Source organism: Mesorhizobium sanjuanii, from assembly GCF_002529485.1.
In the GTDB taxonomy this organism is placed as follows: domain Bacteria; phylum Pseudomonadota; class Alphaproteobacteria; order Rhizobiales; family Rhizobiaceae; genus Mesorhizobium; species Mesorhizobium sanjuanii.
This window is the reverse complement of sequence record NZ_NWQG01000091.1, coordinates 1-56,345: the sequence shown is the minus strand read 5'-3', so window position 1 is coordinate 56,345 and position 56,345 is coordinate 1. Positions and strand designations below refer to the sequence as shown.

Annotated in this window: 53 protein-coding genes and 1 pseudogene (1 of these 54 running past the window's edge); 19 read left to right on the top strand and 35 right to left on the bottom strand. The window is 64.2% G+C overall.

Annotated features, from left to right (window positions below; translation table 11 throughout):
• Both CN311_RS15545 and CN311_RS15540 read left to right on the top strand, forming a co-directional pair.
• A protein-coding gene (locus CN311_RS15545; protein ID WP_097574672.1) for a D-alanine--D-alanine ligase family protein crosses the window boundary here: on the top strand, positions 1-547 show its 3' portion. It extends 512 nt beyond the left edge of the window; 547 of the gene's 1,059 nt are visible here — the last part of the coding sequence; its start codon lies beyond the left edge, outside the window; the stop codon is at positions 545-547.
• A gap of 95 nt (positions 548-642) precedes the next feature.
• Positions 643-1,929: a low temperature requirement protein A gene (locus CN311_RS15540; protein ID WP_208866501.1), complete on the top strand. Its 1,287-nt coding sequence runs from the start codon at positions 643-645 to the stop codon at positions 1,927-1,929.
• Position 1,930: 1 nt separating this feature from the next.
• On the opposite strand, the gene CN311_RS15535 is transcribed toward CN311_RS15540, so the two are convergent.
• The 6 genes from CN311_RS15535 to dnaK all read right to left on the bottom strand — a co-directional run bounded on the left by CN311_RS15535 (position 1,931) and on the right by dnaK (position 7,655).
• Positions 1,931-2,218 (bottom strand): DUF1330 domain-containing protein, encoded by a 288-nt coding sequence (locus CN311_RS15535; RefSeq protein WP_097574670.1) that lies wholly within the window; start codon positions 2,216-2,218, stop codon positions 1,931-1,933.
• 26 nt (positions 2,219-2,244) lie between these two features.
• A complete protein-coding gene (pyrF, locus tag CN311_RS15530) occupies positions 2,245-2,943 on the bottom strand; it encodes an orotidine-5'-phosphate decarboxylase (RefSeq protein WP_097574682.1) in 699 nt (232 codons plus the stop codon).
• A gap of 17 nt (positions 2,944-2,960) precedes the next feature.
• Positions 2,961-3,557 carry an NADPH-dependent FMN reductase gene (locus tag CN311_RS15525; protein ID WP_097574669.1) on the bottom strand — a complete coding sequence of 199 codons (597 nt, stop codon included), beginning with the start codon at positions 3,555-3,557 and terminating at the stop codon, positions 2,961-2,963.
• Positions 3,558-3,637: 80 nt separating this feature from the next.
• Positions 3,638-4,240 carry a phospholipid N-methyltransferase PmtA gene (pmtA, locus tag CN311_RS15520; RefSeq protein ID WP_097574668.1) on the bottom strand — a complete coding sequence of 201 codons (603 nt, stop codon included), beginning with the start codon at positions 4,238-4,240 and terminating at the stop codon, positions 3,638-3,640.
• Positions 4,241-4,384: 144 nt separating this feature from the next.
• Entirely contained in the window at positions 4,385-5,515 is a 1,131-nt protein-coding gene (gene dnaJ, locus CN311_RS15515; RefSeq protein WP_097574667.1) for a molecular chaperone DnaJ, read from the bottom strand.
• 223 nt (positions 5,516-5,738) lie between these two features.
• Positions 5,739-7,655 carry a molecular chaperone DnaK gene (dnaK, locus tag CN311_RS15510; RefSeq protein ID WP_097574666.1) on the bottom strand — a complete coding sequence of 639 codons (1,917 nt, stop codon included), beginning with the start codon at positions 7,653-7,655 and terminating at the stop codon, positions 5,739-5,741.
• A 507-nt stretch (positions 7,656-8,162) separates the two neighbouring features.
• Between dnaK and CN311_RS15505 the strand changes: the two genes are divergently transcribed.
• From CN311_RS15505 to rpe, 3 genes and pseudogenes are all read left to right on the top strand, one after another.
• Positions 8,163-10,112: a hypothetical protein gene (locus CN311_RS15505; RefSeq protein ID WP_097574665.1), complete on the top strand. Its 1,950-nt coding sequence runs from the start codon at positions 8,163-8,165 to the stop codon at positions 10,110-10,112.
• An 11-nt stretch (positions 10,113-10,123) separates the two neighbouring features.
• A pseudogene (locus CN311_RS15500) lies at positions 10,124-13,666 on the top strand (DUF7929 domain-containing protein); the annotation flags it as partial.
• A gap of 317 nt (positions 13,667-13,983) precedes the next feature.
• On the top strand, positions 13,984-14,661 hold the full coding sequence (rpe, locus tag CN311_RS15495) for a ribulose-phosphate 3-epimerase (protein ID WP_097574663.1): 678 nt from the start codon (positions 13,984-13,986) through the stop codon (positions 14,659-14,661).
• Positions 14,662-14,685: 24 nt separating this feature from the next.
• On the opposite strand, the gene CN311_RS15490 is transcribed toward rpe, so the two are convergent.
• Genes CN311_RS15490 through CN311_RS15480 form a run of 3 tightly spaced genes read right to left on the bottom strand, consistent with a single transcriptional unit; the run spans position 14,686 to position 17,834 of the window.
• Entirely contained in the window at positions 14,686-16,059 is a 1,374-nt protein-coding gene (locus CN311_RS15490) for an amidohydrolase family protein (RefSeq protein WP_097574662.1), read from the bottom strand.
• Positions 16,059-16,925, bottom strand: coding sequence for a dioxygenase family protein (locus CN311_RS15485; RefSeq protein WP_097574661.1), 867 nt, complete (start codon positions 16,923-16,925; stop codon positions 16,059-16,061). Before CN311_RS15485 ends, CN311_RS15490 begins: the two co-directional genes overlap by 1 nt.
• 30 nt (positions 16,926-16,955) lie before the next feature.
• A complete protein-coding gene (locus CN311_RS15480) occupies positions 16,956-17,834 on the bottom strand; it encodes a fumarylacetoacetate hydrolase family protein (RefSeq protein ID WP_097574681.1) in 879 nt (292 codons plus the stop codon).
• A gap of 137 nt (positions 17,835-17,971) precedes the next feature.
• Here CN311_RS15480 and CN311_RS15475 point away from each other — a divergent pair, with 137 nt between their 5' ends.
• Together CN311_RS15475 and CN311_RS15470 are read left to right on the top strand one after the other, a co-directional pair.
• Positions 17,972-18,265, top strand: coding sequence for a YciI family protein (locus CN311_RS15475; protein ID WP_245440836.1), 294 nt, complete (start codon positions 17,972-17,974; stop codon positions 18,263-18,265).
• A gap of 166 nt (positions 18,266-18,431) precedes the next feature.
• The gene (locus CN311_RS15470; protein ID WP_097574680.1) at positions 18,432-19,205 is read left to right on the top strand and encodes a GntR family transcriptional regulator; all 774 of its coding nucleotides are present in this window, start codon (positions 18,432-18,434) and stop codon (positions 19,203-19,205) included.
• 6 nt (positions 19,206-19,211) lie between these two features.
• On the opposite strand, the gene CN311_RS15465 is transcribed toward CN311_RS15470, so the two are convergent.
• The gene (locus CN311_RS15465) at positions 19,212-19,982 is read right to left on the bottom strand and encodes an SDR family NAD(P)-dependent oxidoreductase (protein WP_097574659.1); all 771 of its coding nucleotides are present in this window, start codon (positions 19,980-19,982) and stop codon (positions 19,212-19,214) included.
• Positions 19,983-20,125: 143 nt separating this feature from the next.
• Here CN311_RS15465 and CN311_RS15460 point away from each other — a divergent pair, with 143 nt between their 5' ends.
• On the top strand, positions 20,126-21,490 hold the full coding sequence (locus CN311_RS15460) for a malonyl-CoA decarboxylase (protein ID WP_097574658.1): 1,365 nt from the start codon (positions 20,126-20,128) through the stop codon (positions 21,488-21,490).
• A 12-nt stretch (positions 21,491-21,502) separates the two neighbouring features.
• On the opposite strand, the gene CN311_RS32975 is transcribed toward CN311_RS15460, so the two are convergent.
• Positions 21,503-21,727, bottom strand: coding sequence for a hypothetical protein (locus CN311_RS32975; RefSeq protein WP_208866502.1), 225 nt, complete (start codon positions 21,725-21,727; stop codon positions 21,503-21,505).
• Here CN311_RS32975 and CN311_RS15455 point away from each other — a divergent pair.
• A complete protein-coding gene (locus CN311_RS15455) occupies positions 21,716-23,242 on the top strand; it encodes a malonate--CoA ligase (RefSeq protein ID WP_097574657.1) in 1,527 nt (508 codons plus the stop codon). The two genes, CN311_RS32975 and CN311_RS15455, sit on opposite strands and share 12 nt — an antisense overlap.
• Positions 23,243-23,253: 11 nt before the next feature.
• Here CN311_RS15455 and CN311_RS15450 read toward each other — a convergent pair whose 3' ends face one another.
• The 14 genes from CN311_RS15450 to CN311_RS15385 all read right to left on the bottom strand — a co-directional run bounded on the left by CN311_RS15450 (position 23,254) and on the right by CN311_RS15385 (position 36,562).
• Positions 23,254-23,505, bottom strand: coding sequence for a hypothetical protein (locus CN311_RS15450; RefSeq protein ID WP_208866500.1), 252 nt, complete (start codon positions 23,503-23,505; stop codon positions 23,254-23,256).
• Between the two features lie 109 nt (positions 23,506-23,614).
• Positions 23,615-24,010 carry a cupin domain-containing protein gene (locus CN311_RS15445; RefSeq protein WP_097574656.1) on the bottom strand — a complete coding sequence of 132 codons (396 nt, stop codon included), beginning with the start codon at positions 24,008-24,010 and terminating at the stop codon, positions 23,615-23,617.
• A 28-nt stretch (positions 24,011-24,038) separates the two neighbouring features.
• On the bottom strand, positions 24,039-24,758 hold the full coding sequence (locus CN311_RS15440) for an SDR family NAD(P)-dependent oxidoreductase (protein WP_097574655.1): 720 nt from the start codon (positions 24,756-24,758) through the stop codon (positions 24,039-24,041).
• A gap of 19 nt (positions 24,759-24,777) precedes the next feature.
• On the bottom strand, positions 24,778-25,077 hold the full coding sequence (locus tag CN311_RS15435; RefSeq protein ID WP_097574654.1) for a putative quinol monooxygenase: 300 nt from the start codon (positions 25,075-25,077) through the stop codon (positions 24,778-24,780).
• 17 nt (positions 25,078-25,094) lie between these two features.
• On the bottom strand, positions 25,095-26,072 hold the full coding sequence (locus CN311_RS15430; protein ID WP_097574653.1) for a zinc-dependent alcohol dehydrogenase: 978 nt from the start codon (positions 26,070-26,072) through the stop codon (positions 25,095-25,097).
• Positions 26,073-26,091: 19 nt separating this feature from the next.
• Complete coding sequence (locus CN311_RS15425; RefSeq protein WP_245440835.1) at positions 26,092-27,084, bottom strand: Gfo/Idh/MocA family protein; 993 nt, start codon at positions 27,082-27,084, stop codon at positions 26,092-26,094.
• A gap of 74 nt (positions 27,085-27,158) precedes the next feature.
• Positions 27,159-27,938 (bottom strand): SDR family NAD(P)-dependent oxidoreductase, encoded by a 780-nt coding sequence (locus tag CN311_RS15420; protein ID WP_165779715.1) that lies wholly within the window; start codon positions 27,936-27,938, stop codon positions 27,159-27,161.
• A 55-nt stretch (positions 27,939-27,993) separates the two neighbouring features.
• Positions 27,994-29,061, bottom strand: coding sequence for a 2,3-butanediol dehydrogenase (locus tag CN311_RS15415; protein WP_097574650.1), 1,068 nt, complete (start codon positions 29,059-29,061; stop codon positions 27,994-27,996).
• A 22-nt stretch (positions 29,062-29,083) separates the two neighbouring features.
• A complete protein-coding gene (locus CN311_RS15410) occupies positions 29,084-29,851 on the bottom strand; it encodes an SDR family NAD(P)-dependent oxidoreductase (protein ID WP_097574649.1) in 768 nt (255 codons plus the stop codon).
• Positions 29,852-29,908: 57 nt separating this feature from the next.
• Positions 29,909-30,877, bottom strand: coding sequence for an ABC transporter permease (locus CN311_RS15405; RefSeq protein WP_097574648.1), 969 nt, complete (start codon positions 30,875-30,877; stop codon positions 29,909-29,911).
• On the bottom strand, positions 30,877-31,839 hold the full coding sequence (locus CN311_RS15400) for an ABC transporter permease (protein ID WP_097574647.1): 963 nt from the start codon (positions 31,837-31,839) through the stop codon (positions 30,877-30,879). Before CN311_RS15400 ends, CN311_RS15405 begins: the two co-directional genes overlap by 1 nt.
• Positions 31,836-33,356 (bottom strand): sugar ABC transporter ATP-binding protein, encoded by a 1,521-nt coding sequence (locus CN311_RS15395; protein WP_097574646.1) that lies wholly within the window; start codon positions 33,354-33,356, stop codon positions 31,836-31,838. Before CN311_RS15395 ends, CN311_RS15400 begins: the two co-directional genes overlap by 4 nt.
• Before the next feature lie 68 nt (positions 33,357-33,424).
• Entirely contained in the window at positions 33,425-34,579 is a 1,155-nt protein-coding gene (locus CN311_RS15390; protein ID WP_097574645.1) for an ABC transporter substrate-binding protein, read from the bottom strand.
• 231 nt (positions 34,580-34,810) lie between these two features.
• On the bottom strand, positions 34,811-36,562 hold the full coding sequence (locus tag CN311_RS15385) for an extracellular solute-binding protein (RefSeq protein WP_165779714.1): 1,752 nt from the start codon (positions 36,560-36,562) through the stop codon (positions 34,811-34,813).
• Positions 36,563-36,591: 29 nt separating this feature from the next.
• On the opposite strand from CN311_RS15385, the gene CN311_RS32240 reads away from it, so the two are divergent.
• The 9 genes from CN311_RS32240 (at position 36,592) to CN311_RS15345 (ending at position 44,453) form a co-directional block, all read left to right on the top strand.
• On the top strand, positions 36,592-36,960 hold the full coding sequence (locus tag CN311_RS32240) for a hypothetical protein (protein ID WP_133117181.1): 369 nt from the start codon (positions 36,592-36,594) through the stop codon (positions 36,958-36,960).
• 87 nt (positions 36,961-37,047) lie between these two features.
• Entirely contained in the window at positions 37,048-38,076 is a 1,029-nt protein-coding gene (locus tag CN311_RS15380) for a thiamine pyrophosphate-dependent dehydrogenase E1 component subunit alpha (RefSeq protein ID WP_097574643.1), read from the top strand.
• Positions 38,064-39,053, top strand: a complete 990-nt coding sequence (locus tag CN311_RS15375; protein WP_097574642.1) for an alpha-ketoacid dehydrogenase subunit beta — start codon at positions 38,064-38,066, stop codon at positions 39,051-39,053. The genes CN311_RS15380 and CN311_RS15375 overlap by 13 nt, the downstream gene beginning before the upstream one ends.
• Positions 39,050-40,396: a dihydrolipoamide acetyltransferase family protein gene (locus CN311_RS15370; RefSeq protein ID WP_097574641.1), complete on the top strand. Its 1,347-nt coding sequence runs from the start codon at positions 39,050-39,052 to the stop codon at positions 40,394-40,396. The genes CN311_RS15375 and CN311_RS15370 overlap by 4 nt, the downstream gene beginning before the upstream one ends.
• 38 nt (positions 40,397-40,434) lie before the next feature.
• The gene (locus CN311_RS15365; RefSeq protein WP_097574640.1) at positions 40,435-41,688 is read left to right on the top strand and encodes a M24 family metallopeptidase; all 1,254 of its coding nucleotides are present in this window, start codon (positions 40,435-40,437) and stop codon (positions 41,686-41,688) included.
• A 20-nt stretch (positions 41,689-41,708) separates the two neighbouring features.
• Complete coding sequence (locus CN311_RS15360; RefSeq protein ID WP_097574639.1) at positions 41,709-42,878, top strand: CobW family GTP-binding protein; 1,170 nt, start codon at positions 41,709-41,711, stop codon at positions 42,876-42,878.
• Between the two features lie 49 nt (positions 42,879-42,927).
• The gene (locus CN311_RS15355) at positions 42,928-43,824 is read left to right on the top strand and encodes an NAD(P)-dependent oxidoreductase (RefSeq protein ID WP_097574638.1); all 897 of its coding nucleotides are present in this window, start codon (positions 42,928-42,930) and stop codon (positions 43,822-43,824) included.
• 31 nt (positions 43,825-43,855) lie between these two features.
• The gene (locus tag CN311_RS15350) at positions 43,856-44,149 is read left to right on the top strand and encodes a type II toxin-antitoxin system ParD family antitoxin (protein ID WP_425351076.1); all 294 of its coding nucleotides are present in this window, start codon (positions 43,856-43,858) and stop codon (positions 44,147-44,149) included.
• Entirely contained in the window at positions 44,136-44,453 is a 318-nt protein-coding gene (locus CN311_RS15345; RefSeq protein WP_097574637.1) for a type II toxin-antitoxin system RelE/ParE family toxin, read from the top strand. Before CN311_RS15350 ends, CN311_RS15345 begins: the two co-directional genes overlap by 14 nt.
• 15 nt (positions 44,454-44,468) lie before the next feature.
• On the opposite strand, the gene CN311_RS15340 is transcribed toward CN311_RS15345, so the two are convergent.
• From CN311_RS15340 to CN311_RS15310, 6 genes are all read right to left on the bottom strand, one after another.
• The gene (locus CN311_RS15340) at positions 44,469-45,272 is read right to left on the bottom strand and encodes an SDR family NAD(P)-dependent oxidoreductase (protein ID WP_097574636.1); all 804 of its coding nucleotides are present in this window, start codon (positions 45,270-45,272) and stop codon (positions 44,469-44,471) included.
• Between the two features lie 67 nt (positions 45,273-45,339).
• A complete protein-coding gene (locus tag CN311_RS15335) occupies positions 45,340-46,356 on the bottom strand; it encodes an ABC transporter permease (RefSeq protein ID WP_097574635.1) in 1,017 nt (338 codons plus the stop codon).
• Position 46,357: 1 nt separating this feature from the next.
• Positions 46,358-47,866 (bottom strand): sugar ABC transporter ATP-binding protein, encoded by a 1,509-nt coding sequence (locus tag CN311_RS15330; RefSeq protein WP_097574634.1) that lies wholly within the window; start codon positions 47,864-47,866, stop codon positions 46,358-46,360.
• Between the two features lie 77 nt (positions 47,867-47,943).
• Positions 47,944-48,987 carry a sugar ABC transporter substrate-binding protein gene (locus CN311_RS15325; RefSeq protein ID WP_097574633.1) on the bottom strand — a complete coding sequence of 348 codons (1,044 nt, stop codon included), beginning with the start codon at positions 48,985-48,987 and terminating at the stop codon, positions 47,944-47,946.
• A 230-nt stretch (positions 48,988-49,217) separates the two neighbouring features.
• On the bottom strand, positions 49,218-50,018 hold the full coding sequence (locus CN311_RS15315) for an SDR family NAD(P)-dependent oxidoreductase (RefSeq protein ID WP_097574631.1): 801 nt from the start codon (positions 50,016-50,018) through the stop codon (positions 49,218-49,220).
• A 29-nt stretch (positions 50,019-50,047) separates the two neighbouring features.
• Positions 50,048-50,920 carry a sugar phosphate isomerase/epimerase family protein gene (locus CN311_RS15310; RefSeq protein WP_097574630.1) on the bottom strand — a complete coding sequence of 291 codons (873 nt, stop codon included), beginning with the start codon at positions 50,918-50,920 and terminating at the stop codon, positions 50,048-50,050.
• Positions 50,921-51,206: 286 nt separating this feature from the next.
• On the opposite strand from CN311_RS15310, the gene CN311_RS15305 reads away from it, so the two are divergent.
• Entirely contained in the window at positions 51,207-52,277 is a 1,071-nt protein-coding gene (locus tag CN311_RS15305; RefSeq protein WP_097574629.1) for an SDR family oxidoreductase, read from the top strand.
• A 6-nt stretch (positions 52,278-52,283) separates the two neighbouring features.
• Here CN311_RS15305 and nagA read toward each other — a convergent pair whose 3' ends face one another.
• The 4 genes from nagA to CN311_RS15285 are packed head-to-tail and all read right to left on the bottom strand — an operon-like array spanning position 52,284 to position 56,126.
• Positions 52,284-53,444 (bottom strand): N-acetylglucosamine-6-phosphate deacetylase, encoded by a 1,161-nt coding sequence (gene nagA, locus CN311_RS15300; RefSeq protein WP_097574628.1) that lies wholly within the window; start codon positions 53,442-53,444, stop codon positions 52,284-52,286.
• Positions 53,441-54,472: an SIS domain-containing protein gene (locus CN311_RS15295; protein ID WP_097574627.1), complete on the bottom strand. Its 1,032-nt coding sequence runs from the start codon at positions 54,470-54,472 to the stop codon at positions 53,441-53,443. Before CN311_RS15295 ends, nagA begins: the two co-directional genes overlap by 4 nt.
• A complete protein-coding gene (locus tag CN311_RS15290) occupies positions 54,469-55,251 on the bottom strand; it encodes a GntR family transcriptional regulator (RefSeq protein ID WP_097574626.1) in 783 nt (260 codons plus the stop codon). Before CN311_RS15290 ends, CN311_RS15295 begins: the two co-directional genes overlap by 4 nt.
• Positions 55,248-56,126, bottom strand: coding sequence for a glucosamine kinase nucleotide-binding domain-containing protein (locus CN311_RS15285; protein ID WP_097574625.1), 879 nt, complete (start codon positions 56,124-56,126; stop codon positions 55,248-55,250). Before CN311_RS15285 ends, CN311_RS15290 begins: the two co-directional genes overlap by 4 nt.
• Between the last annotated feature and the right edge of the window lie 219 nt (positions 56,127-56,345).

Below are 56,345 nucleotides of genomic sequence, written 5' to 3'. Positions count from 1 at the left end.
GATCGGTATCTGGCCGGATTCGCGTAGCAGCGATCCCGGCCACGCGCTTGAACTCAGCCGGCGTGTCCATGCCGCCTACCGCGACGATGTCGTCGTCCAGCCCTATGTCGCCGGCCGCAATGTGCGCGCAAGTTTTCTGGGTCTGAAGCCGGACACTGGCGTCGAGGCGCTCGGCATCGCCTTTGTCGATTCAGGTGGCGATTTCCAGACCATGGCCGACAGCCTGGCGCTCTACGGCGACACCGGCGAGGCAGCCAAGGCGGCGGGAAAGTATATGGAGCCGGTGCTTGAGTCGGTTGTCGACAGCCAGCCGGGCGCCGCCGCAACAATCCGTCGCATCGCCGAGCGGCTGGTGGCCGGGCTCGGCCTGCGCGATGTGTTTTCCATCGATTTCAGGGTCGAGGCGGACGACCATGTTCACCTCATCGAATTCGAGGTCTGCCCCGGCCTGCCCTGCTTCGATTTCCGCGCCTATTGCCGCACGCAATGGGGCCTGAGCCTGGCGGATGCCATGGCCGAAACCGCTGCTAGCCGACTGTCGGACTGACCACCAGAACGGCTCGCGCCGGTAGTGCGATAGCCGCGCCTTGACGCGTTTCGCTTGGCCTATACTGTCGTGGCATCGTCAGCGAAAGCCGCGCAATGAGCACCACGCCTGTCAGGTCCGAGAGCCTTCACCATCATATCCGGCGCATGAGCGGACGCGATCCATATGAGGGGCATAGGACCGCGACCCCGCTCGAACTTCTGTTCGACCTGACCTTCGTCACCGCTTTCAGCTTTGCCGCTTCCCAACTCGCCCATGCGCTGGCTGAAGGCCACTACCTTGCAGGCCTGCTCGGCTTTGGCTTCGCCAGCTTTGCCGTCTGCTGGGCCTGGATAAATTTCTCGTGGTTCTCCTCGGCCTATGACACCGACGACTGGGCCTTCCGCCTCGTCACCATGGTGCAGATGATCGGCGTGCTGGTGCTGGCGATCGGCCTGCCGCGCATGTTCGCCTCCATCGAACACGGCGAGCACCTCGACAATTCGATCATGGTGCTGGGTTACGTGATCATGCGCTTGGCCATGGTCTTCCAGTGGCTGCGCGCTGCCAGGCAGGATCCTGTCCGGCGCCGGGCCTGTCTGACCTATGCCATCGCCGTCTCGATCGCCCAGATCGGCTGGGTGGTGCAGATCGTCGTTGATTTTCCGGTCGGCGTGAGCCTCATACTCGCCTGCATCCTCGCAGTCATCGAACTGGCGGGGCCGGTGATAGCGGAAGGCAAGGATGGCGGCACGCCCTGGCACGCCCATCATATGGCGGAGCGCTACAGCCTGTTCGCCATCATTGCCCTGGGCGAGGGAGTCGTCGGCACCCTCGCAACGCTGTCGGCCGTGGTCGAGGAACAGGGCTGGACCATGGATGCGGCGCTGGTCTGCATCGCCGGCACCGGGCTGACCTTCGGGATGTGGTGGGTCTACTACATACTGCCTTCAGCCCGGATACTTCACAGCCACCGCGAGCGCTCATTCGTCTGGGGTTATGGGCAGATGGTGATTGTAACCGCCATCGTCGCAACCGGAGCCGGGCTCCATGTCGCGGCCTATTTCATCGAGCACAAGGCTCACATCGGCCCGCTCGCGACGCTGCTGACCGCCGCCGTTCCCGTGGGTGTTTTCCTGGGATCGATCTATGCGCTCTACTACTACCTCGTACCGCGCTTCGATCCCCTGCATGCTTGGCTGCTTGTCGCGACGGCGGCGGTCGTCGCACTCGCCGTTTTCGCGGCGCTTGCCGGCGTCGACATGGCGATTTGCCTCGTCATTCTCATGCTCGCCCCCGCCGTCACGGTCGTTGGCTACGAAATGCTGGGGCATCGACACCAGGCCGAGGCGCTCGCCAACGACCAGGGCCTAACTCCAGACCAGCCTGCGACCCCGACGTAAATCATATCCCCTCGACCAGCACGATCTCGCCGTCGGCGACTTTCTGACGGATCGCGACGGCGCGCTGGTATTCCGGCGAGTGGTAGCAGTCATGCGCGTCGGCGAGCGATGGAAACTCGATGATCACGTTGCGGGCGCGGCCAGGGCCTTCGGCCTTTTCATGCTCGCCGCCGCGGGCCAGGAATTTCACGTCGAAACGGTCGAAGGCAAGCTTGGCGGCGGCGACATAGTCTTTGTAGCCTTCGGCGTCGCGCACATCGACGCGGGCGATCCAGTATCCCTTGGGCATGTTTTTCTCCGAACGTCCTGTTGCACTCAAGCGGAGCGCATTTCCTCAAGAATGGCTTCCGCGACCGCCCGCCTGTCGGCCGCGCCGACGATCGGCCTGCCGACGACGAGATGGCTGGAGCCGTTGCGGATCGCTTGGCGCGGCGTCACCACGCGCTTCTGGTCGCCATGGTCGCTGCCCTTGGGCCGTATCCCAGGCGTTACCACGGCCATGTTGGGCCCGACGATCCGGCGCACCGCTTCCGCTTCCTCGGCCGAGCAGACGATGCCTCCCATGCCGGCATGTAGCGCCTGTTCGGAGCGTCTCAGCACCAGAGTATGCGGATCGTATTCATAGCCGGCGTCGATCACGTCCTGCTCGTCCATGGAGGTCAGCACGGTAACCGCAAGCAGGCAGAGATCGCTGCCCCTGGCGGCCTCGACCGCCGCTTTCATCGTCTTGGGATAGGCATGCAGCGTCAGCATGGTCATGCCCATCTTGACGATTGCCTCGACGCCCTTGGCGACCGTGTTGTCGATGTCGAGCAGCTTCATGTCGAGGAAGATCTTGGTGCCGCCGCTGGCGAGTTCGCGGGCGAAGTCGAGGCCGCCGGCGAAGGCGAGCTGATAGCCGATCTTGTAGAAGGAAACGACGCCGTCGAGCTCACGCACCGCCTTCTCGGCCTCCTTAAGCGTCGGCACGTCGAGGCCGACGATCAGCCTGTCCTGCATGGTGCCGGTGCGCATGGCGTCTTCGGCGCCAATCACGCCTCGATCCGGGTGGACAGCATGCGCGAGGTTTCGATCAGCGTGCGGCATAGGTGCTCCATCGATTTGTGCAGTCTTTCATCCCTGAAATTCCCGGCTTCGTCAAAGGCGTTGCCGCCCTCCGGCACCGAGCATTCCGGCGTCACCACCTCCATCTGGCAACGCACCAGCACGGCGCGCAGATGGTTGATGCAGCGTATCCCGGCAAAGTTTCCTTTGGAAGACGAGCACAGGCCGGCGACCTTGCCGCCAAGCGGCCTGAACGAGCGACTGCCATCCCGGCGCGCCCGGCTCACCCAGTCGATGCTGTTCTTGAGCAGCGGTGGAATGGAGCCATTATATTCGGGCGTCGCGATCAGCACGCCGTCATGGGCGGCGATCAGCCGGCCGAGCTTCATGGCGTTTTCAGGGATGCCCTTTTCCTTTTCCAGATCCTCGTCCAGGATCGGCAGCGGATAGTCGGCCAGCGAGATGCGGGTCACCTCGGCGCCCTGCATGGCAAGTTCCTTCTGCGCCACATCGGCGGTCCTGCCGCTATAGGCGCCTGATCGGATCGATCCGGCGAAGACGAGGATTTTCGGGATCAGGGACATTGCTTCGCAAAGGGCGTAGGCAGTAGGGAATAGGCAGTAGGAGGTCGGCGGCTCCTGACTATTCCCTACTGCCTACTCCCTTATCTCTCCCTTCGATATATCCACAGTTGCGTCGGCGGGATGTTGCGGATGATGAAGTCGAAATGCTTGACCGTATAGTCGCCGCGGCCGGGCGGGATCGGCGACAGCGGGCCATAGGTCAGCTGCACGACCGGGCGGCCTTCGGGGATACGGTCGAGCAGGCTTTCGATATAGGCGATGCGCTGGGCGACCGGAAAATTGAGCAGCGGCACGCCGGAAACGACCGAATCGAACACCATGTTGCGTTTGTCGCCAAGCGTGGCGTCGAGATTGAAGGCGTCGCCCTCGATGACGTTGACGCCGGGATAGAGCCGGCGCAGATGGCGCACGAAATCAGGTGAATATTCAACCGCATAGAGATTTTCAGGCAGCACACCATGGGCGAGGATGGCACGGGTGATGACGCCGGTTCCGGGTCCGACTTCGAGCACCGGCAGACCCGATTTCGGATTGACGATCGAGGCCATCTTGCGGGCTGTGATGGAACTGGTCGGCACGATCGAACCGACCGCCTTCGGCTTGTCGATCCAGCCCTTGAAGAACTTCAGTTCGTCGTCGAACTTTTCCGCCAGCGCTTTTCGCAATCCGGGACCACGTGACATGCAAGTTCTCCTGAACGCTCCCCCCGGGACGCTACTTAGCATTTAAGCAGTTCAAGGCAAGGCGAATGCCCGCATAAGATGTTGATGACGCTCGGTAAGCCCGGGCGGGCAAGCGTACTCTACACCTTGTCAGCTGGAATTGCTTCAGCGCTCGCCGAAGGCCTCGAAAAAGTCCTTCATGCGGGCGAAAAAGCCGCTCGACTGGGGCGAATTGTCCTGCGAGGAAAGCTGCTCGAACTCTTCCAGCAGCTCGCGCTGGCGGCGCGACAGGTTCTGCGGCGTCTCGACCGCGGTCTGGATGTAGAGATCGCCGACATTCGGCTGGCGCAGCACCGGCATGCCCTTGCCCTTGAGGCGGAACTGGCGGCCATTCTGGGTGCCCTCGGGCACCTTCACCTTGGTCTGGGTGCCATCCAGCGTCGCCACCTCAAAGGAGCCGCCAAGGGCGGCCGTCGTCATCGAGATCGGCACCTTGCAATAGAGATCGGCGCCGTCGCGCTGGAAGAATTCGTGCGGCTTGACCGCGAGGAAAATATAGAGATCGCCGGACGGGCCGCCGCGCAGGCCGGCCTCGCCCTCATTGGCAAGCCGGATGCGGGTGCCGTCCTCGATACCGGCCGGAATGTTGACCGACAGCGAGCGCTCCTCGGTGACGCGGCCCTGGCCGGCGCATTTCGGGCACGGTTCCTTGATGGTCTGGCCACGCCCCTGGCATTGCGGACAGGTGCGTTCGATCGAGAAGAAGCCTTGCGTGGCCCGCACCTTACCATGGCCATTGCACATCGAGCAGGTGACCGGCTGGGTGCCCGGCTTGGCGCCGCTGCCGGAACATTCAGTGCAAGAGATCGAGGCCGGCACGTGGATCTGCGCGGTCTTGCCGGCAAATGCCTCTTCCAGCGTGATTTCCATGTTGTAGCGCAGATCGGCGCCGCGCTCACGCCCGCCGGACGAACGGCGCTGGCGCCCGCCCATCATGTCGCCGAAAATATCCTCGAAGATGTCAGCGAAGCCGCCGGCGCCAAAGCCCTGCGCCCCGCCATTCATGCCGCCATGTTCGAATGCGGCGTGGCCGAAGCGATCATAGGCCGCGCGCTTCTGCGGATCCTTCAGCGTCTCGTAGGCCTCGTTGATTTCCTTGAACTTGTGCTCGCAGGAATGGTCGCCGGGATTGCGATCGGGATGGAACTGCATGGCGAGCTTGCGGAAAGCGCTCTTCAGCTCCTTGTCGTCGGCGCCTTTCTCGACGCCCAGCGTTTCGTAGAAATCAGCTTTCATCTTTTCCCGCAGTCCGGATACTCAACGTCTCTAGGCACTTTGTCTCTAGGCTCTTTGCGTCGTTTGCCGGCACGTTGCTTCGATTTAGGTGCGATGGCGCCGGGATGCCAGTGTCGAGAAGGGGTTGCCCGCATTTTTTCGACAAGGGCCGCATTTTTTCGGCGAGGGTTGCAAAAAAGCCCGGCTGTGCGCCGGGCTTTTGCTTCAATTGCCGTCAGACGGCTCAGGCCGACTTCTTCTTGTCGTCGTCCTCGTCGATTTCCTCGAAATCGGCATCGACCACGTCCGAGTCCTTGGCGGCGTCCGCCTTGGCGTCGGCTTCCGCGGCTTCCTTCTGCGAAGCCTCGTACATGGCCTGGCCGAGCTTCATCGAGACTTCGGCGAGCGCCTGCGTCTTGGCCTCGATCTCGGCCGCGTCGTCGCCTTCGGCAGCCGTCTTCAGCGCCGCGATCGCGTCGGCGATCGCCGTGCGGTCGGCCTCGGGGACCTTGTCGCCATATTCCTTCAGCGACTTCTCCGAGGAATGCGCCAGCGCTTCGGCCTGGTTGCGGGCCTCGACCAGCGCGCGCCGCTTCTTGTCGGTCTCGGCATTGGCCTCGGCGTCCTTCACCATCTTCTCGATGTCGGCATCCGAAAGACCACCGGACGCCTGGATGCGGATCTGGTGCTCCTTGCCGGTGCCCTTGTCCTTGGCCGAGACGTTGACGATGCCGTTGGCGTCGATGTCGAAGGTGACTTCGATCTGCGGTACGCCGCGCGGTGCCGGCGGAATACCGACCAGGTCGAACTGGCCGAGCGCCTTGTTGTCGGCGGCCATTTCGCGCTCGCCCTGGAAAACGCGGATGGTCACGGCCGACTGGCTGTCTTCCGCCGTCGAGAATACCTGGCTCTTCTTGGTCGGGATCGTCGTGTTGCGCTCGATGAGGCGCGTGAACACACCGCCCAGCGTCTCGATGCCGAGCGACAGCGGCGTCACGTCGAGCAGCAGCACGTCCTTGACATCGCCCTGCAGCACGCCGGCCTGGATGGCGGCGCCCAATGCGACAACCTCATCCGGGTTGACGCCCTTGTGCGGCTCCTTGCCGAAGAACTGCTTCACGATCTCCTGGATCTTGGGCATGCGGGTCATGCCGCCGACCAGGACGACCTCGTCGATCTCGCCGGCCTTCAGGCCGGCATCCTTGAGCGCCGCCTTGCAGGGCTCGATGGTGCGCTGGACGAGATCCTCGACCAGGCTTTCGAACTTCGCCCGGGTCAGCTTCAGCGTAAGGTGCTTGGGGCCGGTGGCGTCCGCAGTGATGAAGGGCAGGTTGATCTCGGTCTGCGTGGTGGACGACAGCTCGATCTTGGCCTTTTCAGCTGCCTCCTTGAGGCGCTGCAGGGCTAGCTTGTCGTTCTTCAGGTCTATGCCCTGTTCCTTCTTGAACTCGGCCGCCAGATATTCGACCAGGCGCATGTCGAAATCCTCGCCGCCGAGGAAGGTGTCGCCATTGGTCGACTTCACCTCGAAGACGCCGTCGCCGATCTCCAGCACGGAAATGTCGAACGTGCCGCCGCCAAGGTCATAGACCGCGATGGTCTTGCCTTCCTTCTTGTCGAGGCCATAGGCAAGGGCAGCCGCGGTCGGCTCGTTGATGATGCGCAGCACTTCGAGGCCGGCGATCTTGCCGGCGTCCTTGGTCGCCTGGCGCTGGGCGTCGTTGAAATAGGCCGGAACGGTAATGACCGCCTTCTCGACCTTCTCGCCGAGATAGGCCTCCGCCGTTTCCTTCATCTTCTGCAGGATCATCGCCGAGATCTGGCTGGGCGACTGCTTCTTGCCGCCGGCCTCGACCCAGGCATCGCCATTGTCGCCCTTGACGATCTTGTAGGGGACAAGCTTCTTGTCCTTTTCCGTCACCGGATCGTCATAGCGGCGGCCGATCAGGCGCTTGACCGCAAAGATGGTGTTTTCAGGATTGGTGACTGCCTGGCGCTTGGCCGGCTGGCCGACAAGGCGCTCGCCATCGCTGTTGATGGCGACGATGGAAGGGGTCGTGCGCGCGCCTTCCGCATTCTCGATGACCTTCGGCTCCTTGCCATCCATGATGGCGATACAGGAGTTGGTCGTTCCCAGATCGATACCGATAACTTTTGCCATTTTTCTAGTCTCTCCGCTAAGCAGGCTCTCAGGACCCGTAAGGCGTTCCGACGAAAGCCCCTGTTCACAAGAAATTCCGTTCCCAGCAACCGGCATTCCGGCGCTGAACGGCTTGGCGCGTATATAAGAACAGGCTGCGCAACGCGCAAGCACTCTGCGCAAGGCATCAATCACCCTTTGCTACAGCATCCCCATGAACCTTTCCGCGTCCGTCCGCGACTGATGCTCAGGCGCCGCATGGCGCGGCCCGGAAAGGACAGCCCGATGACTGGAAAACCAGAGATTCCACGGTTTGCGGGAGCAACAGGGGCCCGGCGCGGCCATCGCTTTCGGGAAGGCGTCGATGTGCTGGGCTTTCCGCTGATTGCGTTGACCCTGCCGAGGTGCAGGCGTATCGTAGGCAAAGCAGGCAATTCGATCAGGGAAAAACGTGCCGGAAGCCCGCGCCTTGCCCTGATTTGCGCGGCCGGACCGGATGTTTCTCCCGCAGCCCGCGGGGGAAATTTCATGTCTTGCGAATACGGCACCTTCGTGCCCGCCGGTCGCTTGCGCCGCGCCATGCATAAAGCCATCGGGATCCTGGCGATCGCCGCCAGCCTGTGGCTTGGCGCTGCCGCCTTGGCGCAGGAAACACAGATCATCCACCCTGGTTCGATGGCGGTGACCGGATTTTCCGGCACCATCATCCCCAATTTCGAGGAAGGCCTGCCGCCAGGCATCGATCCGGTCGACGAGACCTTCATCGACACAGTGCGCGCCACCTTGCGCGTTTTCGACGTTTCAGGGCTGGGCGGGCCGGCTTCGGGCCAGCTCGTCTACACGCCGCCGCCTTTCGAGGTGACCGCCGGGCAGATCGGCCACGTGTTCGCCATCACCTATGACGACGGCGTGCGCGATGGCGTTCCATCAGGCATTCCGAACCTCTATGCCGGAGCCACCTCGCTGCACGGCATCCGCATCGTCACACCGGACGCCGATAATGACGGGCGGCCGGAGCGCCAGCGCCGCGGTGCAGCCGGCGCCACCTTCATGGACGGCCAGTTCGGCACCGAAAACGGCGGCGGTCCCGGCACGATCTGGAAGATCGACGGCATCACCGGCGCAGTTTCCAAATTCGCCGATCTTGACGCCAACAGCGGTCCCGGCATCGGCGACATCAGTTTCGACAACATCCATCGCCAGTTCTTCGCCTCGGACCTCGACACCGGCCAGATCCACCGCCTCGACGCCAACGGCGCGCCGGTCGACACTTTCGACCATGGCGTTGCCGGGCGCCCGGCGCACGGGCTGGCCCCTGTCGCCGACGACGGCTCGGTGATGGACATCGAGGGCGCCGCCTTCGACAGCGAAGACCCCGACACATGGGGTTATACGCAGGACGAGCGCCGCGTCTGGTCCGTCGCCTATCATGGCGGCAGGCTTTACTATTCGGTCGGCGAAAAAGCCGAGATCTGGTCGGTGGGCATTGCCCGCGACGGCAGTTTTGCCGGCGATCCGCGCTGGGAACTGACGGTCAAGGCCGACAAGAACCACGCCGTCACCGACATCGCCTTCGACAACAAGGGCTTCATGTACCTGGCGCAGCGCGGCCCGGTCGAAAACCGCTACGACTACAGCCAGTTCGCCGATTCCGGCGAAGGCGAGGTCATCCGCTACTGGCGCGAAAGCCCGGACGATCCGGCGACGGAATCGGTCTGGGTGGAAATGCCGCAGGAATATGCGGTCGGCTTCCCCGAAGGCAACCGGCAATCGGCCGGCGGCCTCGACCTGCAATATGGCTATGATGCCGACGGCAATCTCGACACGTCGGTCTGCACCGACACACTGGTCAACACGGGCGACAAACTGCGAGACAATCCGGCATTGGCCGAACAGCTCGCCGCTGGCGGGCCGCTCGCCGTACACGGTGTTCAGATCACGCCGACACCGCTGGTCAAGCCGGCCAATGTGCCGCCCTTCGGCTCCTGGTTCGTCGATTTCGACGGCTATTTAGAAGACCCGGAAGTCGAAGGCCATGTTGGCGATGTCGAGGTCTGGCGCCCCTGCGAAGGCCGTGCCGGCTATTATGACGAGATACAAGGCGGCTATCTGCCACCCTTCTATCCGCCGGATTTTCCGCCTCCCGGCAATCTGCCTCCCTGTCTCGATGTCGAGGATGTCAGGTATTTCTGCACACCCTCAGGCCTCGAGGCCGATCTCTATCTCCATGACCATTCAGGCTTTGGCGGCGATTCGATCAAGGCGCAGTCGAGGACGCCTGGCGTCGGGGTGAGCGCACCCCTGTCGCGTGCGCCCGGCTCTCCCTTCACGGTCAACATCACCGGCCACTACCCTGGCGATACGGTCGATGTCGGGCTTTGCTTCTACAGGCAGTCCGACCGCGACAAGGGCGGCTATTACCCTTGCTGCAAGATGACCGTGCCGCTCAGAACGCCTGCCGTCAGTTGCGAACGTTGAGGGAGGGAAAGATGAACATTCTTGCCCTGTCCCCACTCGCGACGAACACTCAGAAAGCCGTCATGGAGACGATCATGAAACCCCTGTCATATGCCAGGCGCGGCGCGCGCTGGCTGATGGCGGCCGGTATCGCGGTCGCCATGCTCACCCCGGTGCACGGTTTCGCCGAGGACCTTGCGTCGGCCGAGATTGCGCCAGTCAGGACTGCCCAGGCCGACATCGACAAGCCGCAGCCGATCGATCCCGATTCGATCGTGATCGCCGGCCCGGAGCCGAAGCTCGAACTCGACAATCCGCGTGTCGTCAATCCCGAACCCGGGCGGATCGTGCCCTTCTTCACCAAGAAGGGCGGCCAGAGAAGCTGCGATTATGTCTTCTACACGCTTAGTTTCGGTCTGCGCGGCAATGCGCAAGCTTTTGCCAATCCGGCATTTGCGGCCGCGCTGAAAAAGGCGAAGCTCGACTTCAAGGACCAGCTTCCGCATGGTTTGAAGATCGTCAACGTGAATGCCTCCGGCGACGGCACGGACGCCGTCGGCGGAGCGTTGCCCGCCGCCACGATCAGCAGCTCGGCCAGTCCCGACGATACGGCTGAAGTTTCCGACTTCCGGATCTCCGCCAGCGATCTCGATGGTATCGGCGCCGCGAACGAACGCGTCATCACCTTCCAGATCACCGCAAGGATCGACCATGCGGTGTTCCCTGCACCGGCCGTGGTCGATAACCAGGGCATGATCAAAGTGACGGTTGGACCGGGCACGGGGACCATCATCCCGTCGCAGGATCCGGGCAAACCGGACGACGGCAATTTCCTGACCGGCGAAAAGACCTCGATCAGGATCGACCTGACCAAATGCAACCCGCCGCCGCCACCTCCCGGCAAGGAATGCTTCAAGGTCGAACGCGGCACGGTCGATTGCGTGCCCGGCGGCGGTGCCTTCATCTACCATATGCCGGTCGGCCCGGAGATGGGCGGCAAGTGGGTGCAGCTGTCAACCACGACCCCCGGCATCTCCATCATCCCCGGCGCGCAACTGGTGCCGGCGGGCGGCGGCGTGCTCAACTGGAAGATCGTCGGCGCCTCGCCCGGAGACATCATCCACCTGATCGTCACCGGTATCGAAACCTATGCCGGTCCGGAGGAAGGCTGGGGCCTGTGCTGCACGCAGACCATCGACATCGTCATCCCGCGCGACCAGAGGTGCCCGCCCAAGGACAGGGAACCGGATCTCAAGGTCGAAAAACGCGCCGATGTGACGCGTTGCACGATGGCCGGCGGTTGCGACTTCACCATCCGGGTCACCAATGTCGGCGACGGCCCCTATAACGGCAAGATCGTCCTCGACGAGGTGACGCTGCCGGCCGGTTCGACGCTGGACTCAGGGCCGAACCCGCCCTGGGTCTGCGTGCCCGGAGTAACCCCGATGAGTTGCACCCATCCGGTGACCACGCTCAATCCGGGCGCCTCCATCGACCTCAAGCTCGGCTTCAAGCCGGCCGGCGGCTGGCAAGGCGGGGCCTTGCGCAACTGCGCCAGCTACAATTATGGGGCCAGCGGCAAGCCGCTGTTCGGCAGCCAGCAGAACGATCGCGGCTGCGCCTCGATCCCGATCTGCCGGCGTGGCGACCGCGACTGCCGGCCGCCGGTGGAGAAGAAGGTCGATCTCATCCTGAAGAAGCGCGCCCGCACCGAATTCTGCTCGGACGATGGCGTCTGCACCTTCGTGATCGACATCATCAACAATGGCAGCGTCCCCCATAACGGGCCGTTGACCGTCATCGACACCTATCCCGGCGGTGCGCCGGCATCCTCGACCTTTGGCCCGACCCCGCCCTGGACATGCGGACCCAACGGCCCCGGCCAGTTCCGCTGCGACAATGCCGGCATCGTGCTGATGCCTGGCGCCTCGACGCCGATCTTCGTCAAGGCGGTGCTGCCGGCCGGCTATCGGCCGGACACGGTGGAGAACTGCGCCGAGGTCAAGGCCATTCCCGGCGAGAACGACCTTACCAACAACAGGGCCTGCGCCAAGGAACGCATCCGTCATCCCAATGGCGGCCAGCCGGCGCTGCGCATCACCAAGGTGTGCAACGGCGCGCTGGCGGGTGCAGCAGTGGTTTCCTGCCGCATCACCGTCACCAGCGTCGGCACTGTCGCCCCCACTGGTCCGGTGCGGGTCAACGATGCCGCTACGCTGGTGGCCGGCGGCGCGCCCGTCCAGATCCAGACCGTCACACCCGACGGCGCGGAATGGGCGTGCGGACCGGTGCCGACCAACACGCTGTCGTGCCAGATTCCCGGCGCCGTGATGATGCCCGGAACCAGCCGCCACTTCGACGTGACGGTTGCCGGCAATGGCGAGTTCGAGAACTGTGCACGCGGCTCCTACGGCCCGGCGCCAGGCGACGACATCGTCTATCCCGTAGGCAAGGCCTGCGCCAAGGGCGGCGGCACGTCCACCATCCGCGTCGAGAAAACCGGCGACGCCGAGTGCCGGCCCGGCCAGCCCTGCTCGTTCGACATCACCATCACCAACGAAGGGACGAACCCATTCTCCGGTCCGGTGCGCATCGGCGATGCGATCGGCATCGAAGGCCTCGGCCGGCTGGAAGGCGTCGCGATCACCTCGATCGAACCGCCCTTTGGCTGCTCGCCGGAACCGGCGACGTTGCCTTTGTCCTGCATCGCCAACCTGACGCTCGGCGCCGGGGAAAGCCACGTTCACAACGTGACCGTGGTGCTTCCCGACGACGGCCGGCTGGCCAATCTGCAAGGCACCGTCAATGGCCAGAACTGCGTCGGTGTGCTCTCTCCCGACACACGGGTGCTAGGCGGCGGCGATGCACTGTCCGGCAATCAGGCCAACGTGCAGGGTGATCGTGGCAAAGCCTATGCCTGCCATCCCTTCACCATCAGCAACGAGGTGAAGAAGGAATGCTCTGCGGGCTTCGTCATGAACGATGCCGGCCGGTGCGTCTGCCCGCCCGGCACCACCTTCCGCAACGGCCAGTGCTCGCCCGGCGGCGGCGTCATCATCCCGCCGAAAGAGCCGAAACTCTGCGTCCTGCTCAAGGGCCAGATCCGTACGGAAGACGGGCGCTGCATCTGTCCGCGTGGAACGGAGCTCAACAACGGCGCCTGTGTGCGGGACAAGCCGAAGCCGGAACAGTGCACCATTCGCGGTCAGGTCCACGACGCGGACGGCGATTGCGTCTGCCCGAGAGGGACTGAGGTGCGCAACGGTGCCTGCCGGCCGGTCCGGTCGAAGCCTGAGCAGTGCACGATCCGTGGCCAGATCAACGACACCAACGGCAATTGCGTCTGCCCGAGGGGTACGGAGATCCGCAACGGCGCCTGCCGGCAGAAGAAACCTCAACTGGAGCAGTGCACCATTCGGGGCCAGGTGCACAACAAGCGCGGCGAATGTGTCTGCCCGCGCGGCACCGAGGTACGCGGCGGCGCCTGCCGCAAGATCAGGGCGGAATGCGCGCCCGGCAGCCAGGTGATCAACGGCATATGCCAGCCGATCACCAAGCGGCGCTGTCCGGTCGGGACAGTCGGACGCTATCCGGACTGCACCCCGGTCCGCAGGAGGCCGGGCGTGGAGATCAATCCGAATCTCCTGAACCCGAACATCCTGCAGCAGCTTGTGCCGAGGCAAAGGCAACGGATTCCCCTGAAGCAGGATCCGGCGCGCACATTGAACTGACTATCCGCACCTGTCCCCGCCGGAGCAATCCGGCGGGGCTGGTTGTCGACATTTGAAGTCATCGCGGCGGGGACAAACCGGCTTCCCCTTTTCCAGATCATGGTCTAGCAAGTCGATCCAGACGAAGCGCCCGCAAGCGGGGCGTCTGGAAAGGCCGCATCATGAGCAAGAAGACCCTGATCGCGCCATCGGTGCTGGCGTCGGATTTCTCCAGGCTCGGCGACGAGGTCGAGGCGGTGGCGGCGGCCGGCGCCGACTGGATCCATCTCGACGTCATGGACGGGCATTTCGTGCCCAACATCACCTTCGGCCCGCCGGTCATCAAGGCGATACGCAACCGCACCAAGGCGTTCTTCGATTGCCATCTGATGATCGCGCCGGCCGATCCTTACCTGGCGGCCTTCGCCGACGCCGGCTGCGACGGCATGACGGTTCACGCCGAGGCGGGGCCGCATCTCGACCGTTCGCTGCAGACCATCAGGAATCTCGGCAAGAAGGCCGGCGTCTCGCTCAACCCGGCGACGCCGGAAAGTGCTGTCGAATATGTGCTCGATCGGCTCGACCTGATCCTGATCATGACCGTCAATCCGGGCTTCGGCGGCCAGGCGTTCATTCCGGCCATCGTCGACAAGGTGAAGCGGGTGAAGGCGCTGATCGGCGAACGACCGATCCGCATCGAGATCGACGGCGGCGTTTCGCCTGAAACGGCTCCGCTGGTCACCGCCGCCGGCGCCAGCGTGCTGGTCGCCGGTGCCGCCATCTTCAAGGGCGACGGCGTCGAAGCCTATCGGGCGAACATCGAGGCGATTAGGACAGCGGCGGACAAGGCGGCCGCCTGAACGGCGACCAGCTGACGCGGCGTCTCAGCCGTTCAACTGCGTCGGGATGCCGAGCTGAGAGACGATGCGTCTGCCCGAAGCCTCGAGGTCGCGTTTCACGCGGCCCGTATCGTTCCACAGCAGCTTTCCGTCGCGCTTCCTGAACTGGCCTGCGATCATCACGGTTTCCACATTGCCGACATTCGACTGCATGATAACGGTCGAATAGGGATCGTGAACCGGCCACATGTTCCAGTCCGTGGCGCGCAAAATGGTGATGTCGGCCTGTTTGCCGGGCGTCAGCGAGCCGATCCGGTCGTCCAGCCCCAGCATCCTGGCGCCTTCCAGGGTGATCCAGCGCAGCGCGTCCCGGGTAGAGACAGTGCAGGCTTCGGGGATCGTGCCGGTTGTACGGCGCGACAGATCATTGTCCAGCGAGCGCTGGCAGGCGAGCGCCATGCGCGCCACCGTGAACATGTCGGTGGAAACCAGCGATTCGATATCGACGCCAAAGGAGGGCTGCCCGCCGGCCGCCAATACCCGGCCCGTGATGGGAAAGCCGTGGCCTTGCGTCATCTCGTTCTCCGGCGTCACCGTGAAGGAGACGCCGGCGCCGACGAACCGCTTGATCTGTTCGTCGCTCAGATTGTTGCCATGCACCACATTGATGCCGGGTCCGACCAGCCCTTCGCCTTCCAGCGTCTCCCAGCCGCCCGGCGTCCTGGCCTCGCCGCCGCCCTGATGCATCGAGGCGACCATGCCAAGCTCGCGCGCCAGCCGGAAATCGGCGCGGGCGACATCCATGGTCGAGTAATGTGGGCCGAGGATTGCGAGCCCAACCGTCACCAGCTGGTCGCGGCCGCCGAAGCGGTCGCGCAGCAGGCGCTCGATCTCGTGGCGCGGATGCGGCACTTCGGAAAAATGCGGCTGGCCGGGTTTCGGATCGGGCTTCGGCGATCCGTGCAGGAAGACCGAGCGGATGCCGCTTTCGAACAGCGCCTCGACCGCGGCATCGGTATGGTCAGGTGTCGGATTGTTGTGACACCAGTCGCCGAGCGTGGTTGCTCCGGCATTGATCTGACCGATCGCCCCGGCAAGCGTGGCAATGTAAATGTCCTCGGGCCGGAAGGCTGTCGCCAGGCCTCGGTGCACCCAGCGGAAATATTCGAGCAGCGTCATGTTGGAGGTGAGGCCGCGCAGAGCGGTCTGCCATGTATGCATATGGCCGTTGACGATGCCGGGAATGACGATGCGCCCGCGCCCGTCGATCACCTCCGCCGCTTCGGCGGGCAGGTTCTGCCCGACGGCGGCGATCCGGTCGCCGACGACAAGCACGTCGCCGTCGAGGAAATCGCCGACGCTGTCGTCCATGGACAGCACGATGGCGTTGCGGATGAGAGTGCGCGGCTCTTGCGCCATCAGCCATTGCCTTGTAGCGGCACCAGCGTGAAATCGAAATCGAGCCGCTTGTCCGGCCGTCGTTCAAGGCCGGGAGGGCCGGTGTCGCCGGCGCGCATGGTGTCCAGCCTTCTCACCAGCGGTTCGCGCACGCCGAAGACGGCGTCGTTGTCGACGAATTTGTCATGGGTGAAGAAGATCTCGGTGACGATCGGCTTGTGGCGCTCGGCCCTGACGATGAAGTGGAAATGCGACGGACGCCAGGGCGACCGGCCCGCCGCCGCCACGACGGCGCCGACCGGACCGTCCATCGGGATCGTATAGGGCGCCGGCTCGACGGTGGTGAAGGCATAGCGGCCCTCGGCATCGCAGGCCTGCTTGCAGCGCAAATTCTCGTCGTCCTGGGCCGCGTCCTGCGTGGCGTATTCGCCTTTCGCATCGGTCTGCCACATGTCGACGATCGCACCGGGGATAGGCTTTCCGGCCGTGTCCCGCACGATGCCGGTAAGCAGCACGGTCGTGCCTTCATTGCCCTTGACCAGATCGGCGCCGAAGGGAACCGTCGGGCTGTCATCCGAATAGAAGGGGCCAAGCACACTGCCGATGGTGGCGCCCGGTGTCGCGTTCAGAAGGTCGACCAGCGAGGTCACGCCCATGACGTCGGAGAGCAGCGCGAATTCATTGCGCTTGTCGTCGCTGATCTGACCGGCGCGCCACAGGAAATCGATCGTCGCCAGCCATTCCTCATGCGTCAGCCCGACCTCGCGGACAAAGGCATGGACATGGTGGGTGAGCCGCTGCAGTAAATGATGCAGGCGCGGATAGGGCGCGTTGCCCCAGGCCTGCTGCACGGCTTCGGTGATGTTGTCGGCGGTGATGTCGCGCATGGTGCCGTCTCCTCCCGTACCGGCTGTCACTCATTTGGCGGTGGAACGTGTCCCAGGCTCTTCGGCCGCGATGCTGTTGCGAAGGACGCCGATGCCTTCGATCTCGACCTCGACCACATCGCCGGGGCCCATCCAGAGCGGCGGCGTGCGCGCATAGCCGACGCCTTGCGGCGTGCCCATCGCGATCATATCGCCGGGCTCAAGCGTCATGAACTCGGAAATGATCGAGACCGCCATGGCAACCGAAACCATCATATCGGCGGTGCTGGCATTCTGCACCGTCTCGCCGTTCAGCCGGCAGGCGATGCCGAGGCCGGAAGCGCCGGCGGGAAGCTCGTCCGCTGTCACGATGACCGGACCGACCGCGCCCGTCCTGTCGAAATTCTTGCCGGGCGTCCATTGATGCGTCTTGCGCTGGTAATCGCGGATCGAGGCGTCGTTGAAGCATGTGTAGCCGAACACGTGATCGAGCGCATCGGCCTCCGCGATATAGCGGCCGGACCGTCCGATGATGACCATCAGCTCGGCTTCGAAATCGAGTTTTTCCGAGACGCGCGGCGCGATGATCGCCTCGCCCGCCGGCAGCAGCGATGTTGCCGTGCGCAGGAAGATCGCCGGATAGTCCGGCACCGCGTAGCCGCCTTCCTGTGCATGCGCGCGGTAGTTCAGCCCAAGGCAGACGATCTTGCCTGACGGTTCGAAGGGAAGCGCCAAAGGCGTCGTCGCCAGCGGTTGCCAGGCGGCGGGCGGCAGGACCTCGACCTGTTTGGCGATCGCTGCAAGCCCGTCCTTGCCCCAGTTGATGAGTTCGAGCAGGTCTGGGCTCGACGAGCCGAGCACGGCGATGTCGGTCCCGCGCACGACGCCGAGCCGCCGCTCGCCATCCTCGATGCAAACCGCAAAGCGCATGAAGTCCTCCTGCAATCTGCCTTCTGTTAAAATCGCTAATTTTATCGATGTCAATATATTATCGATTTTATTGCAAAGCTTTGCGCGCTTCCCTATGGTCGGGACACCAGACCGATTCAGGCCCACGCAGGAGAAAAATGCCCATGCTTTTCGCCATCCATGCCCTTGACGGAGACAATGGCCTGCAACGCCGGCTGGCCAGTCAGGATGCGCACAAGGCGCATCTGACGACGGCTGCAACCTATGGCGTCACCCTCATTATGTCCGGACCGCTGGTGGAAGACGACGGCGCCACGATGAAGGGCAGCCTGTTGATCGTCGACGCCGACGGGCGGGCGGCGGTCGAGGCTTTCAATGGCGCCGATCCCTACAGGAAGGCCGGCGTCTGGGGCAGCGTGACCATCACCGCCTTCCAGAAGCGCCAGGGCTGACACCCGGAAATCACTGTCACATCGGCTGGCAGCAGGGCGCGATCGTCGCCTTTTGATCCGGGCACGATCTTGCCCTTGAGGGGCGCAAGCCCGACATTGTAGGATAGGCGAGGAGCCCGACCACGGCATGGATAAGGGCAACACTACGCAGGCAACAGGAGCCGCATTGACGTACTCAACGGCCGATGTGAATGACGAGGGCGCGGGCCCCAAAAGCACGCTCGCCAGCACCGTCTATCATCAGCTTCGCGACGATTTGCTGCACGGCGTGCTTGAAACCGAAAGCAAGCTGCGGGTCGAATGGGTGGTTTCGCGTTACGGCGCCGGCGCTTCGCCCGTTCGCGAGGCGCTCAACCGGCTTGCCTCGGAAGGCCTGCTCGGCCGTCACGACCAGCGCGGCTTCTTCATCATGCCGCTCAGCGCGGCTGAGTTGGAGGAACTGACGCGCACCCGTTGCTGGCTGGAGGAGCGGGCGTTGCGCGAAGCCATCGCCAACCGCACACATGAATGGGAAGAACAGCTCGTGCTGGCGCTGCACCGCCTGTCACGCACGCCGCGCCGTTTGCCTGAGGATCCCCTGGCGATCAGCTCAGATGCGACCAATCCCGCCCCAACCAATCCAGATTGGGAGAAGCTGCATCGCGCCTTCCACCGCACGCTGATTTCGGCCTGCCGGTCGCGCTGGCTGGTGGGTTTCTGCGATCAGCTTGCCGACCAGGCCTATCGCTACCGCCAGATGGCGCGCGGCGGCGCTGGCGTTCAGCGCGACGAACTCGGCGAGCATCGCCTGATCGCCGAACGTGCCCTTGACGGCGACGCCGATGGCGCGGTCCAGGCCTTGCTCGACCATTACCGCCTGACGACGGCACTGTGCATGGAGCGCTTCAGCCAGAGCGAGGAACCGAAGACGGCCTCGGGCAAGGCGCGTAGGCGGCAGTAGGGGCTTTCAGCCTGCCGTGCTGCCGCCATCGACGAACAGGACATGGCCGGTGACGAAGTCGGAAGCCCTGGCCGCCAGGAAGATCGCGGCGCCGACGAACTCCTCCGGCTCGGCGGGGCGGTTGAACGGAATGCGCGACATGAAGAGATCGCGCACTTCCGGTGTCTTGAGGATGAAATCAGCAAGAGGTGTCTTGATGACCGACGGTGCGATGCAATTGACGTTGATGCGATGCTGCGCCCATTCCGTCGCCAGTTGACGCGTCAAAAGATGCACGGCGCCCTTGCTGGTGCCGTAGCTGACATAGCCGAGCGGATGACCGACAAGGCCGCGCACCGAGCCGATGGTGATGATCTTGCCGCCCTGGCCGCGCGCGATCATGCCGCGCGCCACCGCCTGTGCCGGCAGGAACGTGCCTTTGACGTTGATCGCCATGATGCGATCGAATTCCTCAGGCTCGAGGTCGACCGCGGCGGTGCGCCTGGCAAAGCCGGCCGCCGTCATCAGAATGTCGATCTTGCCGAGCGCCGCCTCGGCCTTGGCGACCGCGTCGGCAACGCTTGCCGCATCGGTGACGTCGCAGGGCGCCCCGATCACCGTGCCCTTGGTCTCCAGCCCCTTCACTGCGGCGTCGACCTTGTCGGTGTCGACATCGGAAATGACAACCGAGGCGCCGGAGGCGAGGTAGGCTTCGGCGACCGCGACGCCGAGCCCGCCGCCGCCACCGGTGATGAAGGCGACCTTGCCGGCCAGCGTGAATTGCCCTGCCACATCCATAAAAATTCATCCCTCAGCGAGAAAACCCTCAGGTCATTTTTAGCGATTTTCATTGCCGCGTCAAAGTTATATCGATATTTTTTGGAGAGACTTCGCGTGTTCCCGAGCCTGCCTCCGCGGCTCCAATTCAGTGGTCAGGATTGATGGACCGCAGCCCCTTCTTCGCCGATCTCCTGAACACCATCGCCGATCGCGGCCGGATGATGCTGAACCTCGTTCGCGGCGACGAGCCGGTCTCGGCCGACAGCCTGGCGCGTCTTTGCACGCGCTTGCTTTCCAGCCAGGGCGAGGCCTCGGGCGTCGCCTATGCCCGCGAAATCCTCGAGCGCTGGCGCACTCTTGCTGCCGACGGAAGGCTGGCCTTCCTGCATGTGCTGCGCGATCGTTTCGGCACCGATCATGGCAGGCTTGCCGATGCGGTGGATGCCTATCGCGACGCACCCGACGACCACACGGCGCTCGCTCTGCATGACGCCGCCGAACCGGCCAGACAGGAGCTGCTGCGCCGCCTCAACCTTGCGCCCGGTGGCATCGAGACATTGGTGCGCATGCGCGAGGATTTGCTCGCCCGGCTGCCCGCGTCACCTGATCTTGCCCTCGTCGATGCCGACTTCACGCATCTTTTGTCGTCATGGTTCAACCGCGGCTTCCTGGTGCTGCGACGGATCGACTGGGCGACGCCGGCCAACATCCTGGAAAAGATCATCCGCTACGAAGCGGTGCATGCCATCCACACCTGGGACGATCTGCGCCGCCGCATCGAACCCGACGACCGGCTCTGCTATGCGTTCTTTCACCCGCAGCTCGGCGATGAGCCGCTGATCTTCGTCGAGGTCGCGCTCACCCGTGCCATGCCCTTGACCATCGCCGAGCTGCTTGCCGATGAACGGCCGCCGGTGCAGCCGCGGCAGGCGACGACAGCGGTATTTTATTCCATCTCCAACTGCCAGGAGGGCCTGCGCGGCATCTCCTTCGGCAATTTCCTGATCAAGCAGGTGGTCGAGGATCTGCGCCGAGACCTTCCCGGCCTGACCGATTTCGTCACGCTGTCGCCGGTGCCGGGTTTTGCCCGCTGGCTGGCCGAACAGACCGATCCAGCCGCCGCCGAGGCGCTGAACCTCGTCGCCAACCAGGGTTGGCATGCGGACCCCGCGCTGCGCGAGCGCGCGGGCCAGCACTTGCTCCCTCTGGCGGCGCAGTACTTCCTCGAGGCCCGCACCACCTCAGGCAAGGTGATCGACCCGGTCGCGCGGTTCCATCTCGGCAATGGCGCGCGGCTGGAGCGCATCAACCTTCTCGGCGATCTGTCGTCGCGAGCCTTGCGGCAGGCGCATGGCCTGATGGTCAACTACAGCTACAAGCTCGACGACATCGAGAAGAATCACGAGCTGTTCGCCGCCAAAAACGATGTGGCGGCCGCACCCACTGTGCGCCGCCTCCTGCCGAAAGCAGCAGTGAGGCCAGCCACGCCGCAGCTTTTGCCGCCTGGCCGATCCGCCCAACCCTAGAGCCGGATGATTTCAGGCCCGAATAGACCTGAAATCTGAATCCGGCTCTAAATCAAAGAGATAGAGCATGATGTCGTCCAAAAACCGCTTCACACTTTTCGGCATCATGCTCTGGAGCAATTCCAGGAAAAGTGTGAAACGGTTTTTCGTCCGGAATTGCGCAGAAACAAAGAGATAGAGCGGTTCGGCGTTTCCGTGAAACGATGAACCGTTCTGGAGGGAAAGATGAGCAATCATTTGTTCGATGCGTTTCGCGCCCGGATGCCGGCGCCCGGACGGCTCTTGATGGAGACGGATGACGGGCGCTCGCTGACCTATGGCGACATGCTGGCGCGGTCGGCGCAACTGGCGCACGCGCTGCTGCAACTGGGCGTCGAACCGGGAGACCGCGTCGCCGTCCAGGTCGAGAAGAGCCCTGAGGCGGTTCTCCTCTATCTCGCTTGCCTGCGCGCCGGTGCCGTCTTCCTGCCGCTCAACACCGCCTATACGCTGACCGAGCTCGGCTATTTCTTCGGCGATGCCGAACCGCGCCTGGTCGTCTGCGATCCCCAAAGGGCAATCGATATCGAACCGCTGGCGCAGGCATCAGGCGCTACGACCGTGACGCTCGGCCGCAATGGCGAAGGCTCGCTGACCGAGCAGGCCTCGCGCCAGTCGACGGATTTTCACGACGTGGTGCGCGGACCGGACGATCTGGCGGCGATCCTCTACACGTCGGGCACAACCGGCCGCTCGAAAGGCGCCATGCTCAGCCATGAAAACCTCGCCTCGAATGCAAGGGTGCTGGTCGAGCACTGGCGTTTCACCAGCGCCGACGTGCTGATCCACGCGCTGCCGATCTTCCACACGCATGGCCTCTTCGTCGCCACCAATGTCATCCTGATGGCCGGCGCCTCGATGCTGTTCGAAACCAAGTTCGATCCGGCCCGCATCGTCTCCCTGCTGCCGCGCGCCACCGCGCTGATGGGCGTGCCGACCTTCTACGTGCGCCTGTTGCAGCAGGACGGCTTGAACGAACAGGCGGCCAAAAACATCCGCCTGTTCGTATCCGGATCGGCGCCGCTGCTTGCCGAGACGCACAAGGCTTGGCGCGAGCGGACCGGCCATTCGATCCTCGAGCGCTACGGCATGACCGAGACCAACATGAACACGTCGAACCCCTATGATGGCGAGCGCCGCGCCGGCACGGTCGGCTTTCCCTTGCCCGGCGTCGCACTGCGCATCGCCGATCCCAACGACGGCGGCACACTCACGCAGGGCGAAGTCGGCATGATCGAGGTGAAAGGGCCCAACGTCTTTGCCGGCTATTGGCGCATGCCGGAAAAGACCAAAGCCGAGTTCCGCGACGACGGTTTCTTCATCACCGGCGATCTCGGCCTGATCGACGCCGACTTCTATGTCCACATCGTCGGGCGGGGCAAGGATCTGATCATTTCCGGCGGCTACAACATCTATCCGAAAGAGGTCGAGAGCGAGATCGACGCGCTTGCCGGCGTCAGCGAAAGTGCCGTCATCGGCGTTGCCCATCCGGATTTCGGCGAAGGCGTCACCGCGGTCGTGGTGCGGGCGCCGGCCTCGACCATCGCTGCTGCCGATATCGTCGGCGCCATCGCCGGGCGGATCGCCAAATACAAGCACCCGAAGCAGGTGATCTTCGTCGACGAACTGCCGCGCAACACGATGGGCAAGGTGCAGAAGAATGTTCTGCGCGAGACCTACAAGGATCTCTACGCTTCGTCCAAAGCCGGCTAACGGCGCGGAGCTCAGGCAGCCGGCTTCTGCCGGTTCGGGAACACGGAGGGCCGCGCGTCGGGATGAGCCGGCATGGCGCGCGGCGCATAGGGCGCCTCGGCGCCCAGCTCCTCTGCCGCATGCCAGGCCCAGCGCGGATACCATATGGCGCCGCGCGCCATGCAGATGAAGTCGGCCTTGCCGCTGGCGATGATCTCCTCGGCCTGCCGCACACCGGTGATCAGCCCGATCGCCATCGTCGGAATATGCGCCTTGCGCACCATGAAGCCCCGCAGAGATCTTGGGCGAGGCTCAGAAAAAAAGGCCCGCTACTTGCGTAGCGGAGCCAGGTCCTGGGAGGAATTTGCAAGACGGGAAATGGCGGGGCGCCTGTCAGCCGGGCAGCTCGGCCTTTTCGGCTTCGCTGCCGGCGCCGCCCGGCGGCAGGAAACTCGCGGCGAAGGCCAGGGCGCGCAGCGGCTCGTCGCCGACGGGCGCGATCGTGTGCACGGCATCAGGCGGAATGTGGATCAGGTCGCCGGGCGCGACCTCGCGCTTTTCAGTGCCGATCTGCATCAGCGCGCGGCCCTTCAGCACGTAGTAGAATTCATGCGTGTTGTGCCGGTGCGGCTCCAGATGCGAACCGGCTGATATCTCGAACTCCGAGACATATTCGAGATAGGAGCCTTCGGTCTCGGCGCGCATCGCCTCCTTAGGAACCATGAAATAGGTGCGGCATGTACCGCCATGTTCGATGGTCGGTTCGATCCTTGCGTTGGTCACGTTCATGTCTTCCTCCGCTACTGAACGCAGCGCCTCACTGCGCCAGGTAACCGCCGTCGATCACCAGCTCGCTGCCGGTGATGAACGATGAATCGTCGCTCGCCAGGAACAGGCAGCCATTCGCCACCTCGCGCGGCGTTCCCATCCGACCCATCGGCGTCTGCGCGATGATGCCGGCGTTCATGTCGTCAGACTGCGCTTCGACCAGCGGCGTGCGGATCAGCCCGGGATGCACCGAATTGACGCGGATGTTTTCGGGCGCGTAGGTCACCGCGGCATTCTTGGTCATGTTGCGCACGCCGCCCTTGGCGGCGTTGTAGGCGGCCGCGCCCGCGACCCCGACGCTGCCCCAGATCGACGAGAAATTGACGATCGAACCCTTGCCTGCCCTGCGCATGGCCGGCAGCACCGCCTTGATGCCGAGAAAGCTGCCGGTGAGGTTGATGGCAACGACCGCGTTCCAGGCGTCGAGATCGGTTTCCATGAGCTGCTCATAGGCGCGCACGATGCCGGCATTGTTGACCAGAATGTCAAGCTTGCCGTGCCGGGCGAGGATCGTCTCGACCGCCTTTTCCCAATCGTCCGGCCTGGAAACGTCCAGCGTCAGCGCCTCGATGCCCTTGGCCGGCTTCACCGGCTTGACGTCGCCGGCATAGACGGTGGCGCCTTCCTCGGCAAAGAGTTCGGCGACGGCGCGGCCGATGCCCTGCGCCGCGCCGCTGACCAGCGCTATCCTTCCATCAAGCTTTGCCATGAAGGCGCCTCCCCAGAATCTATTTGCTGATCATCGTCATCAGCCGGATCTGCGGCGGCACCGCGAACAGCTCGCCGGCGCGGCGGGCGAACTCGTGCAGGTTCGGCGTTTCCATGTGCTTGTCCCATTCCGCCCGGTCCTTCCAGTTTTCATAGAAGGTGAACTCGGCCGGCCTGTCGTCGTCCTGGTGCAGGTCGTAGTCGATGCAGCCGGGCTCCGACCGGGTCGCATCGATGAGCGACAGCAGGAATTTCTTGGTCTCGTCGATCATGTGCGGTCGGGCGACGAGATGCGCGACGACGGTCAATTGCTTGGACATGATTTTCTCCCCTTGGTTCAGGCTGTAAGCGTGACCTTGATGCACTGGCTGGCATCCTTGCCGAGCTCGAAGGCGGCAACCGCCTCGTCGAGGCCGAACGTGTGGGTCTGGATCGGCGTCAGGTCGATGCCGGTCCGCTCCAGGAAGCGGATCGCCGCCGGCCACACGCCTGGCGAGCCGATGCAGCCTCTGACCGTCAGGTTCTTGATCTGGATCTTGCCGAGCTCGACCGGGATCTTGCGGCCGATATTGATGCCGACCATCGACACGCGGCCGTCCTCGCGGGCGAATTCGAAAGTGTTGGCAAGCGAGGCGTCGTGGCCGGACGCCTCGACCACGAGATCGGCGCCCTTGCCGCCGGTCAGTTCCAGGACCTGTGCGACAGCGTCCTGTGCCGGATCGACGGCCTCAGTCGCCCCCAGCCGCAGCGCCACCTCGCGGCGGCGGGCGATCGGGTCGACGACGATGACGCGCGCGCCCATGCCGATCGCGGCCGCCGCCGAGACCAGGCCGATCGTGCCGCCGCCCGAAATCACCACGGTCTCGCTGGCATTGGTGCCGCCCGAGCGCAGCACCGCATAGAAGCCGCAGGTGAACGGCTCGATCAGCGAGGCACGCTTGTCGTCGATGCCTTCGGGCAGTTTGTGCAGCCAGTCCGGATTGACGGAGAAATACTCACGGTCGGCGCCATCCATCGAGAAGCCGAAATGGTGCAGCCGCTCCGGCGTGCGCACCACGCATTCGCCGACGACGCGGTCGCCGACGCTCCAGCCCTTGACGCCGCGGCCGACCTCGACGATCTCGCCGCACCATTCGTGGCCGGGCGTCACCGGGTAGGAGATCGGAATGATGTAGCGGCCGGCCAGGAGTTCGTAGTCCGAATGGCAGATGCCAACGGTCCTGGTCTTGATCAGGACCTCGCCATTGCCGATGCCGGGCATCGGCCTGTCGACGATCACAGGCTTGTCGGGGGTTTCAAAGACCAGCGCTCGCATTTCGATATCTCCGTCTCGTTCAGCCGACCGTCTCGACCATTCCGGTCGCCGCCGACTTGATGATGCTTTCGAGGATGGCGATGTTGTTGATCATGTCCTCGCCGGTGATCGGATAGGCCTGACGGCCGCGTACCGCCGCGGCAAAGGCCACCAGATTGTCGCGCACCGGTTCGGCAGGGCCGACCTCTTCCACCTCGATCGGTGTGCCGGTCGAGGCGCTGGTGACCACCCAGCCGGCCGGCGCCTCGACATGCGCCTTGTCGCGCACTTCGATCCAGCCCTTGGTGCCGAACACGGCAAAGCGCGAGACGAAGGGCGTGGCAAGCGTCGCCGAGACGTAAGCCGTGCCGCCGCCATGGAAGCGGATATGCGCGCTCAGCGTGTCGCCCTGCGGGATTTGCGATGCGAGGTTCTCGCAGGCGACACGGACATCGCGCGCCGGCCCCAGCAGCTTCGCCGACAGGTCGGTCAGGTGGATGCCGGTCGCGGTCATGCCCGCCGCCGGCGCCTGGCTGGCGTTCAGCCGCCAGTTCGACGGATCGAGGCCAAGGAACTTGTCATGGCTGAAATTCGCCTCGACCTGCAGGAGGCGGCCGAGGCGGCCATCCGCCGCCGCCGCCAGCATGCCGGCGATCGGCGGCTCGAAGCGCCGCTCATGCCCCATGCCGAGGACGAGCCCTGCCTCCCTGCACAGCGCCACCGCCTTTTCCGCTCCAGCCTTGGTCATCGCCAGCGGCTTTTCGCAAAAGACATGTTTGCCCGCCGTCACCGCATCCTCGATCTGCTGTTCGTGCAGCGAATGCGGCGTCGCCAGGATGACGGCTTCGACGTCGGGGTTCTCCAAGGCGTCGGCATAATTCCCGACCAGCGTCAGGCGATGCTCTGCGCAGAATTCCTCGGCTCCGGGCGCGGGTTCCACGGCGCAGACCACCTCGAGATGCGCCCTGGCGCCTTCGAGCACCGCCACCATCTTGCGGCCCCACCAGCCGAGGCCAACCATTGCCACCCTCACGGACCTATCCTGCGCTGAAGTCATGCTCGGTTCCGATTCTGATGCTGTCTCTGCCCGTGCTTCGAGCAGCGATCCTATGAAGCCGAGTAGCCGGCATCGGTCATCAGCACATGGCCGGTGATGCCGCTTGCCGCGTCCGAAGCGAGGAAGGCGACAGACGCCGCGATTTCGGCCGGCTGCAGCAGCCGCTTCATCGGTGTGTCGTTGATCCAGGTCGCCATCACGTCGGGCTGTGCGGCGCCGACCTTCTTCAGCATTTCGGTCTCGGTGTAGCCCGGCCCGACCGCATTGACGCGGACATTGTAAGGCGCCCATTCGACGCCGACGACGCGGCAGAGATGGGCGACGCCGGCCTTGGAGACGTCATAGCCGGCATGCAGTTCCGGCCGCACCGCCTTGATGCCTGCGATCGAGGAAATGCACACGATGCTGCCGCGCTTGCGCTCGACCATGCGCTTGCCGAAGGAGCGCACGCAAAAGAAGATGCCGTCGAGGTTGATCGACATGCAGCGCCGCCAGTCCTCGTCGGAATGATCCGCGGTCGTGCTTTCGTAGGAGATGCCGGCATTGGCGACCAGTATGTCGATCGCACCGAACTCCTCGTTGAGGCGGGCCGCGGCTTTCTCGACATCGGCGCTGTTGGTGACGTCGACCTTGATGCCCTTGGTCTTGAAGCCTTTGTCCGACCATTCCTTGGCGGCGTCGGTCACGCGGTCGGTAACGTCGGCAAGCACGACCGTCGCACCGAGGCTACCCAGCCGCTCGGTGATCGCGCTGCCGATGCCGCCGGCCGCACCGGTCACGATTGCCGTTTTTCCCTCGAGCGAATAGTTCGCGAATGCGTTGCTTGCCATTTCGATATTTCCTCCAGTCATTGCTTTTGGGTCACGGCAGCGGCATCGCCCCGTGCTAGACGCTCACCAGGATCTTCAAATGCTTGCCGGCCTTGTCGAGCAGGGCCTCGAAGCCTTTTTCCACCACGTCGTCGGCCGAGATCTTCGCCGTCACCACCTTCTCCAGCGGCAGGATGCCGGCCTCGACCATGCGGATGACGCGCGGCCATACCTGCACCGGGTAGCACCAGGTTGCCTCGACCGTGATGTCCTTCAGCGCCCACAGCATCGCATCGATGCTGGCAGGCTTCATGTGCAGGCCGGTCTGCACCACCTTGCCCTGCCGTCGCACCGCCCGGGCGCAGGCGTTGAGGCTCGCTTCCAGCCCGACGCATTCAAGCGCCACGTCGACGCCAACACCTTCCTCGGTCAAGTCGGCGATGATCTCGTCGAGATTGTCCTTGGTCGGATCGATGGCGATGCAGTCGGGCACCAGCTCCCTGGCCTTGGCGAGCCGATTGGGGTTCGGCTCGCTGACGAAGATCTGCGCCGCACCCGCCGCCTTGGCCGCCAGCAGCGTCAGCGCGCCGATCGGTCCGGCGCCGGAGACCAGCACGGTCGAGCCAGACTGCACGCCGCCACGGTCGGTGCCGTAGATGGCGACGGCGGCCGGTTCGATCATCGCCGCCTGGATGTCGCTGACGCCGGCCGGCACCGGCACCACATTGTAGTCGTTGACGATGGCGAGTTCGCTCATGCCGCCCCATTTCCAGCTCAGGCCGACACAGGCCATTTGCGGGCTGAGGTGATAGAGCCCGCGCCGGCCGAAATAATCGTCGCGCGGCGAGATCAACGGCTGGATCGAAACGCGATCGCCGACTTTCACATTCGTCACCCCGGAGCCGATATCGGCGACGACGGCGCTGAATTCGTGGCCGAGGATCTGCGGGTTGGTCGCGCCGCTATAGACATGCGGGGTAACAGGCGTGACGATCGGCCCGGCGATATATTCGTGCAGGTCGGTGCCGCAGATTCCGGTGATGACGGGCTTGATCAGCACGTCATGCGCGCCGAGCCGCGCTGTCGGCTCGGCGACGTCCTCGACCCTGATGTCCCTGGCTGCGTGGAATCGGACGGCTTTCATGCTCTGGTCTCCGGAAATGCAATCACTGTGTCGTGTAGCCGCCGTCGACGACGAGGCTGGCGCCGGTGACGAAACGCGCTTCCTCCGAAGCGAGGAACAGCACGCAGTTCGCCACATCCACCGGCTCGCCCAGGCGCAGCGGATGCTTCTCCTTCATCATGTCGAGATAGGCCTGCTTGCCCTTCGGATAGGTGTCGGCACACTTCATGAAGATCTCGGTCATGGTCGAGCCGGGATGCACCGCGTTGACGCGGATGCCATAGGGCGCGTAGCAGATCGCGTCCGTCTTGCTCATCATCAGCGTCGCGCCCTTGGTGGCGTGGTAAGGCGGGATGTCGTCATTGCCGATGAGGCCGTAGATCGACGAGAAATTCACGATGGCGCCGGACTTCTGCTCCATCATCGGCCGCACCGCGTATTTGGTGCACAGGAACGTGCCCTTCACATTGACGTCGAAGACCCTGTCCCACTCTTCGACCGTCACCTCATGCGCAAATTTGTTGGCGCCGGTGATCGCGGCATTGTTGACCAGGATGTCGAGGCGGCCCCATTTCTTGACCACCTTGTCGACCGCCGCCTGAACCTCTTGCTCCTTGGTGATGTCCACCTTCAGGAAGATCGCCTCGCCGCCGTCACGCGAAAGCTCCTTAGCCAGGGCCTCGCCGTCATCGGCGAGCACGTCGATGATCGCGACCTTGGCGCCTTCCTCGACGAAACGGCGAACCGTCGCGCCGCCAATGCCGCGGGCGCCGCCGGTGACGATGGCGATCTTGTCCTGAAGCCTGCCCATTATGTTTCCTCCTTGAACGATTGTCTTCGAGCCGGCCGCCGACTGCGCGAGCGGCTGCTAGATGCGCCGCCGCACGTAGAAGGCGGCGGCCAAGACGATGACCATGCCCTTGATGATGATCTGCAACTGCACCGGCAGCCCGAACAGCAGCACGGCGTTGAAGACGACGACCAGGATGGCGGCCCCGAACAGGCCGCCGAGGATGCCGCCCTGGCCGCCCGAAAGCGATATGCCGCCCATCACCGCAGCCACGATCGAATCCAGTTCGAAACCGCGTCCGACCCAATTGTCGACGATGCCGACATAACCGCTCAGCACCAGGCCGGCGATTGCTGCGAGCGCACCGGAAATGACATAGCCGATGATGGTGACGCGGTCGGCATTGATGCCGAGCAGCCGCGCCGTCGTCGGGTTGCCGCCGGTGATGTAGACCTCGCGGCCGAAGCGCGACTTGGCCAGCACGACGCCGAAGACGACCGCCAGCACGACGAGCAGCATCATGTTGTAAGGGACGCCATGCCATGTCGCCGAGCCGATCTGGCGAAACAGCGGCGGCACGTTGCCCGATGGCGCGCCTTGCGTATAGGCAAACCGAAAACCCTGCAGCACGATCATGGTGGCCAGCGTGGCGAGGAAGGGCGAAACGCTGCGCTTGGTCACCAGCCAGCCATTGACGAGGCCGGTTGCGATACCGATGCCGACAGCGACCAAAAGGATCGAAAGCACGTCGGAGTTCTGGCCGGAGAATCCGGTCGCGATGACCGCGGCGGTGGCCATCACCGACGACACCGAAAGGTCGAGGCCGCGCAGGATGATGACGAAAGCCTGGCCGATGACGACGATGCCGAGCGGTGCGACCTGCAGCAGCATGTTGGAGATGTTGCTGGTCGACAGGAAGGCCGGCGAGACAATCCCCGAGATGGCGATCAGGGCGATCAGGAAGATCGGCAACGCATACGAAGACAGCCGGCTTTTCATCGAAATCGCCGGACCCTCCGCGCCGCTTGCTTGAGAGACATCGACCATCAGACCCTCTTCTTCTTCTCGACATAGACCGACACCGCCGCGATTACGATCAGGCCCTGGGCGATGAGCTGGTAGTGCGTCGACACGTCCATGAAGTTGAGGACGTTGTTCAGGAGCGAGATGAGATAGACGCCGAGCAGCGTGCCGAAGACGCCGCCCTTGCCGCCGCTGAGCAGCGTGCCGCCGACGACCACCGGCGTGATCGACGCGAGCGTGTAGTTCAGTCCCGTGTAGGGCTGGCCGACGCTGAACCGGCTGGTCAGGTAGATGGCGGCCAGCCCGCAGCAGAAACCGGAAAATCCGTAGACCGTCAGCATCACCCGCGCCCTGGGCAGGCCCATCAGCCGCGCGCCGACCTCGTCGTCGCCGACGGCATAGATGTAGCGGCCGAGCCTGGCATAGCGCAGGAACAGCGCCACCAGCAGGAACAGGACGAGGATGAAGACGGCGCCGATCGGCAGGCCGAGCACCTTGCCATAGGCAAGGAAGTTGAAGCCCGGCGGCACCGAGCCCGCCGGCCCCAGCGAATAGAGCAGGACGATGCCTTGCAGCACCGCGCTCATGCCCAGCGTGACGATCAGCGGATGGACGCGCAGCCAGATGATGAGCAGGCCGTTGCAGATGCCGATCAGCAGGCCGAGCAGCAGGATGCCGATGGCCACCGGCAGCACCATCGACGCCTTGCCGGCGATCAGGCCGGAGGTCAGCGTCGACAAAAGGCTGATCATCGAGCCGACGGAAAGATCGATGCCGCCGGTCAGGATCGCCAGCGTCTGGCCGAGGCTGACCAGGGCAAGGCCCGTCGACTGCTCGAAGATGTTGAGGATGTTCGATGTGGTCCGGAATCGGTCTGAAATGAAGGCGCCGAAGATCAGCAGGATGACCAGCAGCGCGGCAACGACCAGGACGCCCTGGTTCGCGCGCAGCCTTGACGACAGTCTGATGGGAGCCAGCGCGGTCATTGGGCAAGGACCTCCGCCGGTGGGACCTTGCCGGTCGGATGCTGGGTAGCAAGGCTCATGATCGCTTCCTCGCTGATGTTGGCTCCCGTCAGTTCGCCGCTGATCGCGCCCTCGCGCATGACGACGACGCGGTCCGACATGCCGACGACTTCGGGCAGTTCGGAACTGATCATCAGGATGGCGATGCCCTCCCCGGCGAGGCCCCGCATGATGCGGTAGATCTCGGTCTTGGCGCCGACATCGACGCCGCGGGTCGGCTCGTCCAGGATCAGCACCTTGCGGCTGGTGCGCGCCCAGCGCGCCACGATCACCTTCTGCTGGTTGCCGCCCGACATCGTCGCCACGCTGGTCGCCGGACCGCGGCAGACGACCCGGTAATTGTCGATTTCCTTGCGGGCGATCTCGTTTTCCAGCCGCCGGTCGATCAGGCCGTTGCGGGTCACCGCCGAAAGGTTGGCGGCGCTGATATTGGCGGCGACGTCGAGAAACATCGCCAGCCCCTGTCCCTTGCGGTCCTCGGTGACGAAGCCGACGCCCTTGCTGATCGTCGTTGCCGGCGTGATCGCGTCGACCTTCTCGCCGTCGATCCACACGCTGCCGGACGACATCGGCAGGCCGCCGAATATGCCCATTGCCAGTTCCGTCCGGCCGGCGCCGACCAGGCCGGCCAGCGCCGTGATCTCGCCGGCCCGGACCTCGATGCCGGCGTTCCTGACACGGCCCTCGACGGAGATGTTCTCCGCCTTCAGCACCACCTTGCCAGGCTCGCCTTTCGGCTTCTTCGGCGGGAAGATGTCCTTCAGGTCGCGCCCGACCATCATCGAGATCAGCCTGTCGCGGGTGACATCGCCGATGTCCTTCGTCGCGACATGCGCGCCGTCCTTGAAGACGGTGACGCGGTCGGCGATCTGGAAGATCTCCTCCAGCCGGTGCGACACGTAGAGGATGGCGACGCCTTCGGCCTTCAGTGCCGCGAGCCTCGCGAACAACAGGTCGGCCTCGCGGCCAGAGATGACGGCGGTCGGCTCGTCGAGGATCAGCAGCTTGACCTTGTGGACCAGCGCCTTGGAGATTTCGACCATCTGCTGGTCCGCCACCGTCAGCTCCGAAACCAGGATCTGCGGATCGATATCGACGCCGAGCCTGCGCAGCAGGTCCGATGCGTCCTGGCGCGTGCGCGCGTGGTCGACGAAACCGAAGCGGTTGCGCCGCTCATGGCCGAGATAGATGTTCTCGGCCACGCTCAGGTGCGGAAACAGCACGAATTCCTGATAGATGACATGGATGCCGGCGTTCTTGGCGTCGGCGGGCCTCGCCCACTGAACGGGCTTGCCTTCGAATTCCATCTCGCCGGCGTCGGGCTTGTAGACGCCGGCCACGATCTTGATCGTAGTTGATTTGCCGGCGCCATTTTCGCCGACGAGCGCATGTATCTCGCCCGCGCGCACGTCGAGATTGACGCCCGACAGCGCCTGCACACCGATGAAGCTCTTTGAGATGCCCGAAAGATTCAACATTCGCTCTGTCCAATTTGCGGCGAGAGCCCGGAGCGCGTGCCCCGGGCCTGTACCGACGAAATCGAAGACTATTGCGGGTAGTCGACCTTGAAGGTCTTGGGATCGTAGTCCGGCCCCATGCCGCCGGTGATCAGCATGTCGGGCGCACCCTTCGGCACCACCAGGTCGGTCAGCCGCAGCGGCGTTTCGATCGACGGTGTGTTGTCGCCTTCCGAGACCGCGATCTGCGAGTTGATCGTATAGATGCAAGGCACCGGCGCACCGGCCAGCACCTGCAGCGCGACATCGACCGAGATGCCGCCCATCGCCGGCGGATAGCCGACTTCGAGCATCGGCACCTTGTGCTCGATCGCCATCTGCAACGGGCCGTTGACATCAGCCGTGGTGTGCGGCGGGATTTCGCCATCCTTGTAGCCGGCTTCGATGAAGGCCTCGATCGAACCCGGGGTCTGCAAGCCATGCGCCGACCAGACCGCGTTGATCTCCTTGCCGTACTTCGCGATCATCGCCTGCATCACCTGCTTGCCCTTGACCGGCGACCAGTCGGAATAGACGGTTTCGAGCACCTTGATGCCGGGATACTGCGCGAAGACTTCGCGCGCCGGCTTCTCGCGGTTTTCGGACGGGCTCGATCCTGCCTGGCCCGCCAGCATGATGACGTTGCCCTTGCCGCCCAGCTTCTCGACGATCCATTGCGCGAACAGGCGGCCCATCATGGCGTCGGACGCCGTCACGAAGGTGACAAAATTATCCGAGGCGATGCGGCGGTCGACCATCACCACCGGAATCCCTGCCGCCATCGCCTGCGACACTGCCGGATCGAGCGCCTGCTGCGTGTTGGCGCTGACGATCAGCAGATCGACGCCGCGCGAGATCAAATCCTGGATGTCGGCGACCTGCTTGGCGTCGTCATGGCCGGCATCGGTGATGATCAGCTTCTTGATCTGGTCCTTGTGCTTGGCGGCGGAGGCCTCCATGGAATGCAGCATCACGACGCGCCAGGAATCGCCGAGGCCGGCATTGGAAAAGCCGATCGTGTAGGGGCCTTCCTTCTTGTACTGCGATGTGTCCTTGAAGCAGACGTCGGTGTCCGGATTGTAGAGATAGGTCCTTGGAGCGCCGTTGTAGAATTTCGCATCCTGCGCCAGAACCGGGGCTGCCAAGGCGGCCAGACCGGCAGCGCCCACCAAAAGCATGGCAAAGCGTCTTGAGATGTTGCTCATTTAGAAGTTCCTCCACCTGCGTTTCAGCCGGGGCTGCGGCGCAGCCGACCCCGTCGCGCCCGGCGCATGGTTCCGGGGCGTTCCTGTTGCTTGGTCCGGTCGATTTGACTGGAGACGCCCTCCCTGGCGTCTAACAGGAGAGTTGCAGTTCTGATGTTCGGATCAAACTGGAAAATTTATCATTTTGAGACTTTGACCGGCGCCTCGGGCGCCCGGTCCCGGCCACGCCGCTCAATAGTGGCCCGCTGCCCGCATCACCTTGTCGATGCCGTTCTGGCAGCGTTCCAGCGCCTCGCGATCGGTGAGTTCGCCATTGAGCGCGGCGAAGATCTCATCCCCGATGATCTTCTCGATGAGCGTATATTCGGGGATCGGCGGCCGGTGCCAGCCATGCAGCTTGTTCTGCTTGGCCAGCCTGTCGACCATGCGCACAATCGGCGTGGTCGCGGCCGCCTCGGGATCGGCGGTGACGCTGAAGCGGGGCGCCACCGGTATGCCGTTCTTGACATGCTCCTTCATCGCGGCGGGCGACGCCATCCAGGAGATCGCCTCGAACGCCAGCTTGGCGCGTTCCGGCGGCAGGCCGGCGGGGATGGTCAGCAGGAAGCCGCCGACGGGTCCGACCACGGCGCCGCCAGGCCCATGCGGATGCGGCAGATATTCGACCTTGCGCTTGACCACCGAGCGGATGTCGTACTCGAAGCGCGAGGCCCGCATCGTCCAGCAATAGATCATCGCTGACTGGCCGAGCATGAAACAGTCGAGCGCCCGGTTCCAGTCCATGACCAGTATGTCGGGCGGCGAGAAGGCCAGCAGCCGGCGCATATAGTCGAGCGTCTTCATGCCTTGCTCGGTGTTCACGCGTGGCCGGTACATCTCGCCGGCCATGTGGCTGTAGTCGAAGGCGACGCGCGCCATCGGCACGTTGATGACAGGCGTTCCGCAGGCGCCCATGAAGAACATGAAGGAATGGGCGATCGGCATGCCGCGCGCCGCGTTCCAGACGACGCCGTGCATGCCGCGCTTGGGATTGTGAAGCTGGCGCGCCGCATCCAGCACTTTCTCGAAGCTCGTCGGCATGTGCAAATCATGGTCCTCGAACAGGTCCTTGCGCACCGCCAGCGTCTCGATGGTGCAGTAGATCGGCACGCCATACTGCACCGTATCCCAGTTTCCGGTCGCCCAGATGTTGGGGTGGAAGTCGAGCGAATTGATGCCGCTGTCGACCAGGAAACTGTTTAGCGGCTGCACCAGCCCGTGTTTGACGACCTCGCCCAGCCACGGAATGTTGACGGCCATGACATCGTATTCGCTGGCCGGGCGGCGCGCGTTCTTGAAGATCTCCTTGTGCAGCTCCGGCAAAGCCAGCAGGCGGAAATTTCGGCGCGAGGACAATTTGCTGCGGAAGTCCGACCACATGTTGCGCATCGACGAGAAGTAGTTGTCGTCATGCAGCAGAAAGCGCAGGTCCTGGCTCGGCGCCTGGCGGTTCTCCATCAGCTTGAGCGGCGGAATGATCTGGTCGGCGAGGTAGGAGCCGCCGAAATAATACTCCTCCGCATTGGCGCTGCCGCCGCCGAGCCCGAAGGTCTCGGCGAGCAGCGCCTTCACCCGGATGGCGTAGGCGACGAAATTGGACTTGAGTTTTCTGCTGGGAACCAGGAAATACGACTTTCCCGTCACGCTGCGGCTCAGCTGTTCGACATCGCCGTCATCGATCAGCCTGTGAATGCGCCGCATGGCGCTCGGAAACGGGATCTGGGAAACCGACGCCAGCGACGACATGGTGACGGTATCGCCGCGCAGATGGCTCTTCATCAAATAGAGGACGATATTCCACACCGGATCGGGGATCGCCGCGTTCAGCTTCTCATCATAGGGCGCGCGGATGCGCTCAAGGAAATTGATGATGCGAAGCAACTCGTAATCGGTCATTCGATCGGTTACCGGCCCTTCGTGCAGCTCTTCCACCAAACCTAACACCGGATCCTCCATCGGCAAAAGCGAGGCGCTTGCGCGAGCGCACCGTCGAACGGCCTGAACCCAATCATCTGCGCCGCATTCGCACCGCGCTTTCCGCGGCTCTTCTTCCTTTCCCAATACGCCGGCTTGCACGCCGGCAATGGCCCTGGCGCCGGGAAATCCTTGCCAGGCAAAAGCCGAACAAGGCGTTTTCCGTGACGCCGGGCAGTTCCAATATCGTTCTCATGGAGCAATTGTTGCGGCAGATCACCCGGTCAATGCCGAGCACCGACGCTGCTCCTCCCAGTTCAGATGCTAGCACCGTGGGCCGACACTGCCCACACACATTTTCTCAAAATGAGAATCCTTTGGGGCTGAATGCGGGCCCGGAGACGGGCATGCATTCAAGCCAGGTGTAACCAAGAGATTGTTCAATATGAGAATAATGCCCCATGCCCGGTCCGAACGATTTTGGCATGGTCTGGCATCTAGGGTGGAACCATAACATGCGAGAGAAACAGAAAGGATCCCGCGCCGCGGGCCTGCCAAACGACGATATCGGTCCCGATATCCGTCTTGAGCTCTATCGGCTCCAGGTCGAGATCCGCGACTGCGAGAAAAGGGCGAACGATCTTTTTTTCCAGAACCTGATCAAGGGCACGAGCCATCTCTCTCTTGGCCAGGAAGGGATTGCGGCCGGCGTCGCGGTGGCGATGCAGCCGGGCGATAAATCCTTCTGCACCTATCGCGGCCACGCGCACACGCTGGCGCGTGGCGTGCCGATGGAGAAGGTGCTTGGCGAGCTGATGCTGCGCGACAATGGCCTGATGCGCGGCAAGGGCGGCTCGATGCATCTCACCTCCGTCGAACACGGCGTCATGGGTTCCTACGCCATCATCGGCGCGCATCTGCCGATTGCCTGCGGCTCGGCCTGGCGGGCGCAATATCTCGGCCAGACGGACGTTTCCGTCTGCTTCTTCGGCGACGGGACGACCAATATCGGCGCCTTCCACGAGGCGCTGAATTTCGCCGCCATCTGGAAATTGCCGGTCGTCTTCATCTGCGAGAACAACCTCTACATGGAGTACACGCCGATCGCCGACGTGACGGCGGTCGAGCATCCCGCCGCCGACAGGGCGTCGGCTTACGGGCTGGAGCGGATCGTCATCGACGGCAACGATGCCGATATCGTCTATCGCACCGCGCAGGCCGCCTTCGCCAAGGCGCGCAACGGCGACGGCCCCTCGCTGATCGAATGCATGACCTACAGGCATTCCGGGCATTCGCGCGCCGACCCGGCCAAGTATCGTCCGGAGGGCGAACTCGAGAAATGGCTCGAACGCGACCCGATCAAGATATACCGCGAGCGCCTTAAGGAATTCGGCATCTCCGACGCGCAGGTCGCGGCGATCGACGCCGAGAGCAAGCGCAAGGTCGACGCCGCCACCGAGGCCTGCAAGGCCTCGCCGCCGGCGCCCGTCGAACTGCTCACCACCGATGTTTATGCCGACGGAGGTTGGTCATGGCGGAATTGACCTATCGCGACGCGGTGGCCCGCGGCATTGCCCAGGAGATGGAACGCGACAACAATGTCGTCTTCCTGGGCGAGGATGTCGCCAAGGCCGGTGGTGTGTTCAAGTCGACGGTCGGACTTTATGAAAAGTTCGGGCCGCTCAGGGTGCGTGACACGCCGATCTCCGAACAGGCGATCCTGGGTGCCGCGATGGGCGCGGCGATGACCGGCCTGCGGCCGATCGCCGAGATCATGTTCGCCGATTTCGCCGCGGTCTGCTTTGACTATATCGCCAACGAATTCCCGAAGCTGCGCTACATGACCAACGGTCAGCTCGGCTGCCCGCTGGTGGTGCGCACCGGCAATGGCGGCGGCGCCCGCTTCGGCGCACAGCATTCGCAATCGATCGAGAACTGGACGATGATGATCCCCGGCCTCAAGGTCGTGGCGCCTTCTTCGCCTCTCGATGTCATCGGCTTGATGGCGGCAGCGGTCCGCGACGACAACCCGGTCATCTTCCACGAGCACAAATCGCTCTATGCCGTGAAGGGCGAGGTGCCCGACGGCGAAATCCTCGACACGCTCGGCACCGCCAGGATCCTGCGCCCCGGCAAGGACGCCACCATCCTGGCGCTGGCCCTGATGGTGCCGCGCGCGCTGGCCGCGGCCGAGACGCTGGCCGCCGAGCACGGCATCGACTGCGAGGTCATCGACGTGCGCTCGCTGGTGCCGCTCGACACCAATACCATCCTGAATTCCGTCGCCAGGACCGGGCACCTGTTCACCGTCGAGGAGAATCCGCGCCTGTGCGGCTGGGGCGCCGAGATCGCCTCGATCGTCGCCGACGAGGCGTTCTGGGATCTCGACGGCCCGATCGTGCGCATCACCACGCCGCATATCCCGCTGCCCGCCGCCGATCATCTCGAGGACCTGGCGCTGCCCAACGCGCCGCGCATCGTCGAGAAGATCAGCCGGGTCATGAACGGATCGGTGCGATGAGCGCGGACGTCCTCATGCCCCAGCTCGGCGAGACGGTCGCCGAAGGCAAGATCCTCGCCTGGTTCAAGCAGGAGGGCGACGAGGTCAAGGAAGGCGACAACCTCTTCGAGATCGAGACCGACAAGGTCACGATGGAGGTTCAGTCGACCGTCGCCGGGCGGCTCGGCGAGATCAGGGTGAAGTCAGGCGAAGTCGCCAAGGTTGGTTCCGTGGTCGCCGTCATCGGCGGCGCGGCGACACCTGGCGCACGATCCGAGCCAGCCCGATCGGAGCCCGCCAAACCCGCGCCTGCCAGTGCCGCCACGGTTGCACCTGTTTCGGCACAGACGGCCTCGGTCAATGGGTCCGGTCATGCCGCACCTGCCAAACCGCGCTCGCCGTTTGAAGAAGTGTCGACGCCGGTCGAATCCTTCGGGCCGGCGAAGGGTCCGTCCGGCATCAGGGTGACGCCGCTGGCGCGCCGGCTGATCGCGCAGAATGGTCTCGACACAGAGGCGATCGCCCGCACTGTCGCCGCCTCGGGCGCCACCAAGATCGGCGAGAAGGATGTCCGCGCCGCCCTTGCCGCACCACGGTCCCAACCGCAAAGCCAGGCGGCCCCGCCGGCGCCGCAAGCCATCAGGCCGGCAGCGCCGGGCAGCGTTGTAACGCTGAACACCATCCGCAAGCGCACCGGCGAGCGGCTGGCCGAGAACTGGCGCACGATCCCGCATGTCTTCCAGGCGATCGAAGTCGATTTCACCCAGGTCGAAGCGGTGCGGTCGAAGCGCAAGGAAAAGTTCAAGAGCGATTTCGGCCTGTCTCTGACCTATCTGCCCTTCATCGCCCGCGCCACCTGCCTGGCGCTGCGCGATTTTCCGCAGGTCAACGCGCAACTCGATGGCGGCACGCTGGTGCTTGCGTCCGAAATCAATCTCGGCATCGCCGTCGACCTGTCGCATAACGGGCTGGTCGTGCCGGTGGTCCGCAACGCCGACGACCTGACGCTGCCCGGTCTGGCGCGCGCCATCGGCCGCCAGGTCGACAAGGCGCGCACCGGCAAGCTGACCGGCGACGATTTTTCCGGCGGCACCTATTCGATCTCGAACAATGGCGCGTTCGGTACGGCCTTCACGGCGGCGATCATCAATGCGCCGCAGGTCGCCATATTGTCGACCGATGCAATCCGCCTGCGCGCGAGTGTGGTGGAGACGCCGCAAGGGGCGTTCGTCGCGCCCAGGCTGACCGGCATGGTCGGCCAGAGTTTCGACCACCGTGCCTTCGACGGCGCCTATTCGGCGGCTTTCCTGTCGCGGCTGAAGGCCGTGCTCGAAGAGCGCGATTGGGGCGCGGAATTTGGATAACGAGACCCATCCGAGGTGATGGCGGAGGAGCATAATCAATGAAATACAACAGTCCCTATTCCACGGCCGCATGGGGCCAGATGGCGAAGGATTGGGAGCAGGGCGTCGATTACAGCCGGCTCTCGAAAGAGCGCCTGGCGCGCGCCCAGCGCGCGATACGCCATGCCGGCCTTGGCGCCGTGCTGTGCTTCAACTTCGACAATATCCGCTATGTCACCGCCACCCATATTGGCGAGTGGGCGCGCGACAAGTTCATCCGCTACGCGCTTTGTCCGGTCGAGGGTTCGCCCTTCCTGTGGGATCCGGCGCCGCCGGCCAAGCGCATCTCCTCGCCCTGGATCGCCGACAATGTCGCCGCGCCCGTTACCACAATGCAGGGCGCCATCCCGCCGCATATGAACGTGCAGCGTGACTTCGCCAGGCAGATCAAGAAAGCGCTTGTCCATTACGGCATCGAAAAGGAGCCGCTCGGCATCGACCTGATGGAGCTCGGCATGCTGCGGGCGCTCGAGGCCGAAGGCATCGAGGTGGTCGACGGCCAGCAGGCTCTGCTCGACGCCCGCGAGATCAAGACCGGCGACGAGATCGAACTGCTCAAGGTGGCGGCGTCGATGGTCGACGCGACCTATGTCGATATCGCTCGCGCCATTCGTCCCGGCACCAGGGAGAACGAACTCGTCGCCATCGCCAACGACCGGCTGTTCCGCATGGGATCGGAACGGGTCGAATGCGTGAACTCGGTTTCCGGCTCGCGCGGGCGGCCGCATTCGCACACTTTCTCCGACCGCATGATCCAGCCCGGCGACATGATCTTCCTGGACATCATGCATTCCTACAATGGCTATCGCACCTGCTACTATCGCACCTTCATCTGCGGCGAGCCGAACAAGCACCAGGTCGACGCCTATGAGGCGGCTTCGAAATGGCTCAGTGCCTCGATCGACATGATCCGACCGGGCATCACGCCTGACGAGGTCGCGGCGGTCTGGCCCGATGCGCAGGATTTCGGCTATCGCGACGAGGCGGAAGCCTTTCTATTGCAATATGGCCACGGCGTCGGCCTGTCGCTGTGGGAACGTCCGATCTTCTCCAAGCGTTTCCGTGGCCAGAACACGCCGCTGCGCGAAGGCATGGTCTTTGCGCTGGAGACGTGGAAGGGTGCCGAGGACGGCACCGGTGCTGCCCGGATCGAGGAAGAGGTGGTCGTCACCAAGGACGGCTGCGAGATCATCACCAACTTCCCGTCCGACCGGCTGATTTCATGCGGCCTGCCGGGCTGCGAAGTGTTTTGAGGTAACGATCGGGGCGTGAGATGAGGACCGAGCCGAAAACATCCGCCGCGCGCGGCTCGGGCCGCATTCCGGTCACGCTCGTCACCGGCTTTCTCGGCAGCGGCAAGACGACGCTGATCAATGCGGCGCTCAGGGCGCCGCGGATGGCGCACACGGTGGTGGTGGTCAACGAGTTCGGCGAGGTCGGCCTCGATCACCAGCTCTTCGCCTCGAGCAGCGATTCCGTCGTCGTGCTGGAAAATGGCTGCCTATGCTGCACGGTGCGCAGCGATCTCGTCGGCACGCTCAATGCGCTGTTCCATGACCGCGAGGCCGGCCGCATTCCGGCCTTCGAGAATGTCGTCATCGAAAGTTCCGGCCTCGCCGAGCCAGGTGCCGTGCTGCAGGCATTCCTGTCGGAGCCGACGCTCGACGGGCTCTATCGCGTCGCTTCCGTCGTCACACTGGTCGACGCCGTCAACTGGCGCGACACGTCGGAGCGGCATGACGAAGCGCTGCGCCAGGTCGCCTTCGCCGATCAGATCCTGCTGACCAAGCTCGACCTCGCCAAGCGGGCGAACGCCGAGGCGCTGGTGCGTCGCGACATCGCCGACCTCAACCCCGGCGCCGAGATCGGCATCGTCGACTGGACGCCGGGACCGATCGCCGCGATGCTGACCGCTCCCGGCTTCGACGCCGCCGACGCCAAGGCCGACCCAAGGCCATGGCTGCGGCTCGCCGACCACGACAAGCACGATCACGAAGAACAGGATCATGCGCATCACGACCACGACCACGCCGATCACGATCACCACGAGCCGCACTATCATCTGCGCGGCAAGGGCATAGAGAGCTTCGTTCTGCTGCGCGAAAATCCCTTGTCGCGCGACGAACTCCAGTTCCTGCTCGACGGCATCAGCCAGAATCTCGGGCCGAGCCTGCTGCGCGTGAAGGGTCTGGTCAACATCGCCGAGGAGCCGGGACAGCCGGCGGTCATCCAGGGCGCCCAGCATCTGCTGCACACCATGACCTGGCTCGAAAAATGGCCTGACGACGACAGGCGCACGCGCATCGTCTTCATCACCCAGGGCATCGCCGGCGAGGAACTGCGCGAGATGATCGATCTTCTCGACCGTGTCAGCCAACGCACCTTCAAGGCCCGCGAGCGCGGCAGCCGCTTGCGCCAGTCTTCGCCCGGTGGAAGGAATTAGAGCCGGCGCTCGAAGACGGCGCGGCGCGACGAACCAGCGAGGAACAGCCATGAGAATCGGGTGGATCGGCCTTGGCAAGATGGGCCTGCCCATGTCGCGGCGTCTGCACGAGGCGGGCCATACGATTACCGCCTATGCCCGCAACGATGCCGGCCGCGAGCGCGCCACGGACAATGGCTATCAGCACGTCTCGGCGATGAGTGCACTTGCCGAGAATGCGGATATCGTCTTCACCGCGATTTCGGACGACGCGGCGCTGCTCGAAATCGCCGTTGGCGACGATGCGCTGGCGGCGCAGCTGCGCGCGGGACAGAGCTGGATCGACACCAGCACTGTTTCGCCATCGGCGTCGAGCCTGGTTGCAAAGCAGCTGGAAGCCCGCAACGTCTCCTATCTGCGCGCGCCGATCTCCGGCTCCACCGCGCTTGCCGCGGCCGGCACGCTGACGACGATGGTCTCGGGACCGCGCGCCGATTTCGAGCGCCTGCAGCCGCTGCTTGAGGCCTACACGCGCAAGCAGTTCTATCTCGGCGACGGCGAGCAGTCGCGCTACATGAAGCTTGCCGTCAACGCCATGGTCGGCGCGACGGCAGCCCTCCTGGCCGAGTCGCTCGCTTTCAGCGGCAAGGGCGGCATCGAACTCGAAACGGCGATGGAGGTCATCTGCGACAGCGCCGTCACCTCGCCGCTCATCGAGTACAAGCGCGCCATGATCGTCGAAGGCAAATACGAGCCGGCCTTCGCGGTGTCACAGATGATGAAGGACCTCGACATCCTGCTCGATGTCGGCCGAGGGAACCACGCGCCGCAACCGCTCGCCGCGCAGATCCGCCAGCAATTCGAAAGCGCCTATCTGCACGGCCATGGCGAGCGCGACCTCTTCGTGCTGGTCAAGGAAATGGCGGAGTTGGCCGGTGTGGGGAGAGAGCCTCCAAAACTTGTATGACAGTGTAATGCTATGTGGTATAAGGATCGCAGTGAAAGGTATCGAGATGCGAACTAGCAAGCCCATCACTGTCACCCTTGGCAAACAGCAACATAGCGTCGATGCTCGCCTCGCATCAGGCGCCTATGATTCCGCAAGCGAAGTTATTCGGGCAGCCTTGCGCGCCCTCGATCGGGAAGAGGAAGCCGTGAACGCAGTTTTGCGGGCAAAGATCCGGGCATCATTGGATGACCCTCGTCCGAGCCTGACGGCCGAAGAGGCGGAGGCGGAAATGACCCGTTTCATGGAAAACGAGAGCAAAGCCGCCCGCGATGCGGCGCGTTAAGGTCACCTATCGGCCGCAAGCTATCTCAGACCTACAGGGGATCTACCGCATCATTGCCCAAGCCAGCCGAAGCGATACCGTCGCGTCAGGCTTTGTGCAGCGGATCATGGCCCGGTGCCGGAAAATTGGCGACGTGCCGAATGGCGGCAGACCACGCGATGATCTGGAGCCTGGACTGCGCATGGTGCCGTTTGAACGGACCGCCATCATCGCCTACCAAGTGACCAATGCTGTTGAAATTACCAACGTGTTTTACGGTGGCCGTGATTACGAATCCCTGTATCACGTCGGCGACCCCGATTGATTAGCCAGACAATCATCAATCGATCGATGCCCCTTCCGCGCCGGTACGGAAATCGAAGCTGGTCGATAGCCCGCCATCGGCCATCAGGTCGGCGCCGATGAAGGCGCCTGACTGGTCGGACAAGAGATAGGCGACTGACAGCGCGATCTGCTTCGGGTCGAGGATACTGCCACCAGGCTGGCGGTTGGCGCGCGTCGCCAGGAATTTCTGGCTGTCGGCGGCCGATTCCAGATGGCGCTTGAACAGGCCCGCCATCATCGGGCCGGGGCTGAGCACATTGACCCGGATCCCCTGGCGAGCGTGGTCCATGGCGACCGTGCGGGCGAGCGCCCGGGCGGCGGCCTTGGAGGCCGAATAGGCGGCAAGCTGCTGTTCGGCGAATGTCGCCGAAACGCTGCCGACGACGACGATCGGTCCACCGCCATTGTCGATCATGCGCGGCAGCAGCGCCTTGATCGCCATCGCCGTGCCGACGACATTGACGTCAAGCGTGCGCGCCAGCATCTCCTTGCTCGTCTCGATGATGGTGCCGACGTCGAGGATCGCGGCGGCCGTGACGAGGCCGAGCGATGTGGTGCCGGATTTCTCGAGCTCCGCCTCCACTGCTTGCCAGGTCTCCTCGTCCGATACACTGCCCGCCACATGCGCATAGCCAGCCTCGCCGGCAAGGTCGGCGACAGCCGCCGCCCGGTCGACACCGATCGTGGTGACGTCGGCGTCAAGCAGCAATCGGCAGAGCTCATAGCCGAGCCCTGATGCGGCTCCGGTGACGACGACCGTCTGCGGCAAGGTGAGGGCGAGGGTGGGTCTTGAGGCCATCGAAACTGTTCCTTGTCAAAGAGGGACCCGCCTACGGCGGCGTTCTGCCCAGGCGACCACTGTGGCTTCAGGCGCGCGGCGTCTCGCCGCTAAGCCGGGTGATGATGAGCGCGAGCAGGATGATGGCGCCGTAGCAGGCATCGATCCAGAATGCCGCCACCTGCGAAAGCGTCAGCACATTCTGCAGCAGGCCGAGCAGAAGCACGCCGGTCAGCGCGCCGATGATGCGGCCCTGGCCGCCATTGAGGCTGATGCCGCCGATCACGGATGCGGCAAAGACGTAGAAGATCATGTTCTGCCCCTGGCTCGACACCACCGAGGCGATGCGGCCGGTCAAAAGCAGGCCGGCAAGCGAGGCGAGCAGGCTCCCCATGATGAAGACGCCGAGCGTGATGCGCTCGACCGGAATGCCCGCGACGCGCGCCGCTTCCGGATTGCCGCCGATGGCATAGATGGCGCGGCCGATGCGATGGTAACGCATCATCAATCCGAAGAAGAGGAACAAAAGCCCGGCGATCCAGATCGAGGCGGGGATTTCAAGCCATTTCGCATTGCCGAGATAGAGGAACTCCTCCGGCAGGTCGAACAGCGTCTGGCCGTTGGTGATGCCCAGCGTGATGCCGCGCAGCAGGATCAGCATCGCCAGCGTCGTGATGAAGGCATTGAGCCGGAGCTTGACCACCAGCAGCCCGTTGATCAGCCCGATCAGCAGGCCGGTGGCGAGCACCACGGCAATGCCGGCATAGCCGCTGATGCCGATGCCGGAACCGCCGATCGACACGTCCGAGATCATCAGCCAGGCGGCGAACATCGGCGCGATGCCGACGGTCGATTCCAGCGACAGGTCGAATTTCCCGCAGATCAGGATCAGCGATTGCGCGATCACCAGGATCGAAAGTTCGGAGGATTGCTGCAGGATGTTGAGCAGGTTCTCCGGCATCAGGAAGGATGAACTGACAAAGCTGCCGATCACGATGACGACGGCGATGACCGGGATCAGCACCAGTTCGCGCAGCCTGAAGCGGGCAAACAGGCTTTGGCCTGGGCGAACGATGGCGGCTTTTTCGACGGAAGCGTTCGTCATCTCAGTACAGTCCTTCGATTGCCGCGACGATGTCCTGGTCGCTCCAGCCCCTGGCGAAGCTGCGCGTCAGCCGGCCGCGGAAGATCACCTCCACCCGGTCGCAGATCGCCAGTTCGTCGAGATCGTCCGACACGACGAGAACGGCCATGCCGCGATCCCTGGCGGCGTTGATGATGCGATAGAGGGCGTCCTTCGAGGCGATGTCGACGCCTTGCGTCGGCGCTGCCAGCACCAGCACCTTAGGGTCAGAGGCGAGCGCGCGGCCGACCATGGCCTTCTGCTGGTTGCCGCCGGAGAGCTCGCCGATCGGCTGCGAGCCGGAGGATGCGACGATGCCGAGTTCGGCAATCTGCCGGTCGACCATGTCCGACTGCCGGCCGGTTGAGACGAAGCCGAACGGCCCGAGCTTCGGCAGCACGGTCGTCGTCAGATTGTCGCCGAGCGACATCAGCGGGAACAGGCCGCTGACATGCCGGTCGCGCGCGACGTAGCCGACGCCTGCCGCGCGCATCGCCCCGACATCCCCAAGCGGTGTCTTTTTGCCGTGGATGGCGATGCTGCCGGCATCCGGATCAAGCAGGCCGGCGACGATCTCGGCGATCTTGTCCTTGCCCGAGCCCGCAAGCCCGGCCAGCCCGACGCATTCGCCGCAGCGGACGCTGAGGTTGATGTCTTCCAGGCTGTCCTTCAGTGTGAGGCCGCCGATGTCGAGGCCTGCTGTCATCTGCGCCTTGCTCGTGGAATCGCCGCTCTTCCTGCCTGCACCCGATGCCGCGAAATCGCCGACCATGGCTGCGACCAGCCGGTCCTTGGGCAGGTCGTCGAGCCCGGCGTCGGCAACGACGCGGCCGTCGCGCATCACCGTCACCGTGCGGCAGATCTCGTAGATCTCTTCCAGATGATGCGAGATGTAGAGGAAGGTGACGCCCTGCTCCTGCAGGCCGCGGATGCGCTCGAACAGGCGATTGACCTCGCGCCGTTCGAGCTCGGCGGTCGGCTCGTCGAGGATGATGAAACGACTTCCCTGCAGCAGGGCGCGCGCGATCTCGACGATCTGCCGCTGTTCGACGGTCAGCCGCCAGGCATCTAGATCGGGCGCGACGTCGAGGCCCCAATCGTCGAGCACGGCGATGGATTCCTCGCGCAGCCGGCGCCAGTCGACCAGGCCAAGACCATTGCGGGGCTGGTTGTTCAGGAACAGGTTCTCCGCCACCGTCAGGTGTGGGATGACCATCCAGCGCTGATAGACGCAGGCCACCCGCTCGCGCCAGCCCTGCCGGTCGCCGAGCGATGGTGCGGGCTTGCCGCCGAGCCGGATTTCACCGGCATTGGCGCCGTAGAGGCCGGTGAGCAGCCCGACCAGCGTCGACTTGCCGGCGCCGTTGCGGCCGACGAGCGCGCGTGCATCGCCGACCGGGATCGAGATCCCGACATCGTGCAGCACTTCGATCGGACCGAAGCGCTTGTTGATGCCGTGCGCTTCGGCGGCATGGGTTTCGACGGCGCTCATCGGTCGGTTCCAGGCATCTGAAGTCATCAGAAACGATCGCGATGCGCGGACCCATGCGGAATCCGCGCGTCGCAAGATCATTTTTCCGTCTGGTTGCCCCAGAGCGACGGGTCACTGGCATTGGCCTTGGTGACGACTGTCGCCGGCAGATAGTCCATCAGATTGTCGCCGACCGGCACGATCTCGCTATTATGGTCCGTCGGGCCGGCGGTGAAGGTCTTTCCCTCGGCGGCGGCCTTGGCATAAAAGGCGCCGTATTTGGCATAGAGGTCGAGCGGCTGGGCGACCGCCACGTCGAGCAGGTCCTCGCGGATCTTCTCCAGCGCGTAGGGCGTGCCGTCGACGGTTGCCAGGAAGATGTGGTTCGGCTCGCCGACCTTCGTCAGCTTGCCGGCGCTCTTCAAGACGTTGAGCACGCCGGCGAGCATCACGGAGTCGCTCTGCATGTAGATCGCGACGAGATCGGGCGTCGTGGTGACCACGGTCTGCGCCGCCGACGTCGCCTTGTCGGTCTTCCAATATGTCGGTTGCTCGATGATGGTCACATCGGGATATTTCGCCTTCATGCATTCGTTGAAGCCGGTCGTGCGGTCGCGGCCATTGGTCGTGGCCTGGTCGCCCATCAGCGAAAGCACCTTGCCCTTGCCGCCGATGGCAGCACCCAGCGCCTCGCAAGCCTTGCCGCCGATGCCCTTGTTGTCGGCGCGCACGATCATCGCCGACTTGCCCTTGGCCGGCGCAATGTCGATCAGCACGGTCGGCACGTTCTTCGACGCCGCGAATTCCAGCACCGGCACGATGGCCTGGCTGTCGGTCGGATTGACGATGAGCACCTTGGCGCCGGCCGAGATCAGGTTGCGGATGTCGGTCGCCTGCTTGCCGGCATCGCCATTGGCGTTGGTTGCCGGCATGGCCTCCATCCCGGCATCCTTGACCGCCTTCAGCGTCTGGTTGGCCATGATCGCCTGGAAAGGATCGGTCAGGAACGGTGCGGAATAACCGAGCTTGATGCTTTCGGCACTGGCCGGCATCAGCATCGCCGCAATAGCGATCGCGGCGCCTGAAACGATCATTGCAGCCACGCCGGATCGGCGTGGTTTCGTCTTGAACACGCTTTGCATATCTATTCCTCCCAATCATCGGCGCCAGCCTCTTCCCTCGGCGCCAATGCCCACACAGTGTTCGCTGGCGGCCCCAGCGTTTCAACACGCAAGAATATCATTTTGATAGAATGGCGGGCCGGGCGTTTGGCGCAGCTTGATAAGCCGGCAAAGCGAGCGAGCCGGCTCAACTCGCTGCGCATGATCCCGGAAAGGATCATGCGCTAAACTGGAAGAGCAGTGGTGGCGGATCAGATGATGCTGCGGATCGAACCGCCATCGACGCCCCAAACGGCGGAGGTGACGAAGGAGGCAAGGTCGGAGGCCAGGAAGACGACGACATTAGCGACTTCTTCCGGCTCGCCGAGACGGCCGAGCGGCAGTTGCCGCAAGCTCATCTCGTGTTCCACAGCCTGCTTCGGCGGCATATTGTGGAACTTGCCCATTGTTTCGGCGAAGCCGCCGGGCTTCGACCAGAACGGCGTCCAGATCGGCCCTGGCGCAACCGCATTGACACGGATCTTCGGCGCTTCGGCCCGCGCCAGGCCTTTGGTCAGCGCCAGCACGGCGGATTTGGATGCACTGTAGTCGACCGGTACCGGCTCCGGCTGGCGGGCGAGATCGGAGGCGTTGTTGATGATGACGCCGCCCTTCTGCCGCAGGATCGGCAGCGCCACGCGCGTCGCCCTGACATAGCTCATGAAATTGAGCTGGAAGGTCTTGTCCCATTCCTCGTCGGTAAGCTGGTCGAAAGTGCGAACCGCGCCCGAACCGACATTATTGACGAGAACGTCGAGCGAGCCGCCCAACGGCTTCAGCGCCTCGCCCATCGCGCCGATGACGCCGTCGCCGGTGCTGAGGTCGCCGATGCCGGCGCTGGCCTTGGCGCCGAGCGCCTTGATTTCGGCGATCACTGCATCGACCCCGGCGCGGTCGATGTCGACCAGCGCCACCTCAGCGCCTTCCCTGGCGAAGGCGAGCGCGGTGGCGCGGCCGATGCCGAGCGCCGCACCGGTGATCAGCACGGTTTTTCCAGCGAGATTGGTCTGCATTCTCTCTCTCCCGATCGTTTTTTGATTTATCAGCCGACGACTTTTTCAGCCGGTTCGAACATCGCCATCGTCGTATCGTAGGAACGTTTCGCCTGCTCTTTGAGCGGCAGCAGCCGATGCGTCTCGCTAAGCACCTCGACCGAGAAGAAATCGTCGAAGCCGGTCGCCTGGACCGCCCTGATGAAGGCGCGAGGGTCGAGCGCGCCTTCGCCGCACAGCAGGCGATGATGGAGCGTGTCTTCCCACAGCGTGCCGACGACCTCCGCCTTGGCGTCGTTGAGCTCGACCGATTTGAAATAGCTGGCCGGCAGCGCGCGAAGCTCGTCATAATCCATGCCGCCGCGCGCCACGTGCCAGATGTCGATGCACAGCCCGCCATTGTCCTGGCCCGCCTGCCGCACCACTTCACGTGCCGTCTTCAGGTCGCGTATGTTGGTAAAGGGCAGCATCTCGATGGCGACATTGGTGTTGGCCGCCTTGGCGTCCTCGCAGACTTGGGCGAAGGCCGCCGCATAATGCGGAATGTCGATCGTCTCGGCATACATTTTGGGCGCGATCTTCAGATCACGTGCGCCGAGCACCGCCGCCGCCTCGAGCAGATCGTGCTTGACCCTGTCGGAGGCGGCTTTCTTCTCGCCGGTTTCGAACCAGTCGCCGAGGAATTCGACCTCGACATGGAGGATGCCATTGTCGTCGAAGATCTGCTTGATGCCCTTGAGGCCGATCTTCACGGCATTCGCCATGATGTCCTGATAGACCAGGCCCATGCCGGTATAGCCGGCGGCGGAAGCGGCCTCGGCCCGCTCGCGCAAGGAGAAGGGGCTGACTTCGCTCGGACCCATCGGGTATCGGTCACCGGAAATGGTCCAGTACGCCGCCAGCAACTCTGCCTTCTTGGCCATCCTGTCTCCTCCTTGAATGCTTCAGGCAAAAGCCATTGCCCACCGGATCGTCCAAAGCCGACCCGTTCCTCCAGTTGGGCATCTTCCGTTTGGCTTTTTCGGATGCAACAGGAAGAATTATCAAATCGAGCATTCCGCCAGCGCCCCGTCGCCGATGCGGTCCCCAAACTTTATCATTCTGAACAACACGGCCATTGCCGCTTTGGCGTGACATTCTATCCTGGCCGGCAACAAGCATAATGCCGGTTCTCGCGTCGCCGCGGACCGGCCTCGGAGGAGACGACGCATGGCAGATCATACGGCGTTGGTGGTTGGCGCGAGCGGCATCACCGGTGGCAATCTTGTCCGTGAACTGATCGGCCGTGGCTGGACGGTTTACGGCCTGTCGCGCAACCCGGGTAGCGACGTGCCGGGCTTGAGGCCGGTCGCCGCCGATCTGCTCAACGCGGCCAGCGTCAAGGCAGCACTCGGCGAGGTCGCGCCGACGCATGTGTTCTTCACGACATGGTCGCGACGTTCGACCGAGGCGGAGAATATCGAGGTCAACGGCACCATGGTCAGGAATGTGCTGGATGCGCTGTCGCCCAGGAAATCCGTGCGGCATGTGGCGCTGGTCACCGGCCTGAAGCACTATCTCGGGCCGTTCGATGCTTATGTCTCGGGCGGCTTCCTGCCGGTGACGCCGCTGCGCGAGGAGCAGCCGAGGCTGGACCTGCCGAACTTCTACTATGCCCAGGAAGACGAGGTCTATGCCGCCGCCAGGCGCGACGGCTTCACCTGGTCGATCCATCGCCCGCACACCGTCATCGGCAAGGCCATCGGCAATGCGATGAACATGGGCAGCACGCTGGCCGTCTATGCATCCATCTGCAAGGAAACCGGCCGCCCCTTCCGCTGGCCCGGCTCGGCCGGGCAGTGGAACGGACTGGGCGACGTCACCGACGCCCGCATCCTGGCCAAGCACTTGGTCTGGGCAAGCACCACCGAGGCGGCGCGCAATGAAGCCTTCAACGTCGTCAATGGCGACTTCTTCCGCTGGAACTGGCTGTGGCCGCGCCTGGCGGCATGGTTCGGCGTCGAGCCGGCCGGCTTCGACGGTGCGATCCATCCGCTCGAAGCCGAAATGGCCGACGCGCCGGCCATCTGGAAAGGCATGGTGGCGAAGTACAAGCTCAAGGAGGCCGACCTCGACCGCCTGGCCTCGCCCTGGCATACCGATCTCGATCTTGGCCGCCCGATCGAGGTGATGACCGATATGACCAAGAGCCGCGAACTCGGCTTCACCGACTACCAGTCGACCGAGCGCTCCTTCCTTGACCTCTTCGCGCAGCTCAGGGCCGAACGGCTGATCCCTTAGTTTCAGCTAGGCGCCAAAAACCTTGTCTCCGCCGATCCAGACGCCCTTGACGTCGAGATCGTCCGACAGCGCGACGATATCGGCGGCGGTGCCGTTGGCGAAGCGCCCGAGCCTATGCGCCTGGCCGATCGCCTCGGCCGGATAGAGCGAAGCCATGCGCAACGCTTCCGACAGCTCCAGCCCGACGGTGCGGTGGACGTATCGCACGGCGGTGATCATGTCGAGATCGGCCCCGGCAAGCGTTCCGTCGGCCAGCCGCAGGCTGCCATCCTTGCGGTAGATGATGCGGCCGTTCAGCGTGAACGAGGTCATGTCGGTGCCGATCGTCGCCATGGCATCGGTGACGAGGAAAATCCTGCCCGGCCCCTTCTTGGCGCGCAACGCGATCGCCATGGTGGCGGGATCGACATGGATGCCGTCGGCGATGATGCCGGCATAAAATGTGCCGACATCGATGGCAGCCCCCGCCAGCCCCGGCTCGCGATTGCCGATCTGGCTCATGGCGTTGAACAGATGCGTGGCCATCGTGGCGCCGGCCTCGGCAAAGGCGCGCGCCGTGGCATAGGAGGTGTCGGAATGGCCCAGGCTGACGACGAGGCCGGCCTCGGCCAGCGCTGAAACGCGGGCGGCTTCGACGGATTCGGGCGCGATCGTCGTCAGCAGCACCGGCAGCTTCCGCCGCGTGGCGATCAGCGCGGCCTGGTCGGCATCCGTCATCGGCCGGATCAGCGCCGGGTCATGCGCGCCCTTGCGCGCGATCGACAGATGCGGGCCTTCGAGATGCAGGCCGAGAAATCCTGGCACTTTCCGCCGCGCCGCTTCGATCCCTGCGGCAACCGCCGCCGCGGTGATGTCGGGCGTATCGGTGATCAGCGTCGGCAGCAGCGCGGTCGTGCCGAAGGGCGCATGCGCCCGGCAGATGGTTTCGATCGAGGCGGCATCGGGATGATCGTTGACCATGACGCCGCCGCCACCATTGACCTGCAGGTCGACGAAGCCCGGCACCAGCATGCCGCCACCGGTTTCGATGTGGCGGACACCAGGCGGAATGGCGCCAGCGGGAATGATGGCTTCGACCAGACCGCCACGCACGACAAGGGCGGCATCTTCGTGCCAATCGTCGCCATCGAATATCCGGGCGCCAGACAGGGCAAAACGGTCGCTCATACTGTTTCCGTCACCTTGCGCAGATTGGGCGGCAGATCCGGGTCGAGGCCGCGATGGCGGGCAAAGGCTTCGACGAAGCCATAGAAGGACACGATCAGTGTCAGCGGGTCGGTCAGCGGATGGCCGGTGGCGACATGCGGCAGGCTTAGCGCGCTCTTTGCCTTGTCCGAGGTCACGAACACGGCAGCGCCCTTGCCCGCCAAGGCGTCCGCGGCCTCGGCGACCGACGGCTCGGACGCATCGCGGGCGGCCAGCGCCAGCACCGGGAAGCCAGGCCCGACCAGCGCCAGCGGTCCATGCATGACTTCGGCCGCGCTATAGGCCTCGGCATGCATGGCGCAGGTCTCCTTGAACTTCAGCGCCGCCTCGTTGGCAAACGCCGAGGACGGGCCGCGGCCAAGGATGAACAGCGATCTTGGCGTCTCCAGCGCGCCGGCCATCGCCATCCAGTCGCAGGCGATCGCCTTGCGGAAATGCTCGGGCAGGCGGGCGAGCGCCGCCAGCAACTTGTCGTCGCCGGTGCTGTGCGCCATCAGCGCAAGGCCGGCGACCGCCGAATTGACGAAGGTCTTAGTCGCCGCGACGCTGAGCTCCGGCCCGGCCAAGATATCGATAGCGTAGTCTGAAACCCGCGCGAGCGGCGAATCGGCGGTGTTGGTGATGGCGACGGTCAGCGAACCGCCGGCCTTCGCCGCCTGCGCCATGGCGACGATATCCGGGCTCTTGCCCGACTGCGAGATGGCGAGGCAGGCGGAGCCGGCGAGCCTGAGCTTCGCGCCATAGATCGAGGCGATCGACGGGCCGACCGAGGCAACCGCAAGGCCGGCTGTCAACTCGACGGCATACTTCATGAAGGTGGCGGCATGGTCGGACGAGCCGCGCGCGACGGTGACGATGAAATGCGGATCGCGTTCCCGGATGCCGCGCCCGGCCTCGGTCAGCACGGCGCCCGAACCGTCGAGCAGGCGGGCGGTGGCCTCGGGGATTTCCTCGATCTCGCGCCGCATATGGGTTTTGGTTGCGCTCATGGCCTGCTCTCTTCTCCCGGCCCGCTGAGCCGGAGTTCGGCGACGAAATCATACGCGTCGCCCCTGTAGATGGAGCGGGTGAACTCGATCACCTTGCCGCTCGCCAGATAGGAAATGCGTTCGATGTGCAGGCCGGCAATGCCGGGCGGCACTTCCAGCAGCCGCGCATCGTCGTCGCCGAGATTGGCGGCGGAGATACGCTGCACCGCCCGCACCGGCCGGTTGCCGGTCATTTCCAGCGCCGCGTACAGCGAAGACCCGATTCCCGCCGGATCGGGCAGCACGCTTGCCGAGAGTGCAGCGCGTTCGATCGCCAGCGGCGTGTCGTTGGCGATGCGCAGGCGCGCCACCCGCGCCACCAGCTCGTTCGACGACAGGCCGAGCACCATCATCTCGTCGGGCGAGGGCGCATAGAGGCCGCGGTCGAGCCAAGCCGAACGCACGGCCATGCCGCGACGCGCCATGTCCTCGGTGAAGGATGTCAGCCGCGACAGCGATTGCTCGACGCGCTCCATGCGCGGCGCGACGAAAGTGCCGGAGCCATGGCGCTGGACGAGAATGCCGCCCTTGACAAGATCCTGCACCGCCTTGCGCACGGTGACGCGCGAAATATCGGCTTTCGTGGCGATGTCACGCTCGGAAGGCAGCGCGTCGCCGGGTCCGATCAGGCCGCGATTGACGGCGTCCTCGATGCTTTTCCTGAGCTGCAGATAGAGCGGCGCGCCGCTTTGCGAGGATTGCTTCAGCGCGGCGAAGATCTGGTCGGCGGCCTCGCTCATCGCGCCGCCTCCGCTCTCGCGAAAATACGAACCGCCATTTGCACGGCGCCACCCAGCGCATCGTCGAGCGGCGACTTCAGCAGCGCCTGGTAGCGCACTGAGAGGCGCGGCGCGTAGAGCGGCGCCAGCCCGCCGAGCAGGCAGAGCGGAGCGCTATCGGAAAGATCGAGCGCGCCGAGTGCTGCCTCGACATCGGTGACCGCCTTGTCGAGGATCCAGTTGGCGACGATGTCGCCTTTTTCGGCATGGTCGAAGACCTTGGGCGCGAAGCCGCCGAAATCGCCCGGCTTGGCATTGGTGGTGAACTCGACCACGTCCTCGGGATTGTTGCGAAAGATGGCGAGCATGGCCTCGGTCAGCGGCGATCCCTGGCGGATGCCATCATAGGCCAGCAGCGTCTGTTCAAGCAGGTCGCGGCCGATGCGAGCGCCACTGCCCTGGTCGCCGACCTGGAAGCCCCAGCCACCAACGGCATGCGACTTGCCGTCCTTGCGCGCCATATAGGCGGTGCCGGTGCCGAGGATGGCCATGGCGCCATCGCCGGACCCAACGGCGCCTTCGAGCGCGATCTCGGCGTCGGTCTCGACGCGGCTGATGCTGAACGGCAGGATCGCTTCGAGCTGCTGCCTGTAGGTGCCGACATTGGCGCCGGCCAGGCCAAGAATGGCCGGCGTTTGCGGGATCAGGTCCGGATCCTCGCCGGCGGCGGCAAAGGCCTGCCTAGCCGCGTCGACGATGTTGGCCCTGGCGCCTGTGAGGTCGGTGCGGATGTTGGCCGCGCCACTCTTGGCGCGGCCGACGACACTGCCGTCCGCAGTCGCCAGGGCCGCCCTGCAGCTGGTGCCGCCGCCATCGATGCCGAGCACGAAATTCACGCGATTTCTCCTCCGGGGGGATAATACCAATAAAATACCAATAGCCAAGAGTTAATTTCCGTTTCAAAAAGATTAAGGCGTATTTTATTGAAAAATCTGGATATTTCGCTGACGAGGCAATTCCGAGACGTCGAATTCGTTAATGCGTGTGGACAAGTGGTATTTTTTTGGTATTGTTTTGTGGATTGGAGGGAACGGTATGGCCGAGAAGCGCACAGA

Excerpts from the sequence above, each read along its gene's own strand:
- CN311_RS15540 (WP_208866501.1), top strand. The coding sequence starts at position 643 with ATGAGCACCACGCCTGTCAGGTCCGAGAGCCTTCACCATCATATCCGG.
- CN311_RS15535 (WP_097574670.1), bottom strand. The coding sequence starts at position 2,218 with ATGCCCAAGGGATACTGGATCGCCCGCGTCGATGTGCGCGACGCCGAA.
- pyrF (WP_097574682.1), bottom strand. The coding sequence starts at position 2,943 with ATGCGCACCGGCACCATGCAGGACAGGCTGATCGTCGGCCTCGACGTG.
- CN311_RS15525 (WP_097574669.1), bottom strand. The coding sequence starts at position 3,557 with ATGTCCCTGATCCCGAAAATCCTCGTCTTCGCCGGATCGATCCGATCA.
- pmtA (WP_097574668.1), bottom strand. The coding sequence starts at position 4,240 with ATGTCACGTGGTCCCGGATTGCGAAAAGCGCTGGCGGAAAAGTTCGAC.
- dnaJ (WP_097574667.1), bottom strand. The coding sequence starts at position 5,515 with ATGAAAGCTGATTTCTACGAAACGCTGGGCGTCGAGAAAGGCGCCGAC.
- dnaK (WP_097574666.1), bottom strand. The coding sequence starts at position 7,655 with ATGGCAAAAGTTATCGGTATCGATCTGGGAACGACCAACTCCTGTATC.
- CN311_RS15505 (WP_097574665.1), top strand. The coding sequence starts at position 8,163 with ATGTCTTGCGAATACGGCACCTTCGTGCCCGCCGGTCGCTTGCGCCGC.
- rpe (WP_097574663.1), top strand. The coding sequence starts at position 13,984 with ATGAGCAAGAAGACCCTGATCGCGCCATCGGTGCTGGCGTCGGATTTC.
- CN311_RS15490 (WP_097574662.1), bottom strand. The coding sequence starts at position 16,059 with ATGGCGCAAGAGCCGCGCACTCTCATCCGCAACGCCATCGTGCTGTCC.
- CN311_RS15485 (WP_097574661.1), bottom strand. The coding sequence starts at position 16,925 with ATGCGCGACATCACCGCCGACAACATCACCGAAGCCGTGCAGCAGGCC.
- CN311_RS15480 (WP_097574681.1), bottom strand. The coding sequence starts at position 17,834 with ATGCGCTTTGCGGTTTGCATCGAGGATGGCGAGCGGCGGCTCGGCGTC.
- CN311_RS15475 (WP_245440836.1), top strand. The coding sequence starts at position 17,972 with ATGCCCATGCTTTTCGCCATCCATGCCCTTGACGGAGACAATGGCCTG.
- CN311_RS15465 (WP_097574659.1), bottom strand. The coding sequence starts at position 19,982 with ATGGATGTGGCAGGGCAATTCACGCTGGCCGGCAAGGTCGCCTTCATC.
- CN311_RS15460 (WP_097574658.1), top strand. The coding sequence starts at position 20,126 with ATGGACCGCAGCCCCTTCTTCGCCGATCTCCTGAACACCATCGCCGAT.
- CN311_RS15455 (WP_097574657.1), top strand. The coding sequence starts at position 21,716 with ATGAGCAATCATTTGTTCGATGCGTTTCGCGCCCGGATGCCGGCGCCC.
- CN311_RS32975 (WP_208866502.1), bottom strand. The coding sequence starts at position 21,727 with ATGATTGCTCATCTTTCCCTCCAGAACGGTTCATCGTTTCACGGAAAC.
- CN311_RS15450 (WP_208866500.1), bottom strand. The coding sequence starts at position 23,505 with ATGGTGCGCAAGGCGCATATTCCGACGATGGCGATCGGGCTGATCACC.
- CN311_RS15445 (WP_097574656.1), bottom strand. The coding sequence starts at position 24,010 with ATGAACGTGACCAACGCAAGGATCGAACCGACCATCGAACATGGCGGT.
- CN311_RS15440 (WP_097574655.1), bottom strand. The coding sequence starts at position 24,758 with ATGGCAAAGCTTGATGGAAGGATAGCGCTGGTCAGCGGCGCGGCGCAG.
- CN311_RS15435 (WP_097574654.1), bottom strand. The coding sequence starts at position 25,077 with ATGTCCAAGCAATTGACCGTCGTCGCGCATCTCGTCGCCCGACCGCAC.
- CN311_RS15430 (WP_097574653.1), bottom strand. The coding sequence starts at position 26,072 with ATGCGAGCGCTGGTCTTTGAAACCCCCGACAAGCCTGTGATCGTCGAC.
- CN311_RS15420 (WP_165779715.1), bottom strand. The coding sequence starts at position 27,938 with ATGGCAAGCAACGCATTCGCGAACTATTCGCTCGAGGGAAAAACGGCA.
- CN311_RS15415 (WP_097574650.1), bottom strand. The coding sequence starts at position 29,061 with ATGAAAGCCGTCCGATTCCACGCAGCCAGGGACATCAGGGTCGAGGAC.
- CN311_RS15410 (WP_097574649.1), bottom strand. The coding sequence starts at position 29,851 with ATGGGCAGGCTTCAGGACAAGATCGCCATCGTCACCGGCGGCGCCCGC.
- CN311_RS15405 (WP_097574648.1), bottom strand. The coding sequence starts at position 30,877 with ATGGTCGATGTCTCTCAAGCAAGCGGCGCGGAGGGTCCGGCGATTTCG.
- CN311_RS15400 (WP_097574647.1), bottom strand. The coding sequence starts at position 31,839 with ATGACCGCGCTGGCTCCCATCAGACTGTCGTCAAGGCTGCGCGCGAAC.
- CN311_RS15395 (WP_097574646.1), bottom strand. The coding sequence starts at position 33,356 with ATGTTGAATCTTTCGGGCATCTCAAAGAGCTTCATCGGTGTGCAGGCG.
- CN311_RS15390 (WP_097574645.1), bottom strand. The coding sequence starts at position 34,579 with ATGAGCAACATCTCAAGACGCTTTGCCATGCTTTTGGTGGGCGCTGCC.
- CN311_RS15380 (WP_097574643.1), top strand. The coding sequence starts at position 37,048 with ATGCGAGAGAAACAGAAAGGATCCCGCGCCGCGGGCCTGCCAAACGAC.
- CN311_RS15375 (WP_097574642.1), top strand. The coding sequence starts at position 38,064 with ATGGCGGAATTGACCTATCGCGACGCGGTGGCCCGCGGCATTGCCCAG.
- CN311_RS15370 (WP_097574641.1), top strand. The coding sequence starts at position 39,050 with ATGAGCGCGGACGTCCTCATGCCCCAGCTCGGCGAGACGGTCGCCGAA.
- CN311_RS15365 (WP_097574640.1), top strand. The coding sequence starts at position 40,435 with ATGAAATACAACAGTCCCTATTCCACGGCCGCATGGGGCCAGATGGCG.
- CN311_RS15360 (WP_097574639.1), top strand. The coding sequence starts at position 41,709 with ATGAGGACCGAGCCGAAAACATCCGCCGCGCGCGGCTCGGGCCGCATT.
- CN311_RS15355 (WP_097574638.1), top strand. The coding sequence starts at position 42,928 with ATGAGAATCGGGTGGATCGGCCTTGGCAAGATGGGCCTGCCCATGTCG.
- CN311_RS15345 (WP_097574637.1), top strand. The coding sequence starts at position 44,136 with ATGCGGCGCGTTAAGGTCACCTATCGGCCGCAAGCTATCTCAGACCTA.
- CN311_RS15340 (WP_097574636.1), bottom strand. The coding sequence starts at position 45,272 with ATGGCCTCAAGACCCACCCTCGCCCTCACCTTGCCGCAGACGGTCGTC.
- CN311_RS15335 (WP_097574635.1), bottom strand. The coding sequence starts at position 46,356 with ATGACGAACGCTTCCGTCGAAAAAGCCGCCATCGTTCGCCCAGGCCAA.
- CN311_RS15330 (WP_097574634.1), bottom strand. The coding sequence starts at position 47,866 with ATGAGCGCCGTCGAAACCCATGCCGCCGAAGCGCACGGCATCAACAAG.
- CN311_RS15325 (WP_097574633.1), bottom strand. The coding sequence starts at position 48,987 with ATGCAAAGCGTGTTCAAGACGAAACCACGCCGATCCGGCGTGGCTGCA.
- CN311_RS15315 (WP_097574631.1), bottom strand. The coding sequence starts at position 50,018 with ATGCAGACCAATCTCGCTGGAAAAACCGTGCTGATCACCGGTGCGGCG.
- CN311_RS15310 (WP_097574630.1), bottom strand. The coding sequence starts at position 50,920 with ATGGCCAAGAAGGCAGAGTTGCTGGCGGCGTACTGGACCATTTCCGGT.
- CN311_RS15305 (WP_097574629.1), top strand. The coding sequence starts at position 51,207 with ATGGCAGATCATACGGCGTTGGTGGTTGGCGCGAGCGGCATCACCGGT.
- nagA (WP_097574628.1), bottom strand. The coding sequence starts at position 53,444 with ATGAGCGACCGTTTTGCCCTGTCTGGCGCCCGGATATTCGATGGCGAC.
- CN311_RS15295 (WP_097574627.1), bottom strand. The coding sequence starts at position 54,472 with ATGAGCGCAACCAAAACCCATATGCGGCGCGAGATCGAGGAAATCCCC.
- CN311_RS15290 (WP_097574626.1), bottom strand. The coding sequence starts at position 55,251 with ATGAGCGAGGCCGCCGACCAGATCTTCGCCGCGCTGAAGCAATCCTCG.